Here is a 57,671-nt window from a genome sequence, read left to right as displayed (position 1 = left end):
CCTATTTCTGCAAATCCCATAGTTTCTCCTTCTGTTACCATTTTGGTAGGTTTCAGAGAAAGGTATCGTGCTTTCACCGGAGTGAAGTAGGCAGACTGTAGAATCGGATTGTTTTTGATGTTTGAAAATTCCCCTTTAGCTACTATCTGGTTTACCGCATTTGCTTCGGTACCTACAGATAGTTCATAAGAGGAGATTAATCCTTTGTTATATTCGCTTTGATCCGGCAGATAATGGAAAGAGGTAATTGTGCGTTCTTCTCCCAGATCGATCACCAGTGCGTCCCCTTCAACAAAAGCAGTGGTGCTCTTGTCTTTATCCATACATTTCTTAGTCTCCTCTTCGGATACTCCTACGAGTGTAAACGGATAACTTTTTAATTCTTTGGCCTCTACGGTGAATGTGTCGGGTGTCTCACCTGCATAATAAGCCTCTATGTTGTTGATGCAAAGGCAGGCGCGTGCATCCGTGAAGCGTATGCGGAGTTTGTCGGTCGAAATGGTTTCAAAGCGCAACAAGCGTTTGTAGCCCACGGTCGTAGTCTCTTCATTCAGTTTCACCGGCAGCCATTTTCCATCTTTGTCATATTCCACTACGAATGATTTGACACGTTGTCCCAACGGAATATATTCCTGGATCATCATACGGTTGACCTTTTCCGTTTTGGGGAAGTCGAACTCAATCTCTGCGGCAGTCACCTCGTCGTTGGTAGCCCAGTAAGTATCCCAACTTTCATCTGTTGCGGCTTTGGCTGAGAATTTTCCTCCACGTTCATCCGATACTTTCGGTTGGATACCTGCGAGCAGGTTGTGTGCCAATTGTTTCTGTACATTCTTGTGGAAGTTTACTGCGTTGGCCGAGTCGATCGGATGGATCAGCCCGTCGCGGTCAACCGGGAAGTTAAGCAAGAGGGTCGCGTTGTGTCCCACACTCCGGTAATAAAGGTCTGTTAATTGGTCTACGGTTTTTACTCGGTTGTCTTCTTCCGGATGATAGAACCACCCCGGACGGATAGAGACATCACATTCTGCCGGTACCCATTGGTTACCGTCAGCGTGTCCGTATTGCAGTTCGCGATATTTCGGATAGCCCGGATACACTTCGCCCGCACGCAGGAACGACCAGTTGGTAGCTCCGGCAAATCCGTTCTCGTTACCTACCCAACGGCAACCGGGACCTCCGTCGGAGAAAACAATGGCCTGTGGTTGGAGTTTATCCAGTATTTCATAGATACGTGGATAGTTGTAGTAAGTCTTGCGGTCGATGGTACGGCTGTCTTTGGCTCCGCCATACCATCCGTCACCGCCGTTGGCACCGTCAAACCAAACCTCGAATACTTCGCCATAATTGGTCATCAGCTCAGTCAGTTGTTTATGGAAATAATCTACATATTCCGGTGTACCGTAGTTAGCCTGGTGTCTGTCCCAGGGAGAGAGATAAACAGCGAATTTAATGCCGTATTTCTTACAGGCGGCTGCCAGTTCACCTACAATATCTCCTTTACCGTCCTTGTAAGGAGTGTTACGGATACAATATTCTGTCAGTTCGGTAGGCCACAAGCAAAAGCCATCATGGTGTTTGGCGGTAAGGATTACTCCTTTCATACCCGATTCTACAAAGGTTTTCACCCATTGTTCGCAGTCCAGCTTGGATGGGTTGAACGTTTTCGGGTCCGAATCTCCGTATCCCCATTCACGGTCGTTGAAAGTGTTCAGACCGAAGTGAACGAAAGCATATGTTTCCATTTTCTGCCATTCCACTTGTTTTTCTTCGGGAACAGGTAAGATAGCTTCGGGAGCTTTCACAGCAGGAGCACAAGCGCCAAGTAGGGTCAGGGCAGCTCCGGCATACAGTAGTTTGTTTATTTTCATGATATGTTAAAAGGGTTAATGATGCAAAGATAAAAAAATCCCCGGAAACTCGTTCCGGGGATTAACTAAAAAGCAATTATTACCATCCCGGATTTTGCGGGAGAAGGTTCTCGTTTCTCTGAAGTTCCCCGGTCGGTATCGGCCTCAGGTAAAGCCTGTCATTCCAGGTGCGGCTTTTGCCTGCTTCATAAGAGTAGTCGGCATTGGTATAGGCAGGATATACGACTGCGTACTTGCCTTCCTTATAAGGTTCACGTTTTCCGACGTATGTCTTCACATTATCACATATTTTTCCGGCTTTCCAACGGGCCAGGTCGTCCCAGCGGAATCCTTCACCAGCCAACTCAATGCGGCGTTCGCGGCGGATTTCCTGTAATAGCGGGCTAAGGCTGTATCCCCAGGCGGGCCAGTTCGGATCGGTGAAACCTACTTCCATAGTCAGGTGAGGCATACCTGCACGGTCGCGCAATACATTGATGGTCTTGTTCAAGTCCGCTTGTGTAATCGTACCCAGTTCGGCTTTAGCCTCTGCGTTGATCAACAAGGTTTCTGCATAACGATAGGCGATGCCGTCATAAGTATTGTTGTTTGCCTCAAAGGCTTTATCTGTCGGAATAAGGTATTTGATGGACTTATATCCGGTCAGGCAGTATTGCGAAATGAAATCTTCTTCCTTTTCAACATACGTACTGTCGTTGGTGGCCACAGTCACCCGTGTAGGGAAGTCCCAGGTCAGGATGGTCTGCTTCAGGCGTGGGTCGCGGTCGGTAGTTTCATTTTTCATATTGTCATCCCCTTTATATTGGTCGTTTCCTGTAATGGGTTTACCGTTGAGACACAGATAACTTTCTACAAAGTCTTTTGAAAAGCCGGTATTGGCTTCGGACAACGTACGGCTCATACCGTGTTTTCTTTTGCCATCCAGATAGATCACCGGTAAGATAGCCTCTTTCAGGTTTGTTTTGTCTTCCATTACAAATACGTCGTAATAGTCTTTTTCCGGATGTCCGGTGTTATAGATCTCGTATTTGCCGGTTGCCATGATTGCATCTGTTTCGTCGGCTGCCATTTTCAGCAGACGGTCTGCTTTGTCTGCCCATCCCAATTCGGTGTGATATTTATAATATGTACCTTCGTGCAGACAAGTCCTGGCTTTCAACTGGCGTGCTACATCTTTTCCGATGCGTCCGGTAGCCGGTTTCTCGGGTAACCATTGGATGGCAAAATCAAATTCTTCAATGATTTTATCCATCACTTCATACCGTTTCAGTTTCGGTCCGTAAAGAATATCCGTATCACCCGTGCCCAGGTCTTTATCCAGCCAGGGGATATCGCCGAACGTTCTCATCAATCCGGCATATTGCATCGCTTTGAAGAAGCGGACTTCTGCTACATATTGGTTGATTTCCGACTCCTTGCCGCTTACCGTCTGATAGTGGGTCAGGAAGTAGTTTACCAGCCGGATCGGCTGCCATCCGCCTTTGCTCCAGTTACACCAGCTTGCTGCCTCTGCGGGGGTGCTCAACTGATTCCAGAAGAACTGGGGGATGTTGTTAGGTACTTGATTATCGCTCTCACCGTCTGCTATTGAGGTTACACCTCCGGGGAGGTAACTATAGAATTGATTGGCATATGTTTCCAAATCTCCTGTGGTATTCCAGAAGGTTTTGTCATTGATTGCTTCCGGGGCTCTTTCCAGGAAACCGTCGTTACAACTCGATAGGGCGAGTGTTGCCACTCCGATATAGAATAAATATTTGATTTTCATAAGATGCTTTGTATTAGAATGTGAGATTTAAACCAACAGATAATGATCTTTGCATCGGATATTTGTATGGGTTATCCAATTCCGGATCGAGTCCGTCGGGAGTGTCTGAAATAGTGAAAAGGTTTTCACCGGTAAAGTAGATACGTATCTTTTCGATCGAAGCTTTCTTGGTCAATACTTTAGGTAATGTATAACCAATGCTGAGCGATTTCAGACGACAGTAAGAAGCGTCAACCAGATAGCGTGTCTGAGCCTGATTGATGGCCGAACCACCATTGAAGCGAGCGCGTGGGAAGTAGGCTCCGGTGTTCTCTTCAGTCCAGTAATCGTTGTTGTAGGCTGAAGGTACCTGCCATTCGCTTCCGTAATGGCTGCGGAATGAAGTGCCCGGCAGATAGAGGTCACGTTTGCCCACACCCTGGAAGAAGATACCCAAGTCGAAGCCTTTCCAATCGGCTCCCAGATTGATGCCGTAATGATAACGCGGAGTGCTGTTACCGATAATTTTCATATCGCCCGGATTATCAACAGTGTTGTCACCCCAGTCAATAACGCCATCGTTGTTGCGGTCTACAAAACGGATGTCACCCGGCATCAGTTTGATACCTCCTGATACTTTATCCTGATTGGCGGCTCCGGCTATTTCTTGTTCTGACTGGAATAAGCCATAGGTTTCATAACCCCAGATTTCTCCTTGTTTCTGTCCCACATACCAGTTGCCCAGTTCTTTTGATTTATTATCGAACTTGGTGACCTCCGATTGATAGTCGGACAGATTGAATCCGACTGTGTAGTGGAACCCACTTGCCAACTGGTCGTTCCAGCTGATTTCAAATTCCCAACCTTTCGTCAATGATTCGGCTGCATTTTCCTGAGGTTCGTTGGCACCCAGGATACCCGGCAGGATTTTACCTGCGGCAAGAATATCCGATGTACGTCTCTGATAATAGTCGAAAGCACCTTTCAACCGGTTGTTCAGGAAGTTGAAGTCAAGTCCCAGGTCCCATTGTGTTACGGTCTCCCAAGTGATGGACGAGCTGACAAGTCCACCCGGAACCACATACTGCGGTTGGTTGCTGCCCATAATCCAACTGGTCTGTCCGGTACTGTAATTAGAGAGATAAGCATACCATCCATTGTCGAGTGCCTGATTGCCTAAGCTACCATAAGAACCTCTGATTTTCAATTCGTCAAAGAAACTGTTTGTCCAGTTCTTGAACCAGCTTTCATTGGATAGCCTCCAGGCTGCCGAGAAAGAAGGATTGAACACGGCACGGTCGTGTTTGGGGAATTTGGAAGAGAGGTCGTAACGACCGTTTACTTCAAGTAAATAACGATCGTCATATCCGTAGTTGATGCGGAAGAAACCGCTTCGGGTAGCCCAGGAGTTGTCATAGCTGCCTACCCAACGGTCGCCTGTGGCGTAGCTCAATGAACCCAAGTCATTTGAGATCAGTTGTTCGCGTCCGGCATTGAATCCAGTGGTGTGCTTGCTTTCCTGATTGTAACCGATCATTCCCTTCAGGTAATGTTTGCCCAATGTCTTCTCATAATCGCCGAAAAAGTTGAAAGCATTGTAGGTATCGTTGGCTTGTGACTGGGACACAGAGTTCGGATTGGTCCATGCAAAAGTTTGCAGGAATTGTCCGTTGGCTCCATATTCGTCGAATGACTTCATGTGTACCTTATTATTCTCACTATAGTAATTGAACGTATAGTCCATGTTGATGCTCATACCTTTAATAGGAGTCAGCTTCATCGTGATCGTGTTCCAAAGGTCATTTTTGTTGGTTTGCCGGTTACCGCCGTCTTCAAGAATGGCAGGGAAGTTGGTAAAGTCGCCCTGTCCGGCCCAATTTCCGTCCGGGTGTTTCACCGGCATGATAGGACGCGTATCACCTCCCATAAAATTATCGCCATGCACGTTGTCCTGATTCAATCCTGTCAGCTTGGTGCGGTTGAAGCTTGTTTTCATGGAGAGGTGCAACCATTCGTTTATGTCATAGTTGATGTTGTTCATCACGTTGAACTTTTTGAACTGTTCGTTACCGAAACGAATTAGAGATCCTTGGTCGGTATATCCTAAAGAAGTGTAATAGGTAGCCTTCTTACCGCCGCCACTGATATTGACATTGTACTTCTGGACAGGATAATTCTTCTTATACAACTCTTTCATCCAGTTGGTGTTACCGGCATACGTGTATTTGGTGCCGTTTTTACTGATACTCGGATCTGAGTGGATAAATACCGGAGAGTTGTTTGCCGGATCTTTATAGTAAGCTTCAATGTGCTGCATCCATTCAGCATCGAAATAGTCTCGTCCCACTGTGTTTTGCTGTGCGGTGTTCATCCAGGTAGCATATTGCATGGAGTTCATATAGGTGGGGCGGGTAGTAGGTCCGTTGAAAGAAACCGAAGCATCGAATGATACTTGTGTCGGCTGGTCCTTGCGTCCTCCTTTGGTTGTGATCAATACAACGCCATAAGCCGCACGTGCACCATAGATAGATGCGGAGGCGGCATCCTTCAGTACGGAGACACTTTGCACGTCTTGCGGGTTAATGAGGTTCGGGTCCATTTCCACGCCATCGACCAATACCAGCGGTGAACTTCCACTCATGGCAGTGGTACCACGGATATTGAAACTTGAACCTTCGCCCGGACGACCACTGGTGGTTACGTTTAAGTTGGGGATAGCACCTTGCAAACCTTGTCCGAGATTGACAATCGGGCGGTCTTCCAGCACCTTACTGTCCACAGCTGATACGGCTCCGGTCAGGTTGGCTTTTTTCACGGTGGCATAACCAACGACTACCACCTCTTCCAATGCCTTGCTGTCTTCAGCAAGCTTCACTTGAATGGGCTTTCCGGTATAAGGAATTTCCTGTGTGACATATCCGATGTAAGATATTACAATAATATCTCCTTTTTTCACGCCATCCAACGAGAATTTACCTTCTAAATTTGTGATGACGCCGTTAGTCGTGCCTTTTACCATGACACTGGCACCAATAACCGGGCCCATTGCATCTTCAACCGTTCCTGTTACTTTCTCTTGAGTAACTTCAGGAACCAATGCTTCTGTGGCTTGCGTTGCATACGAATAAGCTGGGAAGCTTAGTGCACCGGCGAGCAAGAGCAGAGTAACTTGTCTAGTGATTTTTAACATAACAATTTTGTTTTAGATTAATAATAAAGGTTTTGTTCGGTTCTTTTACATTTCACTTTCTCCATTCATCTGCCTTTCCTTTTTCTTTAAAATAGGATTAGTTCTAACAGAACTTGGTGTACTGTAAGGCGTTTATTATCACAGGGTATGCGCATTTATGTACAGCTCTGCTTTTATTGTGAATAGCTTTGTAGACGGGAAATAAAAGATTGAAATGGCCTGTTGTTCTACTAAATGACCGATTATCTTGTTTGGTATTTAGTGTTTTATGACAAACTGAAGACTTTTTGCAATCCTCTCTGTCTACCCTGACATATATCGAAGTTTGTTTCTCTTGATTTGTTTCCGGAAGGAGCGTAGAGGGTGAGGAATATTGGGTTAGAATGAAAAAAACTTTTGTGATTATTATCTATTTTTAAAATAATCGCTATATTTGCATCATTGTTAATCTAAAAAACAAAAAATATTCTGTTCTTTTTTAATACATTATAAAATGTGTTTCTTTAAAACCGATTAATTTGGTTATAGTTCTGTTAGGAATAATCTGTATTTTATTATTTTGTCTTTAGTTAACCTGTTGTATAATAGGTGTATATGCGTCAGGTTGGGGGATGAATCGAATTGTGGTTCCGTATGTTGTAACAATCTGCCGGTTACAAGAAAGAAGGTGTGAATCTCGATGAAATATTCGAAATTTTTGTGATTGAATGTCCGACATTTGTTATGTTGGTTCTGTTTGTGTGTTCTTTTTTCCTCTGGCGATCCTGTTTGAATTGCTAAAGGTGTTCTGTTTACAGTGGGCGAAGTGTTTTTAATCTTGAAGGTGTGTCATAACTCTTTTTACCACGGAGTGCTACAGAGTATCACAGAGTATTTTGTTAATAATCAACAACTTTAAATCGCCTCCGTGTTACTCTGTGTCCTCTGTGGTGAGTTCCGACACACACTCAGGTTGATAGATCACATTATCTCTTTGACAATATGTTGCAGGGGATTAGTTTCATGCTATTTGTCGGTTTTTTCAAATTTGGCTAAATAACCTCCTCCCGATAATAACTTTATTTTTAGCGTTTTACCCGATTTTATTTTTCGATTGTTTATCATAATCTTTTTTCTGTTTTCTCCGTCATCGGATGCATAAGTCATGCGGTAGTTGCCTTTGGGCAAAAAGTCCAATTCGATTTCTTGGGTAACAGCCTTTTCTCCATTTAAGATGGAAAGATACCATATATCCCCTTTTCTCCTGGATAATGCGGCCAATTCACCTATCCGGCTTTCTTTTAGAATTTTTGTCTGATCCCAGGTGACTGGTACTTCTTCAATAAACATACGTCCCGGACATGCCAGCATATCTTCCATGTCGGCTGCAAAGATCAGCATGGGCGATGTGAACGTGTAGATACTCGCCAATTGATGCGTGAAAGTGACAGATGGAGGGCAGAATTGGCGGAAGTTCAATGGGGTATAGTCGGCAGGACCTGCCAGCCAGCGGGTAAAGGGTAACACCGTATTGTGATAAGGCCACGGTGGGCCTGGAGCCCAGTTATTTTCTCCACCTACGGACTCTAAACCGCGTACAGCCTCTTTGGCCAACAGGTTGGGATACGTATAGCTGTCGCCTGTAGGTTTATTCACCCCATGGAAAATAACCATCAGATGTGCTTTGGCAGCATCCTTCAATATATTCTCCATAAAATTGACTGTAAATAGATTTTCTGTGTGGAAGAAATCTATTTTTAATCCTTTTACACCGATTTCCGCACATCTTTTCATAAAATTGTTGCGTTCGTCCGCATCCAGCAAGCCGACATCGGATTTATTACCATATCTTGGAGAAGAAGGCCGCCATACCCAGATATCTACGTTTTTGCTGCGGGCATAATCGACTAACTCTTTGAGTAATTCCCATTTGGTACGTCCATTGGCATTTTTCTCTGTTTTCGGCCAAAGTTCCCAGCCATCATCCACCACAACAGATTCCAGACCTAACTCGGCTGCTCCGTCAACATATCTTTTGTGGTTCTCTACGCTCAGTCTGTTTTCTCCTTCCACTAACCAGGTGAAAATCGAACGTCCCGGTTTAATCCATTGGGTATTTTTTCCTTCGGGAAAAAGTGTGCGATCCGGCTGTTCTGATACTTGGGCTATGATACGATTATTCACCAATCCATCCAGATCCTCCGATAACATCAGGATGCGCCAGGGAGTGGTTATCTCTTTGTAGCCGTTGCGCGGGGAAACGATCCAGGGTGAATTGCGTACTTCTGCATGCCAGTATTTACCGGCGGGGAGACCTGTTGATACACCTGTTTCCAAATGCCCTTTGTTATCTACATAGCCGAATTGTACCCTGTTGTCTTTACATCCGAACAATACTGCACCGTGAAAATTAAACAGGTTAGCTTCGGTAATGGCGGCATACATCCCGTTGGGAAGATGGAAAGTGGCGGGAGGAGCCAACAGCTCGTTTTCTATTTTGTCGGTGGTGCGATCTTGGTAAGCTTGTATCCATCCGTATTGAAAAGGGCCACTGGCGTACCATACCCGGGTTCCGGCCGGAAAAGTGAAAGACGTTTCCTCGCCATATACACAACAACTGCCGGTGGAAGGGATGCGATATCTCAAGGCTATCCCATCGTTAAACTCACGGGTATCAAGGTAGTAGACACTTCTGTCCTTTTTTTCTATTGTATATGTTTTGTATTCCGCGCTTCTTTGTTGTACAGATTTTATACATACTGATTTACCTAAGTCTATATGATCAATGTTCATGCCCAGAGGTGACGCACTGATGACCTGTTCGCCTTTAAAAGTAACTTCCAGACAGAGCTGTCCGGTTGTTATGCCAAGATTTATCTCTGCCTGCTGGGCATCGGCAAAACCGGTAAAACAGAGAGAAAGTAAGAGAATTGTCAGCTTGTTTTTCATACATTGTTTTTTATGATATTATTGGGTAAAGAAAGAGCATATAGCTTAATAAATCAATGTACTTTCGTGAATAAAAGATGGATTATTTTATTTTTCGTGGAATATCGGGAGATATCTGAAAGAGAAGTGCTGCTCTTTACCTGTAGGAATAAAGATGCAGTGGTTCGTACTTACGGGTTAAGTCCAGTATTGGATTTAGATTTAAGGATGCATGTTAAAGTATTAAACTAAAATGAAAATGGAATTTTGAAATAGGTATAAAACTTCACAGGTATATTATCCGGAGTATCTCAGATTTGCGTAAACAGATTGCGGTGCAAGTCTGTTTGATCTGGGCTTTATATTTAGTGCTGTGTAGAAGATACTGCTCTACAAACTTATTCCGAAAACAAAATAGAGTTGGTTTTCGTATGGATTAGCTATCAGTTTACCAAAAACAGATGGAGTGAATCCGGATGGAATATTCAATGTTTTGGTAGCCGAAAGTCCGACATTAACTACATTAAATTTATCAGCGTATTCTCCTTCCCATGGGGTGAACCCGGCTTCGACAGCCAAGTCTACTCCCTTTACAGTGAATGGATAGCTGAGTTCGCAATAACTGGACCAGGCACGTCTTTCATTTTCCCGGTAATCGTTTCCGGCAAAGGTGGTATACCAGGCCAACGATAACGGGAAACTTTCACTAATGGTATAGACAGCTCCTGCTTCAAAGGTGTGACCTGTGGTGCGGGGAGTATAGTGGAAATAGTTGAATGGTTCGTCTTCACTTTGGTAAAAGTAGTTATTAAGGTACAGTTGGAGGTTTTTATATTCATACTCCAGCGTAAGGTCTATTTCATTATTCTCGTTTCTGAATTCTGTCGATCCCCATGCCGATAGGGTCCATCCTTTCCACTCTACGCCGAGAGTAGGCTGTACGGAAGCATTTCCGTTCTTCATTCCACGCCAGATGTAACTGCTTACCAGGTCGGCATTGATAAATACTTCTTGTGCCTGTATGGCAAAGGGGCAAAAGATGAAAGCTGCAAGTATGGCTAATTTCTTCATTAAAATGGCGGATTATTTTTTCGGGCTGCAAAGATAGGCAATTACTGGCAAAATTCGTGGCTGAAGGGCATCGATCTTTTCAGGGTAACGAATAAATGCACCGGCGGAGAAAAGGGAAGTTCATGATTTACCATGCTTTATCGTCAAAACGTCCCTCTTTGTCGAGTTCTTTTGTCGGGTATGGACAAAAGGGGGTATTTTTGTGGACTAATCTTCAGAAAGACTTTATCATAATGAAACAGATTAATAAGCAGCAATTACTGGAGCAGGTGGTTTATCTCGTCATCTGGCTGACTGTTATCTTCGTACCGTTGGTGGGCGACTATCTGTTTTCATCCATCAGTTCGATACATACTTTCAGCTGGCAGACCATACGGGTGGCATGGCTGTTGACGTTACCCTTTTTTCTGCTTTTTGTAGTGAACAACTATTTACTCGTCCCCCGATTGTTGCTTCGGAAGCGATATTGGCAGTATGCATTTTCGTTGATAGGAGTCATTGTTCTGCTTTTTTTCTTATATCCTTCCTTCAGCCGGCCGAGGCACAGGCAGTTCAACAACCCGATGCCCGTTCCTCCCGGTTATATTTATGAAGAACATTCGTCTCAACCACCCATGCCCAAGCGAGTGATGGATCCGCTCCGGCAGGGGCCTTATCCTTTGCCGGGCTATCTTTTTGGACGTTTCTCACTGGCTTTGCTGGTGGTGGGGTTCAATGTGGCTATCAAGCTTCTATTCAAGTCCATGCGGGATGAAGAGGCACTGAAAGAGTTGGAACACCAGCATCTGCAATCGGAATTGCAATATCTGAAGTATCAGATCAATCCGCATTTTTTTATGAATACGCTCAACAACATTCATGCACTGGTCGATATGGATGCCGGGAAAGCCAAGAAGACCATTGTCGAACTCTCTAAACTGATGCGTTATGTGCTTTACGAAGCAAGTAATAAAACGATTTTGCTTTCGCGTGAGATACAGTTTCTCGATAACTATATTACCCTGATGAAGCTTCGTTATACCGATAAGGTTTGCATCATGTGCGACATGCCCGGCGAAATACCAAAAGTACAGATACCGCCTTTACTCTTTATCTCTTTTGTAGAGAATGCGTTTAAGCATGGAGTGAGTTATCAGAAAGAGTCGTTCATACGAGTTGCCATGACTGTAGAAGATGGGAAACTTGCGTTTCGCTGTTCCAACAGCAATTGGGGAAAATCCGGTGAACAGAATCATGGCATCGGATTGGAAAATGTCCGTAAGCGGTTGAGGCTTTTGTTCGGGCAGGACTATACCCTGTCTATCAACGAGCGCGAGGGTAGTTTTAACGTTTTATTAATCATTCCTTTGTTATGATAAAATGCATTGCTATTGATGACGAGCCGTTGGCGCTTGAACAATTGGTAGGTTATATTTCACGTGTCCCCTTCCTGCAACTAATTGCTTCCTGTCAGGATGCTTTCGGTGCCATGCAGGTGCTTTCTGAAGAAGAAATTGACTTGATGTTCGTCGATATTCATATGCCGGACCTGAACGGACTCGATCTGGTGCGTTCATTGGTAGTGAAACCTCTGATTGTCTTTACCACCGCCTATCCGGAATATGCTGTTGAAGGTTTTAAAGTGGATGCGGTGGACTATCTGTTGAAGCCGTTCGAGTTTCAGGATCTCCTGAAGGCGGCGGACAAGGCACGCAGGCAGTTTGAGTATCATTTGCAGGATTACGGGGGAGGGGCGGAACCGGATTTGCTGGAACGGGACGGTTCGTTGTTTGTGAAGTCCGAATCCAGGATTATCCGTATCAATGTGGCGGATATTTGTTATATCGAAGGCATGAGTGAGTATGTGCGCATTTACACGAATATGATGGATAAGCCCGTAGTCACTCTGCTGAGTATGAGAAAACTGGAAGAGCGTCTGCCGCAAGAAATGTTTATGAGAGTACATCGCTCCTATATCGTCAATCTCCGGAAAATAACGGAGGTCTCACGGTTGCGCATCATTTTTAATAAGAATATATACATACCTGTCGGCGATAATTATAAGGAGAGGTTTACAGAATATATCAACAAGATTTGTATCAGCAGTTAAGGTCGGGTTACAGACCATAAGAACGGGCTGTAATCTACAAGTGGATTACACCTTGCAGACTACAGCCCGTGGCTCTGTAACTTGTAATTTCTTACTTGATTCCCAGTTTCTTTGCGATATCTTTAGGAAGCGCATCTTTGTGAACCAGAATATTCATAGTCTTGTAAGCAACGAAAGCTTTAGAAGCATACCAGGTACCTTTGTACTTGTTATTAGTGCCCCAAGAGTTTTTCACCATAAAGTATTCTTTTCCGTTCTGATCTTTGGCGATACCGTAGATAATCATTCCGTGGTCATCGGTTGTTTCCCAGTTATCGAAAGCCGTCTGGCGCATTTCCTGAGTAACTTTAATTTCCGGCAGTGGCTTTGAAGTCAGTTCTTTGCGTTTGTCAGCGGCGGTCATTCCGGTCCAGCGGGCCATATCCGAACCTGTCAGTTCAGCACCCTTGGCTGCGTCCGGCATTACGGCGATACCGTCACGGGTAAATCCTTCTTCGCTGACGTCACTACCCCATGCGAACGTGTATCCGTTCTTTACAGCATTGTCCATTACAGCCATGAATTCGTCAAGCGGCAGATTGTATGACAATCCGTTGCGCCAGTTGTCCTGAATTTCGATGGCAAACTGTGAATAGAAGGGGTGGTGTGTGTATGAAGTCAGAGATACATAGTCGTCCGGATTCAAACCCAGAGACTGTGCAAAAGTCATCGGAGTATATTCTTTACCTTTGTAAGTGAAGTTCTCCGGACATTGTCCGAGGTAAGTGTCATAGATGGCGCAAAGACCCTTTTTCCATACCGGAGTCAGTTTCTTCAGTTTGCCTTTGGCAATGGCGTTTACATAACCTTCCGCTGTTGCATCCAGTTCGTTGTGAACGGGCAGTGAGTCACCATACATGATTCCCGGCATGGCTTCTTGCGGAACAAGTCCGTAGTTCTTCATACAGAACATGATGTCATAGAAGCTTCCGCCCGGAGAGAAGGAGCTGTCGCCATGATAGCGGACATAGTTAACGGCGCGGTCAACCATTGTGTGGTGTACAACGAACATTTCAGAAAGATCGTATTCGCCTTTTCCCGTACGGAGCAGTTCCGATTCGAGGAAGCCGAGGCTCGAGAAGCTCCAGCAAGTGCTTGAACGATTCTGGTTTTTGATGGATGTAATCGGGTTTTCTTTCACTGTCGTGAAAACGAAGCCTTCTTCTTTTGGTTTGTCTTTGCCCAATGCGCTCAGACTAATCAAGCCTAAAGCGGCCAGGAGGATTGTCTTTTTCATTATTATGTCGTTTTTATTAATATTTATGCGACAAAGATAGCTGAATATCCTTAAATATGGAAATGAACGCTTATCTTTGCTATCAATATTTTAATGTTTCATTTATAAAAACTTAAACCGATGAAAAAGAATCTTTATTGGATGGCAGCAGCATTCATCACTTTAACTGCCGTAGGTTGTACAAATGCGAAGAAAGCCGATGTGTCTGCGGCGGGCAACGATACCACACAAGTGGTAGATATGCATACAGCCGAAACCTCTCTCGATTACTATGGAGTTTACAAAGGTACGACTCCGGCTGCCGATTGTCCGGGTATAGAACTGACTCTGACCCTGAAAAAGGACCGCACTTATACATACCACTGGCTTTACATTGATCGCAAAGATGCCGAGTTTGATGAAACCGGCACATTCACGGTAAAAGACAATCTGCTGACACTTACTGAAAAAGGAGGCGAAGTCTCTTACTTTAAGGTGCAGGAGGGCAGCCTGGTGATGCTGAACAATGAGAAACAACCTGCTACCGGTGCTTTGGCCGATGCTTACGTTCTGAAGCAGGAAGAAGTGTTCCGTGATTAGTCTATTGTATTTTCGCCCGGTATGTCCGTTCCGAGAAGGTAAAGTTGAAGAAGAGTGCCAGCCCTTGTTCCCGTTGCATACCGTTGGGCAGATGGAGTTGATCACTGTATTTCACTCCTAACGAGAGGACATTTCCGTTATAGAGAGTGAAGTTGCTTCCTGCACTGATGTAGTAGTTGGTTGCTTTCTTCTTCTGGATGACCATATATGAATTGTTGACGCCCGCTCCGAGTAACAGTTTCACCGGATTGCGGTAGATATTGCCTGCTGTGTAGGCCATACCTGCCGATAACCGGTGTTGGTTTTCGAAGCGGACGTTGCTTTTTGAAGACTTCATGCGGCTCCAATCCGTATATTTGTATTCGGCTGTCAGCATCCAGCGGAGGCTATTGTATGATAATCCCGCCCCGATAAACTGCGGGAGGCATTGGCGCACATAACGTTGGCTTTCATCAATCGACTCGCTGCCCGACGAACTGCTCACCGACAGATTGTTGTCTTGTGCCAGATCTTGTGAGTATCCGTATACAAGTCCTGCTACAATGGACTTATCCCTGTTTAGAGAAAACTTGTATTGCACGCCGAAATCGACATAAAAAGCATGCTTGTAAGAACTCTCTTCCACACTGAGACTTCCCTGGGTCTCTGTTTGTTTGATGGTTCCGGTCACGTACGAAAGATTAGCACCGACAGAGAAACCTTTGAAAAGGCGGTAGGCGGTACTGATACCCATTTTAGATAGCCCCCCTTCTCCTTCAAAAAGTGATGATACGGTGGAATTTCCGGTTCCCGTGATGTCCTGATCCAGTGTGATAGCATATCCCATACCGCTGACCGGTGCCATAAATACAGCCCCGTACCAATGGGGAGTGAGACGGCAACCGATGCTGAGGTTATTCAGGTTTCCCACTACCGAATGATTGCTTGTTCCGGTTTGGGTGTAGATTTTGTATGCCCCCATCAGTCCGGCGTCTATCAGAAAACGTTGTCCTTCGATGGCGGTAAGTGAGGCAGGATTGGCAGTATTCAGGAAGTTATAGCTTTGCAGGGCGATTCCCGCTCCGCCCAGTCCGGCGTACTGTCCGCCTTCTCCGGTTGAAAGTTCGCCCAGGCCGAACATGGATGTAGGGGAATTGGTTGTGTTCTGACTATATATTAATAAGGTGGAGTGACAAAGCGTAAGCAGTAGAATCAGCTGTCTTTTCATGGGTTATATGTTTTATAAAGTATGGTTAGTTTCACGGGGCTACTGTCCGGGTGGCCGGCATCTCCGAATACGACTCCACTCAGGGTGGTGAAAAACAAATTGTCCGGAAGCATCAGCTGAAGGATTTTTCGGTTGTATCCCACTGTCCCCAGATTGCTTTGCAGGAAAGAGGTAATATCGAAAGAGTAATAGGTCTCTTCTCCCATCATTTCGTCCGTTACCAGGCTTCCGGTTTGTACCGAACTGCCTGAAATATCCGTCACGACATCTTCCGTTACATTGTTTTCATCGGCTGTATATAGTGTCAGCGATTCGGGGAGAGGATACCGTTCGCCATACGTCTCTTTTACCGGATAAAGGCGGAGGAGCGCACTTTCGATAGTTACCAGTCTGCCTTCGGCGCGCAAGTCATTGAGGAATGGGAAGTCGATGTTGAGATACATTCCCGTCAGTCCTTGCAGGTAGGCCTGGTGGTCGGACTTTTCCGAAGGAAGCCCGTTATTGATTCCGCTTTGTAAGGAGGAGAGGGCTGTCCGGCTACGGTCACAACTGACTTGGTTGAACCTCAAGTCGCTGTTGGCCGGGAAACTGGCGGACAGTTCCGTTGCGTCTGTTTTCGTCTGGTGATAATAAAGTGTGATGCACAGGCTTGAATCATTCACCATGAAACCGTTGATACAACTTCCTCCCTCTTCGGGAATGAATGCAATGCCCTTGAAATAGTCGCGGAAGTATTCCTGTGACTCCATCTCGCGTGATCCGTTTTGGAAACGTTCGAACCACTCGAGTCCCCATTCGTCGGGGAGGCGGATTTCGTGTTCCCGGGTGGTTTCGCCCGGAGTGGGAGTGAAGGTGAACGAAGCTAAGGGAGTGGCATGGTAAGCCACTGTCGATTTACTATACAAGTATCCTTCGTCCAGCGACAGATTTTCTGAGAGGCTGTGCAGTGAGATGCGTTGCGGATTCAGAGTATCTCCCAGATAGTTGCCCGAAGAGTAGAACCGGATGGTAATGGAATCGAAACCATAATCGGCGTCTTCGCTGAATGAAACTCCCGGTACGTCATATTCTGCATAGAAAGCGGTTTTTATTTTGCCCCAGACGGGATCGTCAATGGTTCCTATCTGGCAGATTGTGTCGCCCGATGTGGCAAGAGAATCACTCAGGATAGTGCTGATGCGGACCGTGCAAGTATCGGTCTGCACCGTCCGCAGGGAACTTTCCACCCATTTGCCTCCTACTGTTGACAGTTCGTCCCGGCAAGAGGCAAGGAGGGATATTAAAAGAGTGATGAATAAAAATGATAGGGTTTTCTGTTTCATTAATCGGATAATTTTGCCGCAAAAGAAGTCGATTTCTCTTCCCTGTTAAAAAACTATCGACTAACCGGAATGATTTATCGACTGCATTTTGGTTGGTAGAGAGAATGTGCCTGTTAGTCGATCCTTTTTTTCACCCTTACTGATGTCGTCTACATTTGCGGTCAGTAATTAACGATTAAAAAACAGAATAAAAGAATGACTGGAATAGAAAAAACTGTAGCGAGTAAGTCCGCGTCCGGAGCATTGGTGCTTTGTGCCTTACTCTTTTGTTTGTGTGCCTGTACGGAAGATGCTTCCTATACGGCCGGAGTATGGTACCGGCGTTCGGACTTTGACGGGGTAGCACGGACCGATGCTGCCGGTTTCACCATTGGCAACAAAGGGTACATCTGCGGAGGCTATAACGGAAAAACGACCCGGCTCGCCGACACTTGGGAATATGATATCGACAATGACTGGTGGACTCAGCGTGCCGATATGCCCGGTACGGTCCGCAATGCTGCCACCGGCTTCTCGGTAGGTAGCAAAGGGTATGTCACTACCGGATACAATCCCGATCAGAAATACCTGTCCGATACGTGGGAGTATAATCCGGAAACGAATAGTTGGAGGCAGATGGACGACTTCAAGGGAGGAGCCCGCTATTATGCCCTTGGCTTCGGGATTGATAATTATGGTTATGTGGGAACCGGTTACAACGATAATTACCTGAAGGACTTTTATCGTTTCGACCCTACTGCCGCAGCCGGTTCACAATGGACTATCGTGAATGGTTTCGGAGGACAAAAGCGTCAAGGAGGTACGGCATTTGTCATCGACGGGAAAGCTTATGTCTGCGGAGGGCAGAACAATAATTCCGATGTATCGGACTTCTGGTGCTTTGACCCTTCCGCTGCTACACCTTGGACACAACTGAGAGACATCGCCAATACGAGTGATGATGATTACGATGATGACTATACATCTATTGTCCGTTCCTATGGAGTCAGTTTTGTGATCGATGGAAAAGCTTATCTGACTCTGGGTTCCACTGCCGGAGGAAGCTATTACTCGAATTATTGGATTTATAATCCGGCAACCGATCTTTGGGAAGGTGACGACCTGACGGCGTTTGAAGGAAGTACCCGTATTCATGCTGTTTGCTTCTCTACCGGGACCCGGGGTATTGTTGCGACGGGTGGCAGTGGTTCGAGTTCTTACTTTGACGATACCTGGGAACTGAAACCTTATGAATATGAAGAGGAATAAGAAGCTGCTTTGTATGATATGCGTTGCCTGCGCTGTCTCAGTCCTCTTTTTCTATGATCGGCATGAAGCTTGTCCGTATCGTCTCAAAGTAATTGAAACAGAAAATGGGAACGGATATGGTTATCAGATTCTTTGTGGCGACCGGGTAGTGATCTGCCAACCATACATACCTTCCCTTCCGGGGCGGAAAGGGTTTGCTTTGGAAGAAGATGCCCGGAAAGTAGGCAACCTGGTATTGGAACGGATCAGGCAGGGAAATGATTTTACAATATCGGCTGCCGACCTGAAGGGGCAGGGAATTACTGGCGATTAGTGAACTGGTGTTTTAGGATACATTCGAAACTATGTTCCCGTTAGTTTAAAACCAAAGTCCTCTGGGGCTTAAACTAACGGGGTTTACCTCTTAAATCAACAATCCTTTGGTTTTAAATCAATTTTGTGTGTTGTTATAATCTTGTTTTCCTGTTGGTTATCTTTCTCTTTTATTCTTTCTTATTCCTCTGTATCTTCGTTTTACTGATGACAAACAGGAACTTTGAAGCGGAAATAAGGAAAGTAAACAGAGTGTCCATATATTCTTTTCAGTGCCTTTTTATATGAATCAATATTTAAACCCGCTCTAAAACTATTTTTTCTTTTGGTTTGTTTTATCTTTGCATAGACACACTTCACACAAAAATATGCTTGTATGCAGAGAGCCAAAAAAAATTATCTTATTTATGTGATCATGTTGCTCCTTTTCGGGGCACTTATTTACATGGCTATCGAGGAAGGTGACCGTTTTTCACACCATGTGGTAGCATCATCAGCTGTTGCGGAGGAGACTCCTTTTGCTATGTTTTGTCAGTTTGTCACCGACAACCTGCATCATCCGTTAAGTATATTGTTGATACAGATAATCGCTGTCTTGTTGATGGTGAGGCTTTTTGGTTTTCTGTTTAAACATATCGGGCAGCCGGGGGTGATTGGTGAGATTGTGGCGGGAATTGTGTTGGGACCTTCCGTGTTGGGCTATTTCTTTCCGGATGTATTCCAGGCCCTGTTCCCTCCGGAGTCCCTTACGAATCTTGAATTATTGAGCCAGGTCGGTCTGGTACTTTTCATGTTTGTGATCGGAATGGAACTCGATTTCAGTGTACTTAAAAACAAGATCAACGAAACATTGGTCATCAGCCATGCAGGTATATTGGTTCCGTTCTTCCTCGGCATCGTCGCATCTTATTGGATTTATGAAGAATATGCCGCTGCCCAGACAAGTTTCCTGCCGTTTGCCCTTTTCATCGGTATCTCTATGAGTATTACCGCTTTCCCGGTATTGGCCCGCATCATTCAGGAACGGAATATGACGAAAACTCCTTTGGGAACTTTGGCCATAGCTTCGGCTGCCAATGATGATGTCACTGCCTGGTGTTTGTTGGCTGTAGTCATAGCCATTGCCAAGGCCGGAACATTTGCCAGCGCTCTTTATGCCATCGGGCTGACTGCCCTTTATATCATAATCATGTTTATGGTGGTACGGCCGTTTCTCAAGAAAGTAGGAGAGGTGTATGCCAATCAGGAGGTGATTAATAAAACATTTGTGGCCCTGATTCTGCTGATTTTGATTATTTCCTCTACGCTTACCGAGATTATCGGTATTCATGCCCTGTTCGGAGCCTTCATGGCAGGAGTCGTGATGCCTCCCAGCCTGGGATTCCGTAAAGTGATGATGGAAAAAGTGGAAGACATTGCTCTTGTCTTTTTCCTTCCGCTTTTCTTTGCCTTTACCGGGTTGCGTACGGAGATCGGATTGATTAACAGTCCGGCGCTTTGGGGAGTCTGCCTGTTGTTGATTACGGTTGCTGTGGCAGGAAAACTGGGTGGTTGCGCCGTTGCCGCCCGTTTGGTGGGAGAGTCGTGGAAAGACAGTTTTACTATCGGTACGCTGATGAATACACGGGGATTGATGGAGTTGGTTGCACTAAACATCGGATACGAAATGGGAGTGCTTCCACCTTCTATTTTTGTAATCCTGGTCATTATGGCTCTGGTGACTACCTTCATGACCACCCCGTTGCTGCATTTTGTTGAACAGATTTTTGCCCGTCGCGAAGAACGTTTATCGGCTAAGTTGAAGTTGGTCTTTTGTTTTGGACGACCGGAGTCGGGACGCAGCCTGCTTTCCGTCTTTTTCTTATTATTTGGAAAAAAGATGAAAGCTGCCCATGTGGTCGCTGCCCATTTTACGGTGGGGACGGACTTAAACCCATTGAATGCAGAGCAATATGCCCGTGATAGTTTCTCGCTGGTGGACGAAAAAGCTTCCGAGTTGGGACTTAGTGTTGAAAACCGTTACCGGGTGACCGATAAATTGGTGCAGGATATGATCCGGTTGGCACGAAAAGAGCGTCCTGACATGTTTCTGCTGGGAGCAGGAAGTAAGTACAGACCGGATGCTGCCGGAGGCAGTGGAGTGTTATGGCTCTCTCTGTTTCGTGATAAGATAGATGATGTGATGGAACAGGTGAAATGTCCGGTAGCCGTTTTTGTCAACCGTGGTTATAGCGGAAACGTCCCCGTCTCTTTTGTGTTGGGTGGGGTGATCGATGCTTTTCTGCTTACTTATCTTGAGAGTATGCTGGAGGGGGGCGCACAGGTACATCTTTTCCTCTTCGATACGGATGATGAGGCTTTCCGGCAGTCTACAGATCCGATATTGGCCAAATATTCCTCCCGGATACGAACGCAATCCTTTAGTAGCGCCGTCGATCTGGCTTCGGTAGCAAAGGACGGCTTGCTTGTGATGAGCCACCTGTCCTATACGAAGTTGTCCGAAGAGGAAGAAGTGTTCCGTGATTTTCCTTCCTTGTTAGTCATCCGGCGGCCTAAGAAAAACTAAGGTACTACTAATTTCTAACGATTAATTATTCTGAAAGATGACAATTGATAATCAAACCGGTCTGGTGCTTGAAGGCGGAGGTATGCGCGGAGTGTTTACCTGTGGGGTACTGGACTATCTGATGGACCATGATATTCGTTTTCCTTATACGATCGGGGTGTCTGCAGGGGCTTGTAACGGCCTTTCGTATATGTCCCGACAGCGTGGGCGTGCCAAGTACAGTAATATCGACCTGTTAGAAAAATATCATTATATCGGGCTGAAACATCTGCTTAAGAAACGGAATATTCTGGACTTCGATCTCCTTTTTACGGAGTTTCCCGAGCATATACTTCCATACGATTATCAGGCATACTTCAATTCTCCCGGGCGTTATGTGATGGTGACTACCAATTGCCTGACCGGAGAAGCCAATTATTTTGAGGAGAAAGAGGATAAAAACCGTGTGATCGACATTGTCCGTGCTTCCAGCAGCCTTCCTTTCGTTTGCCCCATAGCTTATGTAGACGGTATTCCCATGCTGGACGGAGGTATTGTCGACTCTATTCCTTTGCAACGTGCCATAGACGATGGATATCGGAACAATGTGGTTGTCCTTACCCGGAACCGCGGTTATCGGAAAGAAAATAAAGACATCCGCGTTCCCTCTTTTGTTTATCGTAAATATCCGAAGATACGTGAAGCGTTGAGCAGGCGTTGTGCTGTATACAACGAACAATTGGAGATGGTTGAGCGTATGGAAGAAGAGGGAAATATAACTGTTATCCGGCCCCGGAAACCGGTTGTTGTCGATCGCATTGAACGTGACATTCATAAACTGACCGATCTGTATGAAGAAGGATACGAATGTGCGAAGCAGCAGTTTGAAGTTGGCTGATATTCCCGGCAAAGAATGTGGATGTTTTAAGAAGCCGGGTCACAAGTGGTTGAAAATAAAGTTAAAAGTCTGATTGGTAAAGTAACAAGTAGGTTACAGCCATGTTCCTATATAACGTCACTATAAAAAGAATATATATGGATACTTTGAAAATGCTGGCTGTTGTAACGGGAACGGATATGTATGCTGATGGAAATCTGGAAACAGGGTTGTGGCTCAGTGAGTTGACCCACATCTATCATTGTGCGGAAGAAAAGGGATATGAAATAATCATAGCAAGCCCCAAAGGTGGCAACGTCCCTGTTGATCCGGAAAGTTTAAAGCCGATGGTTTTAGACAAACTTACGAAAGGGTATTGGGATGATCCTGAATTTAGGAATGAGTTGCGACATGCGAAGAGTTTGGACGAGGTTGCCGGAGAGCTGTTTGATTGTATCTATCTGGCGGGCGGACATGGTACGATGTATGATTTTCCTAATAATACCACTTTGCAGACGATTATTAAGGAGCATTACGAGCATACTAAAATAGTAGCCGCGATCTGCCATGGTGTAAGTGGGCTTTTGAATGTCAAATTGTCCAACGGAGAGTATCTTATAAAAGATAAAAGGCTCACAGGATTTTCCTGGTTTGAGGAAAGTGTTGCCGGGAGAAAGAAGGAGGTACCTTTTGATCTTGAAGCAGAGTTGAAAAAGAGAGGAGCCGATTACGAAAAAGCATTGATTCCGATGACCTCAAAAGTAGTGGTGGACCATAATCTGATAACGGGGCAAAACCCGTTCAGTTCAAAAGAAATGGCGGAAGTCGTCATGCGACAGTTGGGTTGAGAAAAGTAATTTTTATTATAATAGGACATGAATTTAGAAGAAGTCTTAAATTATCGTCGTTCCGTACGGGTGTTTGATAAAGCGAAGCCGTTGGACCCTGAGAAAGTGAAACATTGTCTGGAACTGGCAACGCTGGCTCCTAACAGTTCGAATATGCAATTGTGGGAGTTTTATCAGGTCACGCAACCGGAGTTGCTGGCAAAGATATCCAAAGCCTGTCTTGACCAGACTGCGACTTCAACAGCTTCAGAGATTGTCGTTTTTGTTACACGTCAGGATTTATATCGGAGCAGGGCCAGGTTTGTACTCGATTTTGAAAGAGGGAACGTCAGACGAAACAGTCCCCGGGAGCGTCAGGAAAAACGTATCAAGGACAGAGAACTCTATTATGGAAAGTTAATGCCGTTTCTTTATGCCCGCTTCTTTGGCATACTGGGTTTTTTGAGAGTTTTATTGACTAAAGCCATCGGCCTTTTCCGCCCTATTGTGCGTGAGGTTTCCGAGGGTGATATGCGTGTCGTCGTCCATAAATCTTGTGCGCTTGCCGCTCAGACATTTATGATTGCAATGGCCAACGAAGGGTATGATACTTGTCCCTTGGAGGGCTTTGACAGTAAACAAATGAAGAAACTGTTGAAATTGCCTCATGGTGCCGGGGTGAACATGGTGATTGCCTGTGGAATACGGGATGGAAATAAAGGAATCTGGGGTGAACGGGGCAGAGTACCGTTTAATGAAGTTTATCATAGAGTTTAATGTTGCTTGTATCCGTTTAGGCCATAATACAAAATGTAAGCTTCTCCGGCAATGACCAACAGCCATGTCCAAAGCCAGTTGCCACCCATCACATCGGCAAAGATTCCTTGCAGAAGAGGAATAATACCTCCTCCGATGACTCCCATTGTCAGCACTCCGGATGCCTTAGTGGTATATTTCCCCAGTTTGTCGGTTGCCAATGTAAAAATGGCCGGCCACATGATAGAGTGAAAAAAGCCTATCAACGTCAAGATCCAGGGATTGGCCGTCAACATCGCAAGCACGAGTAGTATGATGGCCCCGATAGAGGCTGTCACCAATTGCTTTTCAGAAGGGATTCGCCTGATAAAGGAGCCTAAGAAGCGTCCCAATAGCAGCAATCCCCAATATAAAGCGGCCATATGCGTGGCATTTGAGGCGAACGATCCTCCGAGTTCGGATGCATACATATTGACATTGGCTCCGACGGCAACCTCGATGCCTACATAGAAGAAAATTCCCCATACCCCTAATTTGAGATTTCTGAATGACCATACGCTTTTATCGAGGTTTTCTCCCGGTGCTTGGAGTACATTGCCGATAGAAGGCATTTGTATTCTGCCGACAAAAAGGGTGACAATCAACATGATCAGAATCAATACGATCAGCGGGATAATAAATTGCTTCGTCACGATGTCATGCAAGGGTGTTCCGTGAAATATCAGATAACTGATTACCAACGGAGCGATAGCCATGCCGATCGAGTTGCTCGTTCCACCGATCATCTGCCGCTGCAAGGCCGTCGTTTTACCAATCTGGCAAACCGTGAGATATAGATTGAGCACTACTTGCAGGATCGTGGCGGCTACACCGATCACGAAAGAGCCGATCAGAAAAATGAAAAAGCCGACAGAGATAGGGTTGCCGATGATGGTGACCTGCATGGGTGTATATATATGGAAAAGCACGGCTGCTTCATAGATCGCCAGTCCGGCGATAAGTATCAGCAAGGCAAGAAAAGACGTTTTTCGGTATCCGTATTTTTCCAGCCATCGTGTCCCGAATCCTTCGGATAGGGGATAGGCAAGGAACCATGAGAAATTCAGCATCGTCACCAATGCATTGGTGATATTACCATCATGGGGCAGCATAGCTGTTTGTAACGGTATCTGAAACTGTTGATTGATGACGGTGAAAAGTCCTACAATAAAATACAATATCAGCATTACCGTAAATACGGTAAATACGTTCACGACCTTGGCTTGATTACGCTTTTGATTCATAAGAGATCATTTGGATTACATGCTTTGGAAACAATCTTTCGTCTTGAAAGTTGAGTAAAAACATATTATTTACCCATATTATAATGAAATTTGAAAGACTTCTTCATTCTGGCAGCGAACTAAATATGAAGTGCCCCCAAAAGTCAGACACAAAACTTTTGGGGGACACTTTAGTTGGACACACCTTCATAACGGGCAGACGCAATAGAGGTCGTTTTTATTCCTTTTTCAAAACACTTGCCGGATTCAGGTGCATTATTTTATAAATCTTGTATGCCGTAACCAAGAAGATCAAAAGGGCCATCGTGAAGAACAACAAGATTCCCCAATTCCAACTATATATGCTTTTCAAACTACTTTTTTGTGCGATCCCTATCAACACCAATCGTACTAACGGATAGATAATTACGAAGACAGATAGGTAAATAATCAGATAGATTTTGCCGAATAACAGGGCAATCACTTTCGGGGTAGCCCCGTTTATTTTTCGGATGGCTACTTCCTTTTGACGGTTTACCACATCCATGGAGATTCCGGAATAAATACTTAATATCAACAAGAGTATACTGACTATTGCCAACAACAGGGATGCTGTCTGCAAGAGTGCTGCAGTTCCCATAACGGACTGTTTGGAATCACCCGTATTACGAATATCAAGAGGCAATGTCTCAGGTACATAACGCCGGCAGATCTCTGTTATTTTTTCCAGGGCGACCGGAGTAATATCCGAATGGAGGGTTTTAAAGTAATAGGTGTAGGCTTGCGGATTAACTAAAAAGACAGAACCGACTGCCCTGTTCTGAGCATTTTCCTTGTTCAGTGCGCGGTAAGTTCCGGCAATCCGGTATTCTTTGCCATCCAACGTGACACTGCCTTCTATACTATCCCTCTGCAATTGTTCTTTAAACTGTTCGCTTATATAAACAAAACCTTGAGCATCCTTATCCACCAATTTTCCGGAAAACGGGATCTTGAAGAACTCAAAATAATGGGGCTCTGCTTGGATCATCAGCACATTTCCTCTCGGCTTTCCGTTTTTCATGTAGGTCATGTAGGTATAAACATCGGCATCGAAAGTATTGAAAGCGGATGTCCGATCGGTTATCTCGGACAAGGACTGGATATCCGAAAGAATGGCATCCATGTTTTTCTGCATGCGTATGGTATTGACCGATATTGAAATCACCCGGTTCTCTTCTTCCGTGCTCAAAGGATGGTACATTCCTTCAAACATCTCATTGAATAAAAGCGTTATGCCAAATACACCGCCTGTGAAAAGGATGGAGATCGCCAATTGCAAAGCAATCATGAAATTGCGGAACACATGCCGCTTCTGTCTCTGTACGACCGAATGGAGGACACTCAACCGGCGTAACCGATAGATAGGATAAAGAATGGCGAGCATGCAGATCAACAACAAAACGAGATACAAGCCTAATTGTGAACCATATAGATCTACCAAGGAGAATGAGATCATGTCTTCCGGACGGATGTATGTATATGCCAAAGAGAGGGTGATTTCCGTCACGGCCAATGACAGAAAGAAAGCGACAGATAGCATCCAGAAGATCTCGGCGAAAAGTAAGGCAAACAATCCTTTGATGTCCGAACCGATACATTTGCGAAGCACCAGTTCTCGTTGCCGGTTATAGAACATCTGGATAATGAACTTCAGAAAATTGATCAACCCCGACAATAAAATCAGCGAAGCTATAAACCGGGCGAGCAGAATACTTATCGTTCTTTGGACACTGTCATTCTGTTCCGACTCCAGGAAAGCATATAAATAGATATTCTGGTCTCCATGCTTCCAGGTCAGGTTCTTTAACTGTTTATTCAGGCTTTCCGTCGTGGTTTGTCCGGTGAGACGTGATCTGATACTGAGTGGAGTACGGGACTTTGCGGACAGGGGAAAATAACAATCGATTGTTTTTCCACGATGATCTTTTTCTTCTGTCAAAGCAACATTGACAATTTTATACACCATAAGATCAGACGAGTCGTTAGCTTCTGTTTCCTGACGGATGACTTGACCTATCGGATCTTCTTGTCCAAATGCTTTCCGGGCAAACGATTCGGAGACGATCACCTCATTGGGAGCTGTTATCTCTTGATTGCCATACTTCAATTTGAACGAATTATAGGTGAAATAATTAGATGATACATTTTTGAACGACACCAAAAACGGCAGTTCCCGTTGTTTTTTGTCGATGGCCGTAATTTCTTTTCCATTGCTATAAGAGGAAGAAGCCACAAGGGTATCTATGCCCGCTATCGGCAACTCTTTCAGATAATCAAAATCCTCCTTAAACAAATAGATATCAGCGGCTGTCTGGGAAGATGATCCGAGCAACCGAATGCTGTATTCATTATCATCGGACAGTTCAATCTTACCGGATACGGCATCAATAAAATAATTCATCATGCAGAAGCAGGTGATGCCTATCGCCAAACAAATAGCCGAAATAAGACTATGAACTTTAAAGTTCATTAAATTGCGTAATGCTACTTTCAAGTAATGCTTAATCATGTTCTATTACTGTTTTTCTTTATGTTTGCAAGAATCATGCCATATAGCTAAATAGCTATTATATAATACAATATATTCCCGAACGCTCTCTTATTATTGTGCGAACACGCACAAAGTCAGTTCACTATCGCACAATTACATCCGGCTACCCCTCTCGGAACAAAAAAAGTGAAGTCAAATCATTATAAATAGGAGGAATGGATATGAGTGCTGCTACACAAGGGATTGATCCCAAAATGATTGCCAATATAATCTTACTCCTGCATATCCAACCCATCCGGGTGAGATTTTGAAGGATGAAATTGAGTATAGGGAAATATCCCACCTATGTACAAAACGACGGCACTTAGAAAGAAATGCCGTATATTTATACACATAAGACAAGAGTACCGTTTTTACCTGAAAGGCGGCGCATTGCCGTATGCCCATGAACAGTTCAAGGCATGCCCGACACTGGACATTGATGTTCTGGGAACAGCATTGCTAATGACAAAAGATAATAGAAGAGGCTTTCTCTGAAATATGCGGTATAACCTGCGAAAAAGACGGAATCCGTTTCGAGACGACCACTATCGAAACGGAAGAGATAAACGAGAACCGCGTCTATAAAGGCATCTGGCTGCACGTGAAAGCCCAGTTGGATACAGCCCGTCAGAAGAAACAGTCATCTGCCTGATAAAAGAAAAGCTGTTTCCCTTTTGGGAAAAATATAAGGGACAATAAGTAGCATTACAAGCAGTATGGTAACAAACAAATCACAGCTTGAAAAATGGCTGACAGCCCAAAAGAGGTGCCACTTGTCAGACAAGCAGGTGCAAATGGCACGGTTATAGAAACTAATAAATTATGTAAAGTCCAAGTTACTAATTTGAATCAAATACTTAAATATCTGTATTTTTAGTCTGTTATACTTTCCATTATATTACATCACTCATAAAACTATCTCGGCAAAAAACGGGGAAAGTTCAGTCTATTTCCCTCTTACCGGAAATTGGAAATGCGATAATTAGTTACATGAAATACGGCCGTCCTGTTTCAGATGAGAGTTATTTATTTCTTCAAGTTCATGCCCCATATCAAGGGATAGCTCCACATAGTTTTACCAAAATAGTCGATTTCAACATAAAGAACCCAAAAAAGGTTTTTCTTCAAACTTGGTGGTAAGTTTTCCTCTGCTCTTTTTTATCTAATTTCAGGTTTCGGAAGTGAAACTCGTTGTTTATAGTTGACAAAGAAGTAAGTATCCCGGCTTTCGCCCGAAAAGACCATCCGTGGGATGGAGATGCGAATCCGGAACTTAACCATCTGAAAAACAGTATCCTTGAAGTGTGAAGTTTCTGTCTTCAAAAGCTTTGTTTTAACACAGGGTTAAAGCTTGTCCTTTAGATGTGAATAACAAGTTCTTTAAATGCAAAAGACTTGTTATTGGCGCATAAGAATAAGACAAACCTGAAAAAGGCGTTAACAATGTTAATTGAAGAAAAATATAAGTATGAGGATACCGGTTCAAGCGGCGTAAATCCGCTTTCTAAACTTGAGTTATCCAATTCGGTTGGTGTCTGTTTTATTATCTCCGGAAGTGAATCTAAGGCCATATCTCCGGGAATTGCAGATTCTTTTTGTGACAACATCTTATATATTAGCGGCTTGTAAGATATTCGTTTGATATGTATATAATGGTATACATTATTATATATGAAATAATTATATCCTTATTTTCTTTTATGTTGAGGACTCTTTTCACAGTTCTATATTACGTGGATATTTCCTTATTTTATTATTATATAGGTATGAAGAAGCTGTTTAGGCTTTTTCTTTTTACTTGGATTCCATTAAAACTCAGACTTATACAAAAAACTCTATTTTTTTTTCTCTTAACTCTTGCTTAGTATAATTATAATATCTACATTTGCTTCGAACAATTAAATATACCCAATTATTAAAGGGTTCTTTAAAAAGTATGTTAACCATTGGCAATTGGCAAATATAGCCAATTTTGATAGAATAGAGAAGAATTAAGGTATTACACACATATTGAATTATTTATATTATTAACACTAAAAATTGAGATTATGAAAAAGAAACTCATGATGGTTGCAGTGCTTCTGGGTGCGTTGTCACTGGGAGCTTGCGTAGACAACGACGAATCGGCATCGGTAACAGCGGTGCGTAACGCAAAAGCAAAGCAATTAGAGTCTGTTGCGAACATGAATAATGCGAATGCGGATGCTAAGAAAGCTATTACTGCGGCTGAAGTTGCAATAAAAGAGGCTGAAGCCGCCTATCAAAAAGCACAAGCCGAATTGGCGCAGGCTCAAGCAGATCAACAAAAAATCCTATTGGAGAAAGCTCAGGCTGCCTTGGAGGCAGAACTTGAAGCTGCTAAAATTAATGCTGAAGCTGAATTGAATAATGCTAAGGCAGCTTTAGAAGCTGCTAAAGCAGGTCTTATTGCCGCTTTGGATCAAGTAGATCAGGCCAATAAGACAAGAATTACAACTCTGTTAGGTAAAGCTAATGGGTTGCTGACAACGATCAATAACGATAGACAGAGTTTAATTGATGCAAAAGATCAGTTGGCAAGATTGAAAGCTGGTTTAGTGTCAGTAGAGTTAAGCAATCAGCAAACAATAGCTAATGAGGAAAAAAATAAAGCTGTTGCTCAGGCATTAATTGCGGAATATGAGAAGTATAGTACTAAAGATAAGGCCGATGCTGAGAAAGCGGCTCAGGAAGCTAATGCTAAATTGACTGCTCTTGACCAGATTAAAGGTGAAAAAAATACAGCTGATCAAAATGCGCAACAAGCTTATCAGGTAGCATCTACTAATTTGTATGGTTCTCTTTATGTTCAGACATTGCAGCAAATAGGTTCGTCTTACTATGATACGGAATATATTAGGGGAGAAGGTGTGAATTATACAAACGATGATTCTACTAACGGAACAGTATGGCCTCGCTCTTATACCAAATATACTGCTAATTTGGATCGTATCAATGAGACAATTACTAATCAAACAAGATATTTGAGTGTAAGTAAAGCTGTTCTTGCAGATGCTAATAAGGCTTTGACAGATGCAAAGGCTTCTGATACTTATAAAAGTCTGACAAAGGCTGTAACTGATGCGCAGAAGAAATTTGATGATGCTAAAACCGAAGCAGATAAAAATACTGCTTTGAGTGAACTGCGTACAGCGGAATCTAATTTAAGTGCTTACATGCAGCCTTTGGAAACTGCAGTTAAGGATGCTACTACAGATGTAACGAATAGTGAAAATAGCTTGAAGTATTGGAATAATGTATTGGCTAATGTTTCGGGCGATAATGCCACAGCATATGCTAATTTAATAACTACTATAGAAGAGGCTATTAAAGCACAGGTAGAGACTGCAATTGCTTACAATAAAGCTTCTCATAATTATTCTGTTCAAAGTTCTTTGGCCTATACATTGCAAAGTATAGCTGATGGCTTAGCTGATTACGATCAGTTGATTTTAGCCCAGAAACAAGCTATTGCTACTGCCGATGTAAATATAGCTAACGCCGCTTCAATTGTATCAGAGGAACAGGCTATCGCAAATCAGGAGAAATTAATTGCTGACCTTGAAAATAGTTTGGCTGTAAATGAACCTATTTACAATGATTATTTAGCTCAGATCAAAGCTTTAGTAGGTGACTCTGCAGAATAATCGCCAATAGTAACGGCAAATAAACAACAAATCAAAAAAAGTATCGTATGAAAATAAAAAGACTTTTAGTGTTGGCCGTTCTACCCATGATGTGTCTTGCAGCTAATGCGCAGAACTGTAGTAAAGACAATACTCCTAAAAAGGGTGACTTTACGGTAGCAGCTACTGTTGGATACAATAGTTACACAAATGTCACAGCCCCTTCGGGGCTGCTGACTGACTATGAAGTCAGAGCGCTCTCAACCAACTGGGCAGACAAAAAGCTGATGGTTGGTTTCGAAGGGGGCTGGTTCTTCAAAGATCAGTGGAAACTAAATTTGGGTGGCGGTGTCAGCTTCACGAATAACCCCGGTTATCCGGCTGTTCCCGGCACGATAGACGATTCGAATAAGGATAACTCGGCAGACGAGAATATGGGAGAAATCCCTAACTACCGTGCCGTAGCCAGTGCTCAGTCGTTCGCCTATAATGTGTCGGCAGGTGTTGATCGTTATTTCAACATCAAGCGTGTTCCTAACCTGATGTGGTATACAGGCGTTCGCGTAGGTTTTGCTTACGGCGAAAATGAAATGAAGTATGATGAAGAGACCTCTATGGGCAAATCGGTTGCCGAGAGCTGGAATCTTCGTGGCGCCCTGACTATCGGTGTCGATTACTATGTTCTTCCTGCCCTCTACGTCGGTGCGCAAATCGATCCGTTTGCTTATACGTACAACAAGACTACGTATAATCCGCAAGCCGGTCTTGGCGATCTGTCGGCAGACAGCCATAACTACAGTGTTTTGGCGGCTCCGACATTGAAGATCGGATTTAAGTTTTGACCTCTATCTCCATCCGGCCGATAGGCTATCGGTCGGGTGGGTGATTTTATAAATAAGTCCATTTATTTATACCTCCCCGGTGTCCGTGACGGCTGTCGGGGATTTTTACGTGATTGGCATTTTGGATGACTGAATGGTGTTTAGAATATGAAGAAGAGTAATGTATACATAGGTGAAGTGATAAAACAGGTCATGGCCGAAAGGCAGGTGACAAAAGCCGAACTTGCCCGCAGATTGGGGGTGAGGCCACAGAGTGTGGACTATCTGCTGACACGAAAGAGCATTGATACAGATACGCTGTATAGTTTGTCATTGGCACTGGATTATGATTTTGCTGTTCTATATTCCATAAAAAAAGGAGTTGCTCTCCCTGTTGATGAAGAGGAGACGTTTAAAATGGGAAATGCAAAGGTCACTTTAGAGATCGAGTTGCGACAGGATGAAATGTTGAAACTGAACCTGAAGCAGAAGATCGCAGATCTGCTGGAAGGAAAAGGAAAGTGATTTTGCGTATCTGATATCTTCTTTTATCTGTTCTTTCTATAAATCAATTGGAGAAAGAATGGTATCATCTCATATTTATTGCTGTAAACTGACTTTTTTCTGTTTTTGTAAACGATTGATAATTAATGTGTAATGTGCCGGTGAATCAAAAGTAGCAGCCTTTGAAACAAATCTTTTAGTTGAGAAATGGGATTCCGCGTTCCTTTGCGGCATCAAAACAATCTCAATCAACTAAAAAATTTAAGTACCATGATGAAGAACAAAAAAAGGGCTGTTTGGTTGCTGGCTTGCTTCCTGATGGCCGGCTTCACAACCGCACAAGAAAAGAAAGAATCTTCCCGGACACCTTCCGGATCGAAAGAAGAAGGCAATCGCAACGTTATGCTGAACGCTTCGAGCGCCAATGGCCCCCGCGAAATCTCTATCGGCCTGCCTGGTGGAGACGTAAACGTACTCGAAAACGGACTTCCTGTAGTCTATACCTCTAATCCGCATAACGTAAATACCCACTGGCGTGGAGACAGCAGTCTCGGACACGTCGGACTGCTAAAAATCTCCGAAACCGCTATTACTACCGGAAATATCGGCTATGCCGTAAACTCTTTTACTCAGTTGGGAACTGAGAAATTCCGTGGAATCGTCAATTACAGTATCAACCACTTTGGCAAGCAGCAGTTCGATGCCAATATCAGCGGTGGTATGGGGAAAGGCTGGTTTTACAGTGGAAGTGTCTACCAGAACTTTGACCCGGGCAGTTTCAAACTGCGCTTTACTTCCAATCAGGACCGCACTCAAATCTATAAAGCAGCCTTGACCAAGAATTATAGCGAAGGGCGCGGACAGCTGTCGGCCATCTATCACTACAGCAACAGCCGTTGGCCGAGTAATGAAACGACTTCCGCTCCTTTCATCTATGTTGGAGACGGCAGCGTGAAAGAAATACCGGGATTCAGCCTCGGAACAAGTTCTTACCTGCCTGCCACGGGAGAAATGGTTTATCGTGATATGCGTACGGGGGAGCTGAAAAAGACCAATCTTTATGATGCCACTCTGAATAAAGGAAACCAGTTGACTTTGCTCAATACCTATACTTGGGACAACGGTCTGAACTGGAAGGTTAACCTGAAGTATGATCATGCCTTGGGTTCGTATGTCTATCAGACCCCGATGGCTATGGAACAGAAGGATGCCTCCGCCGGCTATTTTCTGAAAGGAACGGACGGTACGTTGAAACCGTATGAAGGGTATGTGCAAAGTCGCATGTCTTGCTTTAACCGGGGGACGATTGACGAGTTCTTCGCCACTTCCGAACTTTCACGCCAATATCGCAATATGACCTGGAGGCTCGGTGTGAACGAATGGCACTACAAAGTGGATTATGCTTCGAACACAACCATGTACGATCATACGGTAGAAGAGTATCCCGAGCGTCTGGTGCGTGAGGGGAATACGGACGGCGTGTACTACGATTTCAATAAAAATGCTTCGGAATACTACAAAGGGCACGAAAACAAGTTAGCTGTTTATGCCACCCACGACTGGGATATTTCTCCCCAATGGAATGTATATTATGGTGCACGTCTGGAATGGCAGCATCTGGAAGGAGAGAATGCGGCTGTGTATGACGCAGAAGGAAATGCCGTAGGTCGTTTCGCAGATTATTATCTGGGCGCCGTATCCGATAAAGGAGTCAGGATTACACCCCGCCCTTTCGATTACGACTGGATGAACATGGCATTCACTGCCGCCGCTACCTATAAACTGACCCGGGAGTTCGGTTTCACCGCCGACTTTACTTACAATACACAACGTCCCGGTTTGTCGAACTTTGCACCTGCCACAATGCCCAATACCGATAAAATATCCGTTCCCCTGGGACGTGCCGGGGTCTATTATAACACGAACTGGATTAGCCTGACTTCTCTGTTTTCCTACATTTCGAAAACAAACAATAACTCGACGCTCAATCTGATTAACCCGAATGACCGGACCGAGATTCTTGCCGCTCCGTTGAGTTATGACATCAAGACCATCGGCTGGACGACGGATGCAGTGATCAAACCGTTCAAAGGCTTCAACTTCCATTTCCTGTTTACCTACCAAAGCCCGACTTACAAGAAATATGAAACGAGTGTGACTTTCAAGGACGGTACGATAGGTGAAATCAATGCCACGGGAAATATTGTGACGGAGATTCCGAAAGTGCTTGTCGAACTCGATCCCAGCTACAACATTACGAACGACCTCAGAGTCTGGGCCAGCTTCCGCTATTTCAGCAAGACGTACGCTAACATTAAAAATGCTTACTACTTCAACGGGCGTTGGGAAACTTTCGGTGGTGTCAACTGGACGGTGAACAAACATCTTGCATTGAGTGCCACAGTCGTTAATTTCCTCAATCAGACCGGAGCCAAAGGAAGTATTGCCGGTGCCGAACTGGTGGACAAAAAAGACGCGGCATCCTATAACGGTCATTGGATGGCAGGCAGCTATATTCGTCCGTTTACCGTGGAATTTGCTGCCAGCATTCGTTTCTGACGCGGTTTGGTATCAATCGTTATACTATTTGAAACAAAAATAATAGCCGGTGGCAGATAACTCCGCTATCTTTGCCATCGTAAACACAGCTATTGCATTACTAATAAAAACATCCTGTTATCATGAAAACAACTTTTATGAATGTAAGTAGAAGAGTGATCGGCGCTTTGGCTGTTTTACTCGGAATTTCGTCTTGTCAGAGCTCACAATCTGAAATGACATTTGAACAAGAAGGCGACAGCCTTACCGTAATTCATATTACAAATCCTACCCGATATTTACTTTTGCCCATCGAAGAACAGACTCCCGAAGCGCAGGTTTGCATTGCGTCAGATTCGGTTCCGGTAGAGATGGACGTGCGCCTGTCGAGGGCGAAGGTGGACTATTTCGTTCCTTACGCCTTGCCTGAAGGAGAGAAAAAAGTAGCTGTGCGCATCCGCCACTTACCGAAAGATGCCTTGTGCTGGAAAGAGCTCAAACTCTCGGATACCTTTGATACCGCCAATACGGACAAATACCGTCCTGTCTATCATCATACTCCGCTTTACGGATGGATGAACGATGCCAACGGGCTGGTATACAAGGATGGCGAATATCATCTGTTCTATCAGTATAACCCTTACGGCTCTATGTGGGGCAACATGCACTGGGGGCATTCGGTAAGTAAGGATCTGGTACACTGGGAACATCTGGAACCGGCGCTTGCCCGCGATACGTTGGGGCATATCTTCTCCGGAAGTTCGGTGGTGGACAATGCCAATACAGCCGGTTACGGCGCAGGTACCATCGTTTCTTTCTATACCTCGGCCAGTGACAAGAACGGACAGATACAGTGTATGGCTTACAGCACCGATAACGGTCGTACGTTTACCAAATATGAAAAGAACCCCATCCTGACTCCGTTTGACGGATTGAAGGACTTCCGCGATCCGAAAGTGTTCTGGTATGCTCCGGATCAGAAGTGGGTGATGGTGGTATCGGCCGATAAAGAGATGCGTTTCTATTCGTCACTGAACTTGAAGGACTGGACGTATATGAGCGGTTGGGGCGAAGGCTATGGTGTTCAGCCCAGTCAGTTCGAGTGTCCCGATATGGTGGAACTTCCGGTGGACGGTGATCCGAATCATAAGAAATGGGCGTTGATAGTCAACGTGAATCCGGGATGCTACTTCGGTGGAAGTGCCACTCAGTACTTTATCGGTGATTTTGACGGCGAGAAATTTGTTTGCGACAATAAGCCGGAAACTGTGAAGTGGCTCGACTGGGGAAAAGATCACTATGCGACTGTCTGCTTCTCGAATACGGGTGACCGTACGATTGCCGTGCCTTGGATGAGCAACTGGCAGTATGCCAATATTGTGCCTACCCGCCAGTTCCGCAGTGCCAATGCGTTGCCTCGCGAACTGAGTCTTTATACTCAGGATGGAGATATCTATATGGCTGCCGCTCCGGTGGAAGAGACGAAGTCGTTGCGTAAGGAGTCGCGGGAGATCCCGGCCTTTGAGGTGGCGGACGCCTATCATGTGGATTCACTGCTGGCCGATAACCGGGGAGCTTACGAGATAGAGCTGGAATTGGCTGCCGGTTCGGCGGAAATCATGGGACTGAAACTGTTTAATGAGAAAGGGGAGAATGTAGATATCTATATCAGCCTTCCGGAGAAGAAACTGGTGATGGACCGCACTAAGAGCGGCATTGTAGATTTCGGAAAGGACAGCGCCCCTCATGCCATCGAGGCACACGACCGCCGGAAGCAGAACTCCATCAACTATGTGGACGATTTTGCCTTGGGTACCTGGGCTCCGGTGAAGAAGGCCGACAGCTATAAACTGGATATCTTTGTTGATAAATGTTCGGTGGAAATCTTTCTGAACGGTGGAAAGATTGCTATGACAAACCTGATATTCCCCACAACTCCCTATAACCAGATGAGTTTCTACAGCCGTGGGGGAGCTTTCAAGGTCAGCCAGTGCAGGGTGTACAGGCTGTAGCTTAAATCTGCTTTTTTTAAATTAACATATCATGGAAAATACCAAAAACAACTCTTACATGAAACTTATCCCGGTGATGCTCTGCTTCTTCGCCATGGGATTCGTAGACTTGGTGGGCATTGCCTCCAACTATGTGAAAGCAGATTTAGGCCTGACGGATTCACAGGCAAATATCTTTCCGTCGCTCGTGTTCTTCTGGTTTCTGATCTTCTCGGTGCCTACGGGAATGTTGATGAACCGCATCGGGCGTAAAAAGACCGTGTTGCTCAGTCTGCTGATCACCTTTGCATCGTTGCTGCTGCCTGTCTTTGGCGACAGCTATCTGCTGATGTTGGTCTCTTTCTCGTTGCTCGGAATCGGCAACGCACTGATGCAGACATCACTCAATCCGCTGCTTTCCAACATCGTGAGCGGTGAACGCCTGGCAAGCACCCTTACTTTCGGGCAGTTCGTAAAGGCCATTGCCTCTTTCCTTGCCCCTTACATCGCTATGTGGGGAGCTACGCAGGCTATCCCTACCTTCGATTTAGGCTGGCGGGTACTGTTCCCCATCTACATGGTGGTGGCAGTCGCTGCCATCCTGATGCTCAATGCCACGCAGATCACCGAGGAGCCTGAAGAGGGTAAGCCCTCCACTTTCGGGCAGTGTCTGGCTTTGCTGGGCAAACCTTTCATCCTGCTCTCGTTTCTGGGCATTATGTGTCATGTCGGGATCGATGTCGGCACCAATACCACAGCGCCGAAGATTTTGATGGAACGTCTGGGCATGACTCTGGCAGATGCCGGGTTTGCAACCAGTCTCTACTTCATCTTCCGTACGGCAGGTTGTTTTCTGGGGGCATTTGTTTTGCAGAAGATGGCAGCCAAAACCTTCTTCGCCATCAGCGTGTTGTGTATGCTGGCGGCTATGGCAGGGTTGTTTATTTTCCAGGATCAGACGATGATTTACGTTTGTATCGCCCTGATCGGGTTTGGAAATTCCAATGTATTTCCTATCATCTTCTCGCAGGCATTACTTTATATGCCGGGCAAGAAGAACGAGGTTTCCGGCCTGATGATTATGGGACTTTTCGGAGGAACCATCTTCCCGCTGGCAATGGGAGTGGCTTCGGATGCAGTGGGACAGAGCGGAGCCGTGGCCGTGATGACGGTCGGGGTACTCTATCTGATGTTCTATACATTGAGAATCAGAAAGTAATTTATTTAATAACCATAATGAAGCGGTAACCTTGAGGGTGTGTTATAATTCACCACAGAGTAGCACAGAGTTCCACAGAGAGAACTTAATCTGTTGATAGCTAATGGATATTTATCTGTGTAATCTATGGTGAATACGAGTTCCGACACACCTTCCTGAGGTGAGGCTTCCCAATTCATGCCATGAACAATATAATCGTAGGAATGGGCGAAGCACTTTGGGATGTGCTGCCCGAAGGAAAGAAAATCGGGGGAGCCCCGGCTAATTTTGCTTATCATGTGTCGCAGTTTGGCTTTGACAGCCGTGTGGTCAGTGCGGTGGGAAACGACGAGCTGGGAGATGAAATTCTGGAAGTATTCCGGGAAAAACAGTTGAAGCACCAGCTTGAGCGGGTCAATTATCCGACAGGAACCGTGCAGGTGACTCTTGACGGTGAAGGAGTGCCGTGTTATGATATTAAGGAAGGCGTAGCATGGGACAATATCCCCTTCACGGACGATTTGAAGCGTTTGGCACTGAACACGCGGGCCGTATGTTTCGGTTCGCTGGCACAGCGCAACGAGGTGAGCCGTGCCACCATCAACCGCTTCCTCGACATCATGCCCGACATGGATGGACAGTTGAAAATATTCGATATCAATCTCCGCCAGAGTTTCTATACCAGGGAAGTGTTGCGCGAATCTTTCCTGAAGTGTAACGTGCTGAAGATTAACGATGAGGAGCTGGTTACCATCAGCCGTATGTTCGGCTATCCGGGCATCGACCTTCAGGATAAATGCTGGATTCTGTTGGCCAAGTACAACCTGAAGATGCTGATCCTGACATGCGGTACGAACGGTAGTTATGTATTTACCCCCGGTGCGGTCTCTTTCCAGGAAACCCCGAAAGTGCCGGTTGCCGATACCGTGGGGGCAGGTGACTCGTTCACGGCAGCTTTCTGCTCATCTGTTCTGAAAGGAAAGAGTATACCCGAGGCACACAAACTGGCGGTGGAAGTGTCGGCTTACGTGTGTACACAGAGCGGTGCGATGCCCGTACTACCGGATGCTCTGAGAAATCGTTTAGATGATTAATGTGTTGGTTTATATAGGGTTATTGATTGGTTGATAGAGTCGTGGGGATGTGTCATAACTCTTTTCACCACAGAGTATCACGGAGTATCACAGAGTCTTTTTAATAACCAACGATTTAAAATCATCTCTGTGTTACTCTGTGTCCTCTGTGGTGAGTTTTGACACACATCCGTCTTGGTTTTAAACCGGCCGGATGGAAGATTTCGGAGGGAAATTGTTATATTTGCCTCCGGAACCTTTTATGTAATAACCAACCATGAAACGTGTACTTTTCTTACTTGGGCTGGTTTTGTCGGGACTGCTTGTCTCGTGTAGCCATGATGCTCCCCGGTACGTCATCGGCGTGTCGCAATGCAGCGATGATACTTGGCGGCATAAGATGAATGACGAGATACAGCGCGAAGCCTTATTTTACGGAGGCGTAGAGATAGAGACGCGTACGGCGAATGACGACAGCCGGCGACAGATAGAAGATATACGTCACTTTATCCGGCAGAAGGTAGACTTGCTTATTGTGGCTGCCAATGAGGGAATGGCTCTCACTCCCGTTGTGGAGGAGGCCTTCGATAGAGGTATTCCGGTGATTATGGTGGATCGCAGGATACTTTCCGATAAATATACCGCATACATCGGAGCCGACAATTACGAGTTAGGCAAAGCCGTCGGCAATTACATAGCCCATCGCCTGAAGGGGCGCGGAAAAGTAGTCGAACTGAGCGGACTTGTCGGTTCCACTCCTGCCATCGAACGTCACCAAGGCTTTATGAGTGCCATCAGCCAGTATCCGGGCATCACCTTGCTTGCCCGGGAAGATGCGGGTTGGTTGAGGCAGCCTGCCGAAATAAAGATGGATTCCCTCTTGCAGTGTTTTCCGGAGATTGATGCCGTGTATGGGATGAACGACCGTATGGCCGCCGGTGCTTATCAGGCCGCCAGACGTCTGGGACGTGAGGAGGAGATGTTGTTTGTAGGTATCGATGCTCTGCCTGGCAAGGGTAACGGAGTGGAACTGGTACTGGACAGCGTGCTGGATGCTACCTTCATTTATCCCACCGAAGGAGACAAGGTGGTTCAGCTGGCGATAGATATTCTGCAAAAGAAACCTTTTAAACGGGAGACAAAACTGAAGACAGCAGTAGTTGACGCGGTAAATGCGCACGTGATGGAATTGCAGACAGCCCATATCAGCGAGTTGGATGGAAAAATCGAGACGCTCAACAGCCGGGTAGGGACGTATCTTTCGCGGGTGGCCACGCAGCAGGTGGTGCTGTATGGGGGCTTTGTCATCCTGTTGTTGATCGTCGGATTGTTGATTGTCGTGTATAAATCTCTCCGTTCCAAGAATCGCCTGTACCGGGAACTTTCCCGCCAGAAGGAGCAACTGGAAGAGCAGAGAGACCAACTGATAGAACTTTCCCATCAACTGGAGGAAGCCACACATGCCAAACTGGTTTTCTTTACCAACATTTCACATGACTTCCGCACCCCTCTCACTTTGGTTGCCGATCCGGTGGAGCAGTTGTTGGCCGACCCGTCATTGGAGGGTGACCGGCGCAGGATGTTGTTGCTGGTGCAGCGCAACGTACAGATCCTGTTGCGTCTGGTCAATCAGATACTCGATTTTCGCAAATACGAGACGGGAAAGATGGAGTTTACCCCGGTCCCGCTCAACCTGTTGCAGTGCTTCGGAGAGTGGAACGATTCGTTTCAGGCAGCCGCCCGGCGGAAGCATATCCATTTTTCGTTCGACAGCATGCCCGGTGCCGATTACCACACTCTGGCGGATGCTGAGAAGATGGAGCGTATCTACTTCAATCTGTTGGGTAATGCGTTCAAGTTCACCCCCGAGAATGGTAAAGTCATTGTCCGGCTTTCGGCTTTGCAGAAAGAGGGCACTCCTTTCTTCCGTTTTACGGTCGCCAATACCGGGAGTCTGATTTCGGCAGAACATATCCGCAGCATCTTCGACCGTTTCTATAAGATCGACAGGCATCATACCGGTTCCGGTATCGGGCTGGCACTGGTAAAAGCGTTTGTAGAGATACATGGCGGAATCATCGAGGTGGAGAGCGACGAACGGCAGGGAACTGTCTTTACCGTCGATTTGCCGGTGCGGACATGCGAAGCGGAGACCGGCGTGGCATCTGCTCCGGTGGAGGCATCTGCTCCGGACCGGGTGGATAACCTGCTCCGGGAGGATGAAGCGGAGAACTTCAATGATCCGTCCAAACCTTCTGTACTTGTGATCGACGACAATGCTGACATCCGTGCTTATGTGCACACATTACTCAATTCGGAGTACTCCGTCATCGAAGCTGCGGACGGGACCGAAGGAATCCGTAAAGCGATGAAGTACGTTCCCGATGTCATCATCTCCGATGTGATGATGCCGGGGATTGATGGTATCGAATGTTGTCGGCGGTTGAAGGGGGAATTGCAGACCTGCCACATTCCCGTGATCCTGCTGACAGCTTGTTCGCTTGACGAGCAGCGTATTCAGGGATATGCCGGAGGAGCCGATTCTTATATTTCCAAGCCTTTCAGTTCGCAGTTGCTGCTGACCCGTATCCGCAATCTGATTGAGTCGGGCGCATGAAGCAGTTCTTTGGCGACCGGCAGACATTGGCCAAAGAGGATATCTGCGATATGGATAAAGATTTTGTCGAACGGTTCAAGTCCCTGATTGAAGCAAAGATGGGTGATTCGGAGTTGAATGTGGAAGATTTGGGCAAGGAGATGGGGCTGAGCCGTGTTCAGCTCTACCGGAAGATCAAGTCGCTCACCAATTTTGCGCCGAACGAACTGCTTCGCATGGCACGGCTTAAGAAAGCGGCTTCGTTGCTGGCCTCTTCGGACATGACGATAGCAGAGGTTGGATATGAAGTGGGTTTTACGTCACCTTCCTACTTTACGAAATGCTACAAAGAACAGTTCGGTGAAAGCCCGACGGAGTTTTTAAAAAGAAGCGGATTATAAAAGAACCTGCTGCATAAAAGCGATACACCCATGAAAGATTATAAAGAAAATAAATCTAATTTGTCCGAAACTTTTTGCAATGAAGTATACAGTGTCGTGCGTGAAATTCCTGCCGGTAGCGTTGTTACTTATGGTGATATTGCCGCTTTGCTCGGGATGCCGCAATATTCACGTATGGTGGGGCGTGCATTGAAGCAGGTACCTGCCGGTTTAAGCCTTCCTTGTCATCGGGTAGTCAATGCCATAGGGCGATTGGTGCCCGGATGGGATGAACAGCGGCAACTGCTGTCCGATGAAGGTGTTTCATTCCGAAAAAACGGTTGTGTCGACCTTAAACTTCACAGGTGGAAGATCGACAGTATTTGAGTGGGGTGATGCCGGCTTTCTTGTGGCAGTTTATGTACATGCGGCGTGTTCATCGAAAATAATGTGATGAACTATTTGAACGCTCGGCTTGTTTATTTAATTGTCCGTACACACATCTTTGGGTAATACCTGTGTATGAATGTGAATTTGACTTTCGGGATATAGTAACTATCTGTTGACAGGAATCCTGTCTGTAATAACCGGGTTAAGAAATCATATTTGACCGGGGGAACAACACAACCGTTGTTTTCCGGTATTAACTTTTTTACTATAAAGAAGTGTTTGTTTTCGTGTGTGTAGGCCGCCCGGTCCGTTTTTTAATAATCTAAACCCTATTATGTATGAGTAAAATAACGATTAAAGACTTGTATCTCATTTTTGGCAACGACAAGCAGCATGCTTTGCGTATGTTGAAAGAAGGAAAGAGCAAGAGTGAGATCTTAAAGGAAACCGGATGCACGGTTGCCGTAAAAGACGCAAACCTCTCTGTCCGGGAGGGAGAGATATTCGTGATTATGGGACTTTCGGGGAGTGGGAAATCCACTTTGCTGCGTTGTATCAACCGATTGATAAAACCTACTTCCGGTGAGGTAATCATCAATGGAAGAGATATTTCGAATGTTACCGATAAAGAGCTGCTCCGTATCCGGAGAAAAGAACTGGCTATGGTGTTCCAGCATTTCGGACTGTTGCCCCATCGTTCGGTGTTGCATAACATAGCTTTCGGGCTGGAGCTGCAAGGAGTGAAAAAACAGGAACGTGAGCACAGGGCGATGGAAAGTATGCAGTTGGTGGGTTTGAAAGGTTACGAGAATCAGATGGTCGGCGAACTGTCCGGCGGGATGCAGCAACGCGTCGGGCTGGCCCGTGCTCTGGCCAACGATCCTGAAGTGCTGCTGATGGATGAAGCTTTTTCTGCCCTCGATCCTTTGATCCGTATACAAATGCAGGATGAATTGCTGACTTTACAGTCTAAAATGAAAAAGACCATTGTGTTTATTACTCACGATTTGAATGAAGCCATCAAGCTGGGTGACCGGATTGCCATCATGAAGGATGGGGAAGTGGTGCAGGTAGGTACTTCGGAGGAGATTCTGACAGAGCCGGCGAATGCTTATGTGGAACGCTTCGTGGAGAGTGTGGATCGTAGCAAGATCATTACCGCCGCTTCGGTGATGGTTGATAAACCCCTCGTGGCCCGGTTGAAGAAAGAAGGGCCGGAAGTTCTGATCCGTAAAATGTTCGAACATAATCTGACCGTGTTACCTGTGGTAGATGCAAACAATGTGTTGGTGGGAGAGGTGCGTTTGAAGGATTTGCTCCGGTTGCGTAAAGAGCAGGTGAAGTCAATCGAGTCGGTTGTTCGCGAAGAAGTGCATTCGGTGCTGGGAGATACGATATTGGAAGACATCCTGCCGCTGATGACCAAAACCAATTCTCCTATCTGGGTGGTGAACGAAGGCCGTGAATTTCAGGGAGTCGTCCCCTTGTCATCGCTCATTTTCGAAGTGACCGGAAAGAACAAACAGGAAATCAATGAAATCATTCAAAATGCAATAGAATTATGATCAACATAGGACAATATATTGAAGAACTCATCAACTGGATGATGATACACTTCTCCGCTTTTTTCGATGCGCTGAATCTGGGCATCGGCAGTTTTATCAATGGGTTTCAGCATATCTTGTTTGGTATCCCCTTTTATCTGACCATTGCTGCAATGGTGTTGCTGGCATGGATGAAAGCCGGGCGCGGGGTGGCGGTTTTCACCCTTTTAGGGTTGCTGCTTATCTACGGTATGGGCTTTTGGGAGGCCACCATGCAGACATTGGCACTGGTGCTGTCATCTACCTGTCTCGCCCTTATCGTGGGGGTGCCCATCGGGGTGTGGACGGCAAACAGTAACCGTGCGGAGAAAGTGATACACCCCATACTGGACCTGATGCAGACCATGCCTGCCTTTGTCTACCTGATACCTGCCGTCCTGTTTTTCGGGCTGGGGGTGGTGCCGGGAGTGTTTGCCACCATCATCTTTGCAATGCCTCCGGTGATTCGGCTGACGGGACTTGGCATTCGCCAGGTACCGAAGAACGTGGTAGAGGCTTCGCGTTCGTTCGGGGCCACCCGGTGGCAGCTGCTTTATAAAGTGCAGTTGCCTCTGGCCTTGCCCACCATCCTGACCGGAGTGAACCAGACGATTATGATGTCTCTTTCTATGGTTGTCATTGCAGCTATGATTGCGGCAGGCGGCTTGGGTGAAATCGTTCTGAAGGGTATTACCCAGATGAAAATTGGTTTGGGCTTTGAAGGAGGTATAGCGGTTGTGATACTGGCAATTATTTTGGATCGGATTACCCAAGGGATGGTTCGTCGTAAGAACAAAAAATAGAAAGGAGAAAGAATCGATATGCGGAAATATAGGATAATAGGAAGTTTGTTGTTGTTACTGGCCGTGATGTGTACGGCCTGTAACCCGGATACCGGGAAAAAGAAGATAAGCATCGCCTATGCCAACTGGCTGGAGGGCATTGCCATGAGTCATCTGGCCAAAGTGGTGCTGGAAGAGCAGGGGTATGAGGTAGAACTGCTCAATGCGGATGTGGCCCCCATCTTCGCGTCGGTTTCGCGTCGGAAAGCGGATGTGTTTATGGATGCCTGGCTGCCTGTGACGATGAAAGACTACATGGATCAGTATGGTGATCAGATCGAGTTTATCGGTGAGGTATATGACAGTGCAAGGGTCGGGCTGGTAGTGCCTCAGTACGTCAGTATCGGTTCAATCGGAGAACTCGCTTCCCATAAAGGGCAATTCTCTTCCGAGATTGTCGGGATCGATGCCGGAGCGGGCATTATGAAAACTACGGATAAGGCTATTGCGGACTACGGGCTCGATGGATATAAGTTGCTTACTTCCAGTAGCTCTACCATGTTGGCTTCCTTGCAGAAAGCCATGGATAAAGAATCGTGGATCGTCATCACCGGATGGACACCGCATTGGATGTTCGACCGCTACCCCCTGAAGTTCCTGCATGATCCGAAAGGTACTTATGGGAATGTGGAATCTATCTATGTCGTCGGATGGAAAGGATTTACGGAGAAAGATCCTTTTGCGGCAAAGTTTTTCAGCAATATTAAATTCACTACAGAAGAGATCAGTTCGTTGATGAAAGCATTGAAAGATGCACGGATGGACGAAGAAGACCTTGTCCGAAAATGGCGTGATGAACACCGGGAACTGATAGAAAGCTGGATTCCTGAATCATAGGCGGTATATGTGTGTCCGGGAATCCAACTTCTGAGTTCTGTCTATCGGGTAACGGCGGTGCGTTGGTAGGCAAGCCGTTCCGTACCGTTCTTCACATAAATGATGCCACAATAGGTGAAACCGTTCTTTAAGAGAATGTTTTGGAGAACTTTATTGTCACGGTGAGTGTCTACACGCAGGTTCGGACAGTGGGACGAACACCATTCCAGGCATAAGTCCATCAATCCCTTTACCCGTCCGCCGGATGCGATGCGATGGATTACCCCGTAAGGGGCATCGTTGAGCCAAGCGCCGTCTTTGATTACCCTGTAGTTGGGATCTTCTCCCCGGATGAAGGTAAAGCAACCTTCCAACTCCCCGTTTTCATTTACAAATACATAACTGTCCCCGTTTTCGATGTCCTGCCGGATGTCGTCGGAAGCGGGGTATCCGTTGATCCACTGGTTGGCATTGCCATTGGCAGCCATGAAGCGGCGGGCACGTTCGTAGAATGGCATCACTTGGTCGAGTTCTTCAAGTCGGGTTGGTCGTATGGTTATATTCATAATTATTCCGTTTGGGGGTCACCACAGATTACACGGATTAACACAGATTGATAATTTATCTCGTCAATATATCGAATTAAGAGTTCTGTGTTAATCTGTGTAATCTGTGGTGAAACCTATTCATTTCTATTTGGCAAAAAAGGGGAAAAGAACCTATTTTAGTCCCTTCCCCCTTTTGAGAGTTATATTATCTGATCAAAGATCATTCAGCAACACCCCAAGCCTGGTTGGCCAGACGCTTGTAGTTGTTGTAACGCCACTTAGCGTTGTCCTCGGCAGCCTGGAACAGTTCTTCTGCTTCTGCAGGATACTGTTTCATAACCGATGCGTAACGAACTTCGCCTTTCAGGAAGCCTTTGAAGTCATCCCAGTTCGGTTCTTTGCTATCCAGCGTGAACGGATTCTTGCCTTCAGCCTCCAGAGCCGGGTTGTAACGCCACAAGTGCCAGTAACCGCACTTAACAGCCTTGTCTTCTTCTTCCTGGCTCTTACCCATACCGGCTTTCAGACCGTGGTTGATACACGGAGCGTAAGCGATGATGAGTGACGGTCCGGGATATGCTTCAGCTTCGCGGATAGCTTTCAGAGTCTGAGCCTGGTCAGCACCCATAGCGATCTGTGCAACATATACATAACCGTATGTAGTAGCCATCAGACCGAGGTCTTTCTTACGTACGCGTTTACCGGAAGCGGCAAATTTAGCGATGGCGCCCACCGGAGTGGCTTTAGAAGACTGACCACCTGTGTTAGAGTAAACCTCTGTATCCAGAACCAGAATGTTAACGTCCTTACCCGAAGCGATAACGTGGTCGAGACCACCGTAACCGATATCGTAAGAAGCGCCGTCACCACCGATGATCCACTGGCTGCGTTTAACCAAGTATTGAGTCAGACCTTTCAGCTCTTTGCTGATCGGGCAACCTGCCGCAATACCTTGTTCGATGATTGCTTCGATCTGCGGAGCCAGTTCTTTGGTCTTGTCTGCATCGTACATGTTTTCGATCCATGCTTTCAATACTTCCTTAGCTTCAGCCGGAGCATTGTCGGCTGCCAGGATTTCGTTGAATAACTTCACGATACGTGCACGCATCTTTTCGTTAGCCAGTTCCATACCCAAACCAAATTCGCAGAAGTCTTCGAACAGTGAGTTAGCCCAAGCCGGACCGTGTCCTTTTGCGTTTGTTGTATATGGAGTTGAAGGTACTGAACCTGAGTAGATAGAAGAACATCCGGTAGCGTTGGCAACCATTTCGCGATCACCGTACAACTGAGAAATCAGTTTCACATACGGAGTTTCACCGCAACCTGAGCAAGCTCCCGAGAATTCGAACAATGGAGTAGCGAACTGAGAGTTCTTCACGTTAGCCTTGATGTCTACCAAGTGTTGTTTGCTCTTCACGTTGTCTGCACAGTAAGTCCAGTTATCAGCCTGAGCCAACTGGCTTTCAAGGTGTTTCATAGTCAGAGCCTTGCCACCCTTCTTCGGGTTGCCCGGACAGATGTCGGCACAGTTACCGCAACCCAGACAGTCGAGAACGTCAACCTGGATACGGAATGTCATGCCGTCGAATGCTTTGCCTACAGCTTTCAGTTGTTCGAAGCTTGCACCTTTCTGCTCTTCTGCGTCGAGTACAAACGGACGGATAGAAGCGTGAGGACAAACGTAAGCACACTTGTTACACTGGATACAGTTTTCTGCGTTCCATTCCGGTACGAAAGCAGCTACACCGCGTTTTTCGTATTTCGAAGTACCCTGATACCAGGTTCCGTCTTCGATACCCTTGAATGCAGATACAGGCAGCAGGTCTCCGTCCTGAGCGTTGATCGGACGAACCACTTCGTTGATGAATGCCGGGTCGTTGTTTTCAACTTTAGCATCATCCGGCAGGTTAGCCCAAGCCGGGTCAACAGCCAAAGTCTTGTATTCGCCACCGCGGTCAACAGCTGCGTAGTTCTTGTTCACAACGTCTTCACCCTTCTTACCGTAAGATTTCACGATGAATTTCTTCATCTGTTCTACAGCCTGGTCTACGGGGATCACGCCTGTGATACGGAAGAAAGCAGACTGGAGGATGGTGTTGGTGCGGTTGCCCAAACCGATTTCCTGTGCAATCTGGGTTGCGTTGATATAATATACAGAGATGTTGTTCTGTGCAAAGTATTTCTTCACTTTGTTAGGCAGGTTCTTTGCCAGTTCTTCGCCTTCCCAGATGGTGTTCAGCAAGAACGAACCGTTCTTACGCAAACCACGGGTTACGTCATACATATGCAGGTAAGCCTGAACGTGGCAAGCCACAAAGTTCGGAGTGTTTACCAGATAAGTAGAACGGATAGGGTCGTCACCGAAGCGCAGGTGAGAGCAAGTGAAACCTCCTGACTTCTTAGAGTCATAAGAGAAGTAGGCCTGACAGTGTTTATCAGTGTTGTCACCGATAATCTTCACTGAGTTTTTATTGGCACCTACCGTACCGTCAGCACCCAAACCGTAGAATTTAGCTTCGAACATGCTGTCGCCGCCCAAAGCGATTTCTGCTTCCTGAGGAAGAGATGTGAAAGTTACGTCGTCTACGATACCGATAGTAAAGTGGTTTTTCGGCATCGGCATAGCCAGATTCTTGAATACGGCGATGATCTGGGCAGGAGTAGTGTCTTTAGAACCCAGACCGTAACGACCACCTACGATAACCGGAGCATTTTCTGTGCCATAGAAGCAGTCTTTAACATCCAGATACAGAGGTTCGCCGTTAGCACCCGGTTCTTTTGTACGATCGAGTACTGCGATTGTTTTGGCAGTCTTAGGTACGGCAGCCATGAAATGTTTGGCAGAGAACGGACGGTACAGGTGAACTGCAACCAAACCTACTTTCTCGCCCTGGCTGGTCAGGTAGTCGATAGCTTCGCGGGCAGCTTCGGTTACAGAACCCATGGCGATGATTACGCGTTCTGCATCTTCGGCTCCGTAGTAGTCGAACAAACCGTATTTGCGTCCTGTGATCTTGGAAATCTCGTTCATGTATTCCTCAACGATGGCAGGAACAGCGTCATAGTAGTTGTTGCATGATTCGCGGTGCTGGAAGAAGTGGTCAGGGTTTTCGGCCATACCACGGGCAACCGGATTCATCGGGTTCAGCGCACGGGCACGGAATTCAGCAAGAGCTTCCTGGTCAACCAGCGGAGCGAGGTCCTCGTTTTCCAGCATTTCGATCTTCTGGATTTCGTGTGAAGTACGGAAACCGTCGAAGAAGTTCATGAAAGGAACGCGGGCTTTGATTGTGGCAAGGTGTGCAACACCGGCCAAGTCCATCACTTCCTGTACAGAGCCTTCAGCCAACATGGCGAAACCTGTCTGGCGTGCAGACATTACGTCCTGATGGTCACCGAAGATACACAGTGCGTGAGAAGCCAGTGTACGGGCCGATACGTGGAATACGCAAGGCAGGAACTCACCGGCAATCTTATACATGTTCGGGATCATCAAAAGAAGACCCTGAGAAGCAGTGTAAGTAGTAGTCAGTGCACCGGCCTGAAGAGAACCGTGAACAGCACCTGCCGCACCACCTTCAGATTGCATTTCCTGTACCAATACTGTTTCGCCGAAGATGTTCTTACGTCCTGCGGCAGCCCATTCGTCTACGTATTCAGCCATCGTAGAAGAAGGAGTGATGGGGTAAATGGCAGCTACTTCTGAAAACATATACGAGATATGTGCAGCAGCCTGATTACCATCACATGTGATGAATTTCTTCTGTTTAGTCATAACTAAAAATAATATTTAAGTAAGTAATTTATTTGTTTATTTCAAAAACGGTATGGAAAGCGGATACTTCCATGTATGTTTATTCCATCCTTTGATTCCCCCGATGATGGGGAACAAAATGGACAGTGCGAACATTATACAACCAATTATAATCAAAATTCCCCCGATAGCAATTGAGGGACTTTCAAAGAACTTCTCAAAATACATAGGATAGAGATTAACATCATATCCTTCCGCTGTCATGGTATATTCTCTGATGAAGTTCATATTAGCATTCATGTTGAATCGCATACAGATATTGAACACTATGAAATACAGAATGCCACTGATGTACCAGTTCAGTATGTATTTTCCCTGTCTGTTAATTTTGGCTGATATGCTTTTGGCATTCATCCAAAAAAGAATTGGAGCGAGCCATCCAATCAAAGGAACCAGTATCAGGAAATTCATCAGTACCAGACACCAATGCTCTTCTACCCCAAGAGGAAGGGATAGCCTGGACGGGGCTTTTTCTCCGTCAGAAAACTTCAGTTTTTCGCGGTCGATCCCTACGGTCAGTGTATCCGATTGGCGTATCTGGTTTAATTCTTCTAATTTCTTGTTGTCCATATCCGGTATGGTTTTAGTTGTCAGAAACTGAGCTTTTCAAAAACGGTATGGAAAGCGGATACTTCCATGTTTTTCCGTTCAGTCCTTTGATGCCTCCGATGATGGGGAACACAAAAAAAACAGCTGATAAAAGGATAATAGGTAATGCCCTTAGCGTAAAGAAAGAACCGCTTAACAGTCCTAAAGGGGAACTCAACGAGCCGATAAGGGCTCCAAAAAGGTTTCCCGCAAGGGTAATTCCTACTATTATCATGTAAATGGCCCAACTGATCAGCCAGTTGATGATGTATCTTCCTTGTATGGCGATGGCTTCCGATTTATCTCTGCCGATGATCCATGCGACGATAGAAACAATCCATCCCCATGTCGGTATCAGGAGCAGAAGGTTTATCAAACCCAGATAGCTGCTGTCCGAAATGCCAAATGTATCTTTACGGGATTCACCATTCAGTATCTTTTGTTTTTCCTGTTCGAACTCCTCGTCGGTCAATGCGCCTGATTGGCGCAACCGGTTTAATTCTTCCAATTTCTTGTAATCCATAATCTGTCCTTGTTTTAGTTGCCAGAAGCTGAGACTTTAAAAAACGGTATGGAAAGCGGATACTTCCATGTTTTTCCGTTCAGCCCTTTGATGCCTCCGATGATAGGGAACAGCAGACACAGGAAACAGCCTACTCCGAGTATCAGGAGAAGCAGGATTCCGGCTCCTCCGCCGAATATGCTCAAGAGGACCGCCAATGGAGAACTCTGGTCGTTTTCATAATTCATATCGCTTATGGATACTATGCCGCTGAACATGAATATGATGAAGAGTACCGTCAGCACGATGCCGTACAGAAACCAGCTGATGTACCAGTTCAGGATGTATTTGCCTTGGCGGTTGACGGGTGCGGAACTTTCTTTGCCCATGATCCAAAGCACAATGGGGGCAATCCAGCCTACATACGGTATGAACATGGCGAAGTTCATCAGTGCCAGATAAGTATTTTCCGTCAGTCCCATGGGGAGTACGGTTGTGGGTTTGCCCGCATCTTCTTCATCCAATATCTTTTTCTTTTCTTTTTCAAATTCTTCATCGTTCAACGCTCCGCTGTCGTGGAGGCGTTTCAGTTGTTCAAGCTTTTCGTAATCCATAATGACTGAGATTAGATGTTAATATAAAAAACCGAACATCCAGAGAGGTATCTGGTTGCCACGGCCAATTTCGGCCTTATGCAAAGCATACGTCACTCCGGGGTTGTTCTTGATCTTCACCCCTTCGCAGCATATCTTGAAAGGCATCACTTCGTCTACCATGAACGAGGTGTTTTTGTCACCTTTGTGCACTTTATGGTCTTTCCACATCGTGTTTACAAAGAAAGTGTCCAGCACATCTTGTTCTTCCACCTTTACAGGGTAGATGGAATACATCAGATTGGGGTTGTGCAGCATAATCTTCGATGGTTTCTTGGGGAATTCTTCCCCTTTGGGATAGACCAGGTTGATCAGTCGTGCGTCGGCCAGATATTTGATGTAATTCATCACCGTGGCGCGTGATGTTTGTATGTCGCTTGCCAATTGGCTTACGTTTGGGGCCTTCGGCCCGTCTACAGCCAACAAATATAATAATTTTTTTATCTTTGAGAGATATTTCAGCTCAATTTGTTTAATAAGCAGGATATCTACTTCTACCATCATGTTCATGGTTTTGAGCAGATTCTCCGAGAAATTGCGTTTCTCAAGGAAGAAGGGGTAGAAACCGTGGTGGAGGTAGTCTTGAAAATAATCCAACGGGCGGACTTTTGAAAGTACTCCCTTGGCTATCTGTTCGTGGCTGCTTAATATCTCTTCGAGTGTATAATGGCGGAATTTCATGCCTGTTTGCAGGTTCAGAAATTCGCGGAACGAAAAGCCCCGGAGGTTGTAGCTCTTCACAATGTCGCGCAACTCCAGATTCTCTTCTTTGAGGCGCATGACGGATGAACCGGTGAATACGATTTTCAGATTGGGGAAACGGTCGTAGCACATACGCAATTCGCGGCTCCAGTCGGGATGCTTGAATACTTGGTCGATCAGCAATACCTTTCCGCCCCGTTTTTGGAATTCATTGGCGAAGTCGACGATACTGTGTCCGGAGAAATAGAAATTGTTCATGTTGATAAAGAGGCATGAACGGTCGGTTCCGAATTTCTCTTTGGCGTATTGAAGCAGGAAAGTGGTTTTTCCCACGCCACGTGTTCCTTTGATACCAATCAGTCGGTCACTCCAGTTTATTTCGTCCATCAAGTCGCGGCGGACCGGGGCATTGGTGTGCTCAACAAGGTAGGCATGTGTGCGGTAGAATGTTTCCATCTCTTTTCTTGGGTTTTTCGGGGGGCAAATATAAGCCTTTTTTTAGAAATTGCAAAGTAGAGATAGCAAAATTGTAGTTTCGTTTAGCAAGTTTATCTTTTGCTTCATTTTGTCAAAACGGTATTCCTGATAGGTGGTAGAGGCGTTATTTCGGGTCAACGGCAAGCTGCTTCTGAAAAAACGCAGCCAGTTCAATCGGGCAATTATGCTTTTGCTTGTCTACTTCAGTGTTTGCTTGCAAATATAAATATAGTTTTTCATTTTCGGTAGTTTATGCCGGTATTTCTTTGAAAAAGGGTTTCTTTTGTTAGTTTGAAATGCTTCGTCGGGAGAGAGGAAATAGAGTCGGGGAAGGGGAGAAGAGCCTTTGTTGATGGGCTGTCAATCGTCACTCCGGGAGATGTGAAGGCTTTGCTCCGGAGAAGTGAAGTCTTTTCCCGGGGGAAGTGAAGTCTTTGCCTGGCGGAAAGTGACGGTTTGCCCCGCAGAAAATGACTTGTTTCTCGGTTTTATATGCGTTTTTGTGCATATATTTGCAGGAAATTTCCCGGTTTTAATGTTAGTTGCTTCTTGGAGAACAAAGGGTTTGTAAGTGAAAAACCGGAAATGGCAACAAAAGGACAGGTGACGATACGTTTAAGGAATTAAATGATAGTTTCTATCCCCGGGCATGGATGTATCTTAGGGTGAAAAAACACGTAACTGTTCGTTGCTGTCACTCGTACAAGTCTCTGCATCCGGATGAATTCTGTTTAATTAATTGATGCTAATGTCGAATCTGCTTTACTTGTTTAATCCCGATCAGGATCTGGCTCTTGCCAGTGGCGAAGTCAATTATATGCCGCCTGCCTCCGCCCGCCGGATGGCGGAAGAGTTGGCGTTGCTTCCCGTATGGTTTACGGACGGACCGTGCGGTGTGCTTGCTCCGTCTGCCTATAATCAGTCTTTTCTGGAAGAGATGCTCGACTTATTTCCGCTTCCCGCATCTTTGAGAACCCAGGCCGAAGATTTTTCGGAAGTACGTTCGGTGGTTCCCTGGGGATGGAATCCGGCACTCCGGAAACGTCTGCTTTCATTGGGAGTACCCGATGCTGCGGTACCTTCGGTGGAGGATATAGGGCGGTTGCGCAATCTGTCCCATCGTTTGCAAGCCGTGAAGTTGTTGTCCGGTCTGCAAGTGGATGAAGCGTTTTGTGGAGAGTCTTGTTACCTAACCGCTTTGTCCGATTGCCGAGCATTTGTAGAGAGTCTGGAACGCTGTCTGCTCAAAGCCCCCTTGTCCGGAAGCGGTAAAGGGCTGAACTGGTGCAAGGGAGTGTTCACTCCTCTGATAGAGCGTTGGTGTGCCCGGGTTATAGAGCAGCAGGGAGGAGTTGTCGGTGAACCTGTATATAATAAGGTAGAAGATTTTGCCATGGAGTTTTATTCGGACGGAAAGGGGCGGATTACTTTTGCCGGATACTCTTTGTTCCGTACCAACGCTGGTGGAGCTTACGAAGGAAACCGGTTGCTGTCCGATGTGGAGATTGAACGAAGATTGTCGGCTTATGTGCCTGTGGCGGCTTTACGTCGGCTTCGGGAAGAGCTGCAAAGACGATTGTCCGTCTCTTTAGGAACGGAGTATGCCGGTTATCTGGGAGTAGATATGATGATTTGCCGGTGCGGGGCTCTTCCGGCGTTTCGCATCCATCCTTGTGTGGAAATCAATTTGCGCATGAATATGGGGCTTGTGTCCCGCCTGATATACGACCGTTATGTACAATCCGGGGCTTCGGGGGTGTTTCGTGTCTCTTATTATCCATCCGACGGGCAGGCATTGCAGGAACACAATGCGATGAAGGCCGGGCACCCGCTGCATACGGAAGAAGGCCGGGTGGTGAAGGGGTATCTGCCATTGGTCCCCGTCCTGAAGACGAGCCGTTACCGGGCATATATCCTTGTGGAGGACTGAGACGGAGTTTATAAGGATTGCTTTTTGCAGGAAAAGAAAATGGAGAAGCGGCTTCCCACACCTGCTATCGACTGTAATGACAGTCTCCCCTGAAGTTTTTCTACTATAACTTTGCAGATGGAGAGTCCCAGTCCTGTTCCTTGCGCGAATTCGTTCTGTTTGTAGAAGCGGTTGAATATCATTTTCTGTTCGGACTGCGGAATGCCTATTCCGCTATCTTCAACATAAATTTCAACTTCTTCATTCTGCGAAAGGTACTTCCAACCCAGTTTTATATAGCCTTCCTGAGTGAATTTTACAGCATTGTTTAAGAGGTTGGTGATAACCTGAATCAATCGGTCTTTGTCAAGATGCACGATAATGTCTTCGCCACTCTCTTCCAGTATGAAATTGATATTTTGAGAAATTAGAACCTTATGGGTCTGGTAAGTATCGTTGATAAGAGTAGCCAGCGGATAATCGTCGTATTTGAATGACATGTAGCCGGATTCAATCCGGGATATTTCCAATATATCATTGACAAGTTTCAGTAGCAGTTCGTTGTTGCGGTGGATGGTTTCCACATACAGGTCTTTTTCTTCTTGCGAGATGTCTGTATCATCAGGAGAAGCAAGCAGGGTGGAAAATCCGACGATAGCGTTTAATGGTGTACGTATTTCATGGCTCATGTTGGCCAGGAAAGACTCTTTGAGCTCTGCTTTCTCCGCCATCTTACGTGCTTCTATCAGTTCTTGTTCCCGTTTTTTATAATCTTCTATGTTCAATAAAAGTCCCGTGGTCTTCTGCCCTCCCAAAGCGCTTTCCATGGTACTGCATCGAAGTTCCCACCATTGATACCCCTTCCCGTTGAAATCACATTTCAGCTTTATGAAGTGTTTGCTGCTGATGGCGTTCTTTGCCAAAAGGAATTGTGCTGCGGACAGATATTCGGCATCTACAAAAGAGAGGAACTCCTGAATCGTCAATGGGCGGGGAGTTATGTCTAAGTTTTTCCAGAATGCATTTTCAAATACCATCATGTTGTTTTTTAACCGCCACGCATAAGTGTCGCTTCCTTCCACTGCCAGTGCCAATGATTCTTTTTCATCTTCCAATTCATAGAGGATGGAACGCTTCTTTTGGGTTTCACGCCAATACAAGTAGGTGATGCCTGACAGTAGGCCGAGAATAAAAAAGATACTACCCAATAAACCGGACCACCAAAGGACGGGATGCAAGGCTTTAAAGGGAATATTGATGATGGTATATTCATTGGGGATGTCTGCAATGGTCATACCCTCTTTTTGCATGACGTTCCAGTCGATAAAATATCCTTTGGAGCTTTCTTGGATAGACATGTCAGTGATGTTTTTCCCTCTAAGGATCTGCACTGCTGCATGGACAGATTCTTGTGCCTGAATGTGTCTCGGAGTCATGTATCCGCCCAGAAAATTATATCCGCAGTCAAAAAGCTCATTGATGGCTGTAAAGCGCATCTGGGTAGAAAAAGATGCCATCGTGAGCGTCGTATAGTCTAATTTGGTTTGTAGATAAGGCATTTTGCTGTATTTACCGATAGCCCATAAAAAGTCTGCACCGTTTGTTGGGTCTTCAGTTTGTTCCTCGGATATTTTGCGTGCAGATAGGGCGGTAAATACTATGTTACCTTTGTGAGTTTCTTTCCATGATGCCTGTTTGTCCAGATGCCAGTCTAAGTTGGATATGATATCAGTTGACTCTAATTGACAGTTGATGTGGTTTCTGATTTTCCGGTCTAAAAAAGTATAATCCAATATCGTGTAAATATTAGTTATACCGGTTAGCCTTTTTATCATTTTCAGGTTTTTGCTAAAATCTATCTTGTCTTCAAATCCGGTCACATTATCATACTGCTTTATCAGTTCCCAATTGGGATAGTTGACTCCGGAAAACACGATGGGTATTTCTTTTAATATGGGATTGTGGCTTTTCAGTAACGAATAAGTGGCTTGATCATCATTCACAAGAATGATTTCGGGTTTCCATTTGGCAATAGAATCCATGAAAAGGTTGATTCGTTTTATTTCTTGTGGTTCGTTATAGCGTTCACAATTTAGATAAAAGAAAGAGAGTTTCACCGGTATACGGGCTTTTGAGAACTCCTTTTTTATCAGTTTATTGTATTCTGCGTATCCTTGATAATCGTTTTCATAAGAGTGGATTACCAATATCCGTCGTTCTTCTTCGAAAGAGCATGCTGTGAGTAAAAATATGGTGATATAGCAACTTATAAATAATAGGATGAACCGCATACTTTTAATTCAATGTTTTGATGGTTTGTTTGTTTGATTCGTTGTTTGTTTTGCAAAGATAGTGTATTAAATTGTATCATTAAAAAAAATGTCATTTTTCTCCTTGTGTCGCCTCACTTTCATTCCCGCAGCGGTCCACTGCCGTGACGG

At 45.6% G+C, this 57,671-nt stretch carries 42 protein-coding genes (2 of these 42 running past the window's edge); 24 read left to right on the top strand and 18 right to left on the bottom strand.

Annotated elements, in window-relative coordinates; genetic code table 11:
* The 5 genes from R3O62_RS20130 to R3O62_RS20110 form a co-directional block, all read right to left on the bottom strand.
* A protein-coding gene (locus R3O62_RS20130; protein WP_317472994.1) for an alpha-L-fucosidase crosses the window boundary here: on the bottom strand, positions 1 to 1,871 show its 5' portion. Its footprint begins 10 nt before the window's first position; the window shows 1,871 of its 1,881 coding nt (coding positions 1-1,871); its start codon is at positions 1,869 to 1,871; its stop codon lies off the left edge, out of view.
* Between the two features lie 79 nt (positions 1,872 to 1,950).
* Positions 1,951 to 3,639, bottom strand: a complete 1,689-nt coding sequence (locus R3O62_RS20125) for a RagB/SusD family nutrient uptake outer membrane protein (protein WP_317472993.1) — start codon at positions 3,637 to 3,639, stop codon at positions 1,951 to 1,953.
* Positions 3,640 to 3,652: 13 nt separating this feature from the next.
* A complete protein-coding gene (locus R3O62_RS20120) occupies positions 3,653 to 6,808 on the bottom strand; it encodes a SusC/RagA family TonB-linked outer membrane protein (RefSeq protein ID WP_234078499.1) in 3,156 nt (1,051 codons plus the stop codon).
* 1,005 nt (positions 6,809 to 7,813) lie between these two features.
* On the bottom strand, positions 7,814 to 9,736 hold the full coding sequence (locus R3O62_RS20115) for a glycoside hydrolase family 97 protein (RefSeq protein WP_234165173.1): 1,923 nt from the start codon (positions 9,734 to 9,736) through the stop codon (positions 7,814 to 7,816).
* Between the two features lie 369 nt (positions 9,737 to 10,105).
* Positions 10,106 to 10,786, bottom strand: coding sequence for a transporter (locus tag R3O62_RS20110; protein WP_317472992.1), 681 nt, complete (start codon positions 10,784 to 10,786; stop codon positions 10,106 to 10,108).
* A gap of 233 nt (positions 10,787 to 11,019) precedes the next feature.
* On the opposite strand from R3O62_RS20110, the gene R3O62_RS20105 reads away from it, so the two are divergent.
* On the top strand, positions 11,020 to 12,141 hold the full coding sequence (locus R3O62_RS20105; RefSeq protein WP_317472991.1) for a sensor histidine kinase: 1,122 nt from the start codon (positions 11,020 to 11,022) through the stop codon (positions 12,139 to 12,141).
* Positions 12,138 to 12,875: a LytTR family DNA-binding domain-containing protein gene (locus tag R3O62_RS20100; protein ID WP_317472990.1), complete on the top strand. Its 738-nt coding sequence runs from the start codon at positions 12,138 to 12,140 to the stop codon at positions 12,873 to 12,875. The genes R3O62_RS20105 and R3O62_RS20100 overlap by 4 nt, the downstream gene beginning before the upstream one ends.
* A 91-nt stretch (positions 12,876 to 12,966) precedes the next feature.
* On the opposite strand, the gene R3O62_RS20095 is transcribed toward R3O62_RS20100, so the two are convergent.
* Positions 12,967 to 14,151, bottom strand: coding sequence for an aminopeptidase C (locus R3O62_RS20095; protein WP_005807760.1), 1,185 nt, complete (start codon positions 14,149 to 14,151; stop codon positions 12,967 to 12,969).
* A 120-nt stretch (positions 14,152 to 14,271) separates the two neighbouring features.
* Here R3O62_RS20095 and R3O62_RS20090 point away from each other — a divergent pair, with 120 nt between their 5' ends.
* Positions 14,272 to 14,730, top strand: coding sequence for a copper resistance protein NlpE (locus R3O62_RS20090; RefSeq protein WP_022011795.1), 459 nt, complete (start codon positions 14,272 to 14,274; stop codon positions 14,728 to 14,730).
* Between the two features lies 1 nt (position 14,731).
* Here the strand turns inward: R3O62_RS20090 and R3O62_RS20085 are convergent, their stop codons facing one another.
* Entirely contained in the window at positions 14,732 to 15,937 is a 1,206-nt protein-coding gene (locus R3O62_RS20085) for a hypothetical protein (protein WP_022011794.1), read from the bottom strand.
* A complete protein-coding gene (locus tag R3O62_RS20080) occupies positions 15,934 to 17,259 on the bottom strand; it encodes a DUF4270 family protein (RefSeq protein WP_182424422.1) in 1,326 nt (441 codons plus the stop codon). Before R3O62_RS20080 ends, R3O62_RS20085 begins: the two co-directional genes overlap by 4 nt.
* A 195-nt stretch (positions 17,260 to 17,454) precedes the next feature.
* On the opposite strand from R3O62_RS20080, the gene R3O62_RS20075 reads away from it, so the two are divergent.
* From R3O62_RS20075 to R3O62_RS20050, 6 genes are all read left to right on the top strand, one after another.
* On the top strand, positions 17,455 to 18,507 hold the full coding sequence (locus R3O62_RS20075; protein WP_317472989.1) for a Kelch repeat-containing protein: 1,053 nt from the start codon (positions 17,455 to 17,457) through the stop codon (positions 18,505 to 18,507).
* Positions 18,494 to 18,820 carry a DUF4907 domain-containing protein gene (locus R3O62_RS20070; RefSeq protein WP_233501988.1) on the top strand — a complete coding sequence of 109 codons (327 nt, stop codon included), beginning with the start codon at positions 18,494 to 18,496 and terminating at the stop codon, positions 18,818 to 18,820. The genes R3O62_RS20075 and R3O62_RS20070 overlap by 14 nt, the downstream gene beginning before the upstream one ends.
* Positions 18,821 to 19,195: 375 nt before the next feature.
* A complete protein-coding gene (locus tag R3O62_RS20065) occupies positions 19,196 to 21,385 on the top strand; it encodes a cation:proton antiporter (protein ID WP_022011790.1) in 2,190 nt (729 codons plus the stop codon).
* 37 nt (positions 21,386 to 21,422) lie between these two features.
* Positions 21,423 to 22,262 carry a patatin-like phospholipase family protein gene (locus R3O62_RS20060; RefSeq protein WP_005807747.1) on the top strand — a complete coding sequence of 280 codons (840 nt, stop codon included), beginning with the start codon at positions 21,423 to 21,425 and terminating at the stop codon, positions 22,260 to 22,262.
* Positions 22,263 to 22,399: 137 nt separating this feature from the next.
* A complete protein-coding gene (locus R3O62_RS20055) occupies positions 22,400 to 23,089 on the top strand; it encodes a type 1 glutamine amidotransferase domain-containing protein (RefSeq protein ID WP_188521304.1) in 690 nt (229 codons plus the stop codon).
* A 27-nt stretch (positions 23,090 to 23,116) separates the two neighbouring features.
* Entirely contained in the window at positions 23,117 to 23,845 is a 729-nt protein-coding gene (locus R3O62_RS20050) for a nitroreductase family protein (protein ID WP_032529970.1), read from the top strand.
* On the opposite strand, the gene R3O62_RS20045 is transcribed toward R3O62_RS20050, so the two are convergent.
* Both R3O62_RS20045 and R3O62_RS20040 read right to left on the bottom strand, forming a co-directional pair.
* Positions 23,842 to 25,107, bottom strand: coding sequence for an MFS transporter (locus tag R3O62_RS20045; RefSeq protein ID WP_317472988.1), 1,266 nt, complete (start codon positions 25,105 to 25,107; stop codon positions 23,842 to 23,844). The two genes, R3O62_RS20050 and R3O62_RS20045, sit on opposite strands and share 4 nt — an antisense overlap.
* A gap of 217 nt (positions 25,108 to 25,324) precedes the next feature.
* A complete protein-coding gene (locus tag R3O62_RS20040; RefSeq protein WP_317472987.1) occupies positions 25,325 to 27,637 on the bottom strand; it encodes an ABC transporter permease in 2,313 nt (770 codons plus the stop codon).
* Positions 27,638 to 29,104: 1,467 nt separating this feature from the next.
* On the opposite strand from R3O62_RS20040, the gene R3O62_RS20035 reads away from it, so the two are divergent.
* From R3O62_RS20035 to R3O62_RS19970, 14 genes are all read left to right on the top strand, one after another.
* A complete protein-coding gene (locus R3O62_RS20035; protein ID WP_044301493.1) occupies positions 29,105 to 29,290 on the top strand; it encodes a hypothetical protein in 186 nt (61 codons plus the stop codon).
* A 419-nt stretch (positions 29,291 to 29,709) separates the two neighbouring features.
* Positions 29,710 to 31,326, top strand: coding sequence for a hypothetical protein (locus R3O62_RS20030; RefSeq protein ID WP_317472986.1), 1,617 nt, complete (start codon positions 29,710 to 29,712; stop codon positions 31,324 to 31,326).
* Positions 31,327 to 31,373: 47 nt separating this feature from the next.
* A complete protein-coding gene (locus tag R3O62_RS20025; RefSeq protein WP_033572500.1) occupies positions 31,374 to 32,147 on the top strand; it encodes a BT1926 family outer membrane beta-barrel protein in 774 nt (257 codons plus the stop codon).
* A 147-nt stretch (positions 32,148 to 32,294) separates the two neighbouring features.
* Complete coding sequence (locus tag R3O62_RS20020; protein WP_005780721.1) at positions 32,295 to 32,651, top strand: helix-turn-helix domain-containing protein; 357 nt, start codon at positions 32,295 to 32,297, stop codon at positions 32,649 to 32,651.
* 249 nt (positions 32,652 to 32,900) lie between these two features.
* On the top strand, positions 32,901 to 35,189 hold the full coding sequence (locus tag R3O62_RS20015; RefSeq protein ID WP_317472828.1) for a TonB-dependent receptor: 2,289 nt from the start codon (positions 32,901 to 32,903) through the stop codon (positions 35,187 to 35,189).
* A gap of 122 nt (positions 35,190 to 35,311) precedes the next feature.
* Positions 35,312 to 37,180: a GH32 C-terminal domain-containing protein gene (locus tag R3O62_RS20010; protein WP_317472827.1), complete on the top strand. Its 1,869-nt coding sequence runs from the start codon at positions 35,312 to 35,314 to the stop codon at positions 37,178 to 37,180.
* Between the two features lie 31 nt (positions 37,181 to 37,211).
* Positions 37,212 to 38,378 (top strand): MFS transporter, encoded by a 1,167-nt coding sequence (locus R3O62_RS20005; RefSeq protein ID WP_005780718.1) that lies wholly within the window; start codon positions 37,212 to 37,214, stop codon positions 38,376 to 38,378.
* A 182-nt stretch (positions 38,379 to 38,560) separates the two neighbouring features.
* Positions 38,561 to 39,451, top strand: coding sequence for a carbohydrate kinase (locus tag R3O62_RS20000; RefSeq protein ID WP_317472826.1), 891 nt, complete (start codon positions 38,561 to 38,563; stop codon positions 39,449 to 39,451).
* 256 nt (positions 39,452 to 39,707) lie between these two features.
* Positions 39,708 to 42,047: a substrate-binding domain-containing protein gene (locus R3O62_RS19995; protein ID WP_394854554.1), complete on the top strand. Its 2,340-nt coding sequence runs from the start codon at positions 39,708 to 39,710 to the stop codon at positions 42,045 to 42,047.
* Complete coding sequence (locus R3O62_RS19990; protein WP_394854553.1) at positions 42,044 to 42,427, top strand: helix-turn-helix domain-containing protein; 384 nt, start codon at positions 42,044 to 42,046, stop codon at positions 42,425 to 42,427. The genes R3O62_RS19995 and R3O62_RS19990 overlap by 4 nt, the downstream gene beginning before the upstream one ends.
* A 30-nt stretch (positions 42,428 to 42,457) precedes the next feature.
* On the top strand, positions 42,458 to 42,793 hold the full coding sequence (locus R3O62_RS19985; RefSeq protein WP_250708429.1) for an MGMT family protein: 336 nt from the start codon (positions 42,458 to 42,460) through the stop codon (positions 42,791 to 42,793).
* A gap of 341 nt (positions 42,794 to 43,134) precedes the next feature.
* Positions 43,135 to 44,361, top strand: a complete 1,227-nt coding sequence (locus tag R3O62_RS19980; protein WP_044300994.1) for a quaternary amine ABC transporter ATP-binding protein — start codon at positions 43,135 to 43,137, stop codon at positions 44,359 to 44,361.
* Positions 44,358 to 45,182 carry an ABC transporter permease gene (locus tag R3O62_RS19975; protein ID WP_005780712.1) on the top strand — a complete coding sequence of 275 codons (825 nt, stop codon included), beginning with the start codon at positions 44,358 to 44,360 and terminating at the stop codon, positions 45,180 to 45,182. The genes R3O62_RS19980 and R3O62_RS19975 overlap by 4 nt, the downstream gene beginning before the upstream one ends.
* 18 nt (positions 45,183 to 45,200) lie before the next feature.
* On the top strand, positions 45,201 to 46,058 hold the full coding sequence (locus R3O62_RS19970; RefSeq protein ID WP_317472825.1) for a glycine betaine ABC transporter substrate-binding protein: 858 nt from the start codon (positions 45,201 to 45,203) through the stop codon (positions 46,056 to 46,058).
* A 41-nt stretch (positions 46,059 to 46,099) separates the two neighbouring features.
* Here R3O62_RS19970 and R3O62_RS19965 read toward each other — a convergent pair whose 3' ends face one another.
* The 6 genes from R3O62_RS19965 to R3O62_RS19940 all read right to left on the bottom strand — a co-directional run bounded on the left by R3O62_RS19965 (position 46,100) and on the right by R3O62_RS19940 (position 53,300).
* Positions 46,100 to 46,603, bottom strand: coding sequence for a GNAT family N-acetyltransferase (locus R3O62_RS19965; protein WP_250720424.1), 504 nt, complete (start codon positions 46,601 to 46,603; stop codon positions 46,100 to 46,102).
* 202 nt (positions 46,604 to 46,805) lie between these two features.
* Positions 46,806 to 50,360 (bottom strand): pyruvate:ferredoxin (flavodoxin) oxidoreductase, encoded by a 3,555-nt coding sequence (nifJ, locus tag R3O62_RS19960; protein ID WP_005807720.1) that lies wholly within the window; start codon positions 50,358 to 50,360, stop codon positions 46,806 to 46,808.
* Between the two features lie 36 nt (positions 50,361 to 50,396).
* Complete coding sequence (locus R3O62_RS19955; RefSeq protein ID WP_022011288.1) at positions 50,397 to 50,969, bottom strand: DUF4870 domain-containing protein; 573 nt, start codon at positions 50,967 to 50,969, stop codon at positions 50,397 to 50,399.
* A gap of 13 nt (positions 50,970 to 50,982) precedes the next feature.
* Entirely contained in the window at positions 50,983 to 51,510 is a 528-nt protein-coding gene (locus R3O62_RS19950) for a DUF4870 domain-containing protein (protein ID WP_005807718.1), read from the bottom strand.
* Between the two features lie 14 nt (positions 51,511 to 51,524).
* A complete protein-coding gene (locus tag R3O62_RS19945) occupies positions 51,525 to 52,103 on the bottom strand; it encodes a DUF4870 domain-containing protein (RefSeq protein ID WP_044300998.1) in 579 nt (192 codons plus the stop codon).
* Positions 52,104 to 52,121: 18 nt separating this feature from the next.
* Entirely contained in the window at positions 52,122 to 53,300 is a 1,179-nt protein-coding gene (locus R3O62_RS19940; RefSeq protein WP_165015586.1) for an ATP-binding protein, read from the bottom strand.
* 769 nt (positions 53,301 to 54,069) lie between these two features.
* Here R3O62_RS19940 and R3O62_RS19935 point away from each other — a divergent pair.
* Complete coding sequence (locus R3O62_RS19935) at positions 54,070 to 55,251, top strand: hypothetical protein (RefSeq protein ID WP_032535696.1); 1,182 nt, start codon at positions 54,070 to 54,072, stop codon at positions 55,249 to 55,251.
* A gap of 8 nt (positions 55,252 to 55,259) precedes the next feature.
* On the opposite strand, the gene R3O62_RS19930 is transcribed toward R3O62_RS19935, so the two are convergent.
* Together R3O62_RS19930 and R3O62_RS19925 are read right to left on the bottom strand one after the other, a co-directional pair.
* Positions 55,260 to 57,530 (bottom strand): sensor histidine kinase, encoded by a 2,271-nt coding sequence (locus R3O62_RS19930; RefSeq protein ID WP_317472834.1) that lies wholly within the window; start codon positions 57,528 to 57,530, stop codon positions 55,260 to 55,262.
* Positions 57,531 to 57,612: 82 nt separating this feature from the next.
* Positions 57,613 to 57,671: the end of a glycoside hydrolase family 10 protein gene (locus R3O62_RS19925; protein ID WP_317472824.1), read on the bottom strand. 1,459 nt of this gene lie beyond the right edge of the window; only the last 59 of its 1,518 coding nucleotides appear in the window; the start codon falls outside the window, past its right edge; it ends in the stop codon at positions 57,613 to 57,615.

Origin of the sequence: Bacteroides hominis, assembly GCF_033042785.2 — a bacterium.
Classification (GTDB): Bacteria; Bacteroidota; Bacteroidia; order Bacteroidales; family Bacteroidaceae; genus Bacteroides; species Bacteroides hominis.
The sequence above is the reverse complement of the archived record's forward strand: the minus strand, read 5'-3'. Positions and strand labels throughout refer to the sequence as shown.

Coding starts and splice junctions, on each gene's coding strand:
- R3O62_RS20125 (WP_317472993.1), bottom strand. CDS start 3,639: ATGAAAATCAAATATTTATTCTATATCGGAGTGGCAACACTCGCCCTA.
- R3O62_RS20120 (WP_234078499.1), bottom strand. CDS start 6,808: ATGTTAAAAATCACTAGACAAGTTACTCTGCTCTTGCTCGCCGGTGCA.
- R3O62_RS20115 (WP_234165173.1), bottom strand. CDS start 9,736: ATGAAAAACAAGCTGACAATTCTCTTACTTTCTCTCTGTTTTACCGGT.
- R3O62_RS20110 (WP_317472992.1), bottom strand. CDS start 10,786: ATGAAGAAATTAGCCATACTTGCAGCTTTCATCTTTTGCCCCTTTGCC.
- R3O62_RS20105 (WP_317472991.1), top strand. CDS start 11,020: ATGAAACAGATTAATAAGCAGCAATTACTGGAGCAGGTGGTTTATCTC.
- R3O62_RS20100 (WP_317472990.1), top strand. CDS start 12,138: ATGATAAAATGCATTGCTATTGATGACGAGCCGTTGGCGCTTGAACAA.
- R3O62_RS20095 (WP_005807760.1), bottom strand. CDS start 14,151: ATGAAAAAGACAATCCTCCTGGCCGCTTTAGGCTTGATTAGTCTGAGC.
- R3O62_RS20090 (WP_022011795.1), top strand. CDS start 14,272: ATGAAAAAGAATCTTTATTGGATGGCAGCAGCATTCATCACTTTAACT.
- R3O62_RS20085 (WP_022011794.1), bottom strand. CDS start 15,937: ATGAAAAGACAGCTGATTCTACTGCTTACGCTTTGTCACTCCACCTTA.
- R3O62_RS20080 (WP_182424422.1), bottom strand. CDS start 17,259: ATGAAACAGAAAACCCTATCATTTTTATTCATCACTCTTTTAATATCC.
- R3O62_RS20075 (WP_317472989.1), top strand. CDS start 17,455: ATGACTGGAATAGAAAAAACTGTAGCGAGTAAGTCCGCGTCCGGAGCA.
- R3O62_RS20070 (WP_233501988.1), top strand. CDS start 18,494: ATGAAGAGGAATAAGAAGCTGCTTTGTATGATATGCGTTGCCTGCGCT.
- R3O62_RS20065 (WP_022011790.1), top strand. CDS start 19,196: ATGCAGAGAGCCAAAAAAAATTATCTTATTTATGTGATCATGTTGCTC.
- R3O62_RS20060 (WP_005807747.1), top strand. CDS start 21,423: ATGACAATTGATAATCAAACCGGTCTGGTGCTTGAAGGCGGAGGTATG.
- R3O62_RS20055 (WP_188521304.1), top strand. CDS start 22,400: ATGGATACTTTGAAAATGCTGGCTGTTGTAACGGGAACGGATATGTAT.
- R3O62_RS20050 (WP_032529970.1), top strand. CDS start 23,117: ATGAATTTAGAAGAAGTCTTAAATTATCGTCGTTCCGTACGGGTGTTT.
- R3O62_RS20045 (WP_317472988.1), bottom strand. CDS start 25,107: ATGAATCAAAAGCGTAATCAAGCCAAGGTCGTGAACGTATTTACCGTA.
- R3O62_RS20040 (WP_317472987.1), bottom strand. CDS start 27,637: ATGATTAAGCATTACTTGAAAGTAGCATTACGCAATTTAATGAACTTT.
- R3O62_RS20035 (WP_044301493.1), top strand. CDS start 29,105: ATGTTAATTGAAGAAAAATATAAGTATGAGGATACCGGTTCAAGCGGC.
- R3O62_RS20030 (WP_317472986.1), top strand. CDS start 29,710: ATGAAAAAGAAACTCATGATGGTTGCAGTGCTTCTGGGTGCGTTGTCA.
- R3O62_RS20025 (WP_033572500.1), top strand. CDS start 31,374: ATGAAAATAAAAAGACTTTTAGTGTTGGCCGTTCTACCCATGATGTGT.
- R3O62_RS20020 (WP_005780721.1), top strand. CDS start 32,295: ATGAAGAAGAGTAATGTATACATAGGTGAAGTGATAAAACAGGTCATG.
- R3O62_RS20015 (WP_317472828.1), top strand. CDS start 32,901: ATGATGAAGAACAAAAAAAGGGCTGTTTGGTTGCTGGCTTGCTTCCTG.
- R3O62_RS20010 (WP_317472827.1), top strand. CDS start 35,312: ATGAAAACAACTTTTATGAATGTAAGTAGAAGAGTGATCGGCGCTTTG.
- R3O62_RS20005 (WP_005780718.1), top strand. CDS start 37,212: ATGGAAAATACCAAAAACAACTCTTACATGAAACTTATCCCGGTGATG.
- R3O62_RS20000 (WP_317472826.1), top strand. CDS start 38,561: ATGAACAATATAATCGTAGGAATGGGCGAAGCACTTTGGGATGTGCTG.
- R3O62_RS19995 (WP_394854554.1), top strand. CDS start 39,708: ATGAAACGTGTACTTTTCTTACTTGGGCTGGTTTTGTCGGGACTGCTT.
- R3O62_RS19990 (WP_394854553.1), top strand. CDS start 42,044: ATGAAGCAGTTCTTTGGCGACCGGCAGACATTGGCCAAAGAGGATATC.
- R3O62_RS19985 (WP_250708429.1), top strand. CDS start 42,458: ATGAAAGATTATAAAGAAAATAAATCTAATTTGTCCGAAACTTTTTGC.
- R3O62_RS19980 (WP_044300994.1), top strand. CDS start 43,135: ATGAGTAAAATAACGATTAAAGACTTGTATCTCATTTTTGGCAACGAC.
- R3O62_RS19975 (WP_005780712.1), top strand. CDS start 44,358: ATGATCAACATAGGACAATATATTGAAGAACTCATCAACTGGATGATG.
- R3O62_RS19970 (WP_317472825.1), top strand. CDS start 45,201: ATGCGGAAATATAGGATAATAGGAAGTTTGTTGTTGTTACTGGCCGTG.
- R3O62_RS19965 (WP_250720424.1), bottom strand. CDS start 46,603: ATGAATATAACCATACGACCAACCCGACTTGAAGAACTCGACCAAGTG.
- nifJ (WP_005807720.1), bottom strand. CDS start 50,360: ATGACTAAACAGAAGAAATTCATCACATGTGATGGTAATCAGGCTGCT.
- R3O62_RS19955 (WP_022011288.1), bottom strand. CDS start 50,969: ATGGACAACAAGAAATTAGAAGAATTAAACCAGATACGCCAATCGGAT.
- R3O62_RS19950 (WP_005807718.1), bottom strand. CDS start 51,510: ATGGATTACAAGAAATTGGAAGAATTAAACCGGTTGCGCCAATCAGGC.
- R3O62_RS19945 (WP_044300998.1), bottom strand. CDS start 52,103: ATGGATTACGAAAAGCTTGAACAACTGAAACGCCTCCACGACAGCGGA.
- R3O62_RS19940 (WP_165015586.1), bottom strand. CDS start 53,300: ATGGAAACATTCTACCGCACACATGCCTACCTTGTTGAGCACACCAAT.
- R3O62_RS19935 (WP_032535696.1), top strand. CDS start 54,070: ATGTCGAATCTGCTTTACTTGTTTAATCCCGATCAGGATCTGGCTCTT.